Here is a 56408-nt window from a genome sequence, read left to right on the forward strand (position 1 = left end):
AAGGTCGGCGCGATTTTTCACCGCGGTGTCGGTAAAGGCGCCGCCGGTCAGCAAAGTGCCCGCCTCGCGGCCCATCGCGTTGCGCGCGGTCACCAGTTCGTCGGCCGAGATCGGGCGGGACCATTGCGCGACATCCCACAGGCAATCGCCATCGACGCCGCCCGCCACGGCGCCGCGAGTGCCGAGCGAGGGCAGCCGTCCGGCGACCGGCAGATTCTCGCCGAGCCCGAAATATTGGTTGGCCGCCCTCGACGGCGCGGCCTGCCGCGCGTTGCGGAAGCCGAGCGTCGACACCGCGGTGCTCGGCCGCGACGTCCGGCCGAGCCAGGCGATCTGGCGCATGTCGAACGGATCGGCGTCGGGATCGAGCAGGCGCTTCTCATAGGCGGCAAGCCCGGTGTCGGTGGTGACGAGCAGGTTGATCGGCAGCCGCAGCATCGCGCCGTCGGGCTCGAAGATCAGGTGCGCGATGGTGGGAAGGCGCGCCGCTACGGGTGCGAACAACTGGCCATAAAGCTTGTACGAGGTGGCGGCGTCGAAGGGATAGGTGACGCGGCGGCCATTCTCGACGAGCGAAATGGTCGAACGGATCGTGTCGACCGCGGTGTCGAGGTCCGACGCGCTGATGTCCGATTTCCAGAGCTGCGCCCCGCCTTGCTCGATCAGCATCGCATAAACGCCGTCGCCGACGACGAGCATCTTCAGATAGGCTTCGCCCGGACGCAGAACCTGCTGCAACTCGGCAAGGTCGAGCTTGCCCGATGCAACGACGCGATATTGCGGAAAGGCCGACAGCGCGGCGACGGTTTCGGCCTGCTGGACCGACAAATTATCGAGTTGCGCCTTGATGTCGGCGCGCAAGGCGTTGACTTCGGGCGATTCCGGCAGCTGGGCAAGCCGGGCATCCTCGATCCGCGCGCGCTCCAGATCGCGATTTAGCGTCGTCGCCTGGCGGAACAGGCGGGCGCCGTCGCTGCTGCCGCTCGACAGTTCGCGCGCGAGCACCGCTTGCGTATCGGCGACGCCCGGGCGGATCTGGAGCTGGCTGGCGACGAAGAAATCCTCGATCGCCTTGGGTTCGGTCGCCGAACGCGCGGCGAGCAGCCGGTAATAGGGCGCCATCATGTTCGCCATGCCCGCGGTCGATCGCTGCGTGCTGGCGAGCGCGGTGACGACCTCGCGATAAATGCCCATCGCCTTGTCGTCCTGTCCCTCGCGGGTGAGGAAGGCGGCGTAGCGCGCGCGCGCCGAGGCGAGCGCGTTGGTTTCGGGATATTCGACGGCGAGCAGGTTCACCGATTCACGGAATCGTGCGTCGGCGGCCGCCTTGTCGCCGCTCGCCTCTTCGGCCAGCGCGAGCTCGCCGAGCATCTGCGAACGCAGGCGGATGATCGAGGTGACGCGGCCTTCGCGCACCGCGATCGCGTCGGTCAGCCCCTTGAGCTGCGCGGTTTTCGACGCCTGCGCATTGCCGCGCAGCCGCTCGACCGTGCCGAGCAGGTGGGTCGCCTGCGCATCGATGATCTGCGCGCGTTCGAGCGGCGACAGCCGCTCGCGATCGCCGGCCTGGCGGATGACGCGGGCATTGTCGCCGCTGTTGACCCCGGCGACGATCTGCGGCGTCAGCGTCACCGCGGTGCCCGCGACCGTCACGCCGGTCGTGAGCGGCGGGATCGGCGTCTGGAGCCGCGTGGCGGCCCCGTCATAATCGCGCTGGTTGAGCGCGTTGATCGCACGGAAATTGCGGCGGAGGCGCAGCTGGACCGGGTCGCCGGTCGGGATCGCCTCGACCTCGGCGAACAGCCGTTCGGCTTCGGCGAATTCGCCAAGGTTCGAGCGTTGCAGCGCGCGGTTCAGCGTGACTTCGGTCGGGTCGATGTCGGCCGCCGACTGTTCCTCGGCGGCGCGGCGCGACAGCGCTTCGAAAAATTCGGCCGCCTCGGCATAGTCGCCGCTGTGGTTGCGGCGATATCCCTCGGCCAGCGCCTTGTCGACGTCGATCGTCCCGGCGATCGTCCGGGCAAAGCCGTCGTTGCCGCCGACAGAGATGGTCGCGACCTTGATGACGCCGGGCACGACCTTGCGCTGGCGGATCGATTCGAGCGCGATGTCGAGCGCGTCGCCATAGGCCTCGAAGCCCTCGACGGCATAGGTCGTCTCGCCCGCCGCCTCGATCCGCGTCTTCCATGCGATATTGGTGTCGTGCACGGTGCAACCGCCATCCTTGACGCACGTGATCGCGCCCGTCCGTCCAATGGCGTTATTGATGCGCGCGCGCGCATCCTCGGGCGTGGCGCGCAGCATCCGGACATAGCCGACCGGCTGGCTCGCATCGCGGCAGACGATCGTCCAGGCGCGATCGAACATGCCCTTGACGACCTCGTCGCGAACGGTCGCCTGCACCTCGCAGAGCGAGCCGCCCTGATCGCCGATCGAAAAACTGTCGCGCAGCGTCGGGTCCATGCCCTGCGCGAGTGCGGTTCCGGGCGCGGCGAAAGCCAGCAAGCCCAGAATCGACACAAGTTGCGGACGTCGAACGGTCATCACAAATCCCCCAAACACAGACGCAGAGACGCCATGCCGATTCGACGCCGGCAGGGCGGAAACTTTATTGCTGCGGTGCGACCCATTCCCTTGGGACGAAACCCTAAACCCTTCGTAAGCGAAAGGGAAGTGATCTGCCGCACAGGCGGCTTGCGCCGCGGGGACGCGCGACCTATCTGCAAGGGGACTTTCCCTTCGCACGAGGACAAAATGAGCGGATTCGACGATCGTGAACGCGCCTTCGAGGCAGAATTTGCACGCGACCAGGAGGTTCAGTTCCGGATCACCGCGCGCCGCAACCGGCTGGTCGGCGAATGGGCGGCCGAGCGCATGGGGCTGACCCCCGAGGAAACCGACGCCTATGCCAAGGCGGTGGTGCAGGCCGATTTCGAGGAAGCGGGCGACGAGGACGTCATCCGCAAGCTCGCGGGCGACCTCACCGCGGCGCAGGTCGAGATCAGCGATGCCGAGATTCGCGCGGCGCTGAACGACAAGGCGGTCGAGGCGCGGCGCCAGTTCATCGACAGCCAGAACTGAGGCGATAACGATGGGTATGCGCGAAGATGATTTGCGGGCGATGATCGTCGCGGCGTTTCCCGATGCCGAGGTCGCCATCACCGACCTTGCGGGCGACAACGATCATTATGCCGCGCATGTCGTCAGCGAATCCTTTCGCGGCATGACCCGCGTCGCGCAGCACAAGGCGGTGTACGCCGCGCTCGGCGGACGCATGGGCGGCGAACTTCATGCCTTGCAATTGACGACCGCAATCCCCTCATAAGGGGCATGCTTATTTGGGGCGCCAACGCGCCTGCCCGGAGACTGACAATGACCGACCCGACCACCCACGACCGCATCGCCAAGCTGGTCGCCGACAATCCCGTGCTGCTCTTCATGAAGGGCACGCCTTTGTTCCCGCAATGCGGCTTTTCCTCGCGCGCGATCGCGATGCTCGACCGCCTCGGCATCGAATATGAAACGGTCGACGTGCTGCAGGACATGGAAGTCCGCCAGGGCATCAAGGAATTTTCCGACTGGCCGACGATCCCTCAGCTTTATGTGAAGGGCGAATTTGTCGGCGGATCGGACATCATGATGGAAATGTGGGAAGCGGGCGAGCTTCACACGCTGATGACCGGAATCCCGGCGCGCGCCGAGTAAGCTGCGCGGCTTTCGAACGACAAAAACCCGCCGGCGCTCAGGCTCCGGCGGGTTTTTTATTGGCTGAAGGGTTCAGGCCGCCTCGGCATCCTCATACGCCTGCGCTTCGGCGGCGATCAGGATGTCGGCGAGCATCCAATAGGCTTCGCCCCACGCCGCGAGCACTTCGTCGGTCGCGACCTCCGCGCCCAGCACGTCGCGGATTGCGGGCAGCAACGCTTCGGCGACATGGGGATAATGCTCCGGCTTCACCCCGGTTTCGATATGCCGTGCGACCATGCGCGACACCGCGGTCCCGAGGTTCTGGAGCTTGTCGATATTCTTCGCATAGGCGAGGATCGCCGCCGCGAGACGCTTCGGCTGCTCGCCGCTCGTCTGTGCGGCACGGTCGAACATCGCTTCGATATCCTTGTTCTCGAACAGCCGGGCATACATCGCGGTTGTGATCGCAAGGCCGTGCTTTTCGAGGGCCGGGGCCGTGGCCTTGACGATCTCCGTCGCGTGGGCGGAAGCGGTACGCATATGATATCCTTTGGTCAGAGGGGAGAGGGGAGGTTTCAGGCCGCGCGGCGACCGGCGGGGTCGTCCAAGCGGAAGAAAAGGGCGAGCTGGAGGCTTTCGGCGATGCGCGCGGCCTTCGCCTGCAAAGCGGCCGCGGCGGCGGGCGCCAGCAGCTCGTTCGTGGTGTCGGCCCAGATCGCGAGCCAGCGGTCGAACATCGCGGGGGTGATCGCGGCCTTGTGCTTCAGATGCTCGGCAACCGGGCTGCCCTTGTAGCGGCCGCTGGTCAGCATCACCGACGACCAGAAGGCGACGAGCTTTTCGAGATGGTGGGGCCAGTCGTGCACCGCCGCGTTGAACAGCGGCCCGATGTCGGCGTCGGCGCGCACGCGGTCGTAAAAGGCCGGGATCAGGCGCTCAAGCGCGGCTTCGTCGATCTGGTCACCCTGCGTCACGACTCGCTCCAATCATGCATTTGATGCGCATGTATGATCGCAATTTGAAACATGCAACAAAAATGCATATTATGGGATGGCGGACATTCTCGAAGGATCAGGATGCGCCTGACGCGCTACACCGACTATGCGATGCGCGTGCTCCTCTATGTGGGCGCGCAGGATGGCGCGCGGCTGTGCCCGATTTCGGAGATTTCGCGCGCCTACGGCATTTCGCAGAACCATCTGATGAAGGTCGTCAACGACCTGGTGAATGCGGGTTATCTCGAAAGCGTGCGCGGGCGCTTCGGCGGGATCCGGCTGGCGCGGCCGGCGGCCGAAATCAACGTTGGCGCAGTGGTGCGCCACACCGAGGAAGGCTTCGACCTTGTCGATTGCGCCAGCTGCATCATCGCGCCCGCGTGCGGGCTGACCGGCGCGCTCGCCGAGGCGCTGGCGGCGTTTATGAAAGTGCTCGACGGCTACAGTCTCGCCGACCTGCTCGCGAAGCGCGCTAATTTCGCCGCGCTGTTCGGCATCGATCAGCCGGCCGGCACCTGAAAGATCGTCAGCGGCGCGCCCAGCCCTTGTCGCGGGCCTGCCGTTCGGCCGCGGCATCGAGCGGATCGCCCGCCATCATGGACGCCGCGGCGGCCGCGAGTTCTCCCGACGACGCCTGGCGATATTCGGTGCCCGCCTGTCCCTGCATCGTTCGTTCAAGGTGCCAGCCGCCGTCGTCCCGGCAGCCGATGCCGTCCAGCGACCGGCTTTCGAAACTGCGGCAATAGCGGCCAGCCTTGTCTTCGAAGCTGAGACCGATCCGCACCGCCGCATTCGTCGATTGACTGGAGGCAAGCTGCGTGTCGAGCGCCGCCGCAAGCGGACCCGCGGCGATCATCGTGCCATTGGCTTCGGTGACGCTCGCGGGGGGCATCCATGGCTTCAGCCCAAGCGCCAGCCCGAGCGCGAGCGAGGCCGCGATCGCCCCCCAGTGGACCGGCGCGAAGCGTATCCGCTTCGCCTCGCGGCGCCCGGCGAGGCTGGCGTCGACCTTGTCGGACGGCGCAAGCAGCGCACGGAGCCGTTCGGGCACCGCCTCGTCGATCACGGGGGCATAATGCGCCGTCAACTGCGCCTTCAACGTCCGGTGCCGCGCGATTTCGGCGGCAAGCGCGGGGTCGCTTGTCGCTTCGCGTTCGATGCGGCGTGCGGTCAGGTCGTCGAGTTCGCCGTCGACAAAGGCGGCGACGGTGGCGGGATCGAAACTCATGCGGCCTCTCCCAGCAAATGCATCAGTGTTTCGCGACCGCGGGCGAGGCGCGAGGTGACGGTGCCGATCGGCACTTCCAATATTTCGGCGGCCTCGCGGTACGCATAACCTTCGACGAGGACGAGCATCACGACCTCGCGCTGTTCGCCCGGCAGGCGCGCCATCGCGCCGTCGACATCGCCGCGTAGCGCCCCCGCCTCGACTTCGGCCGCGCCGTCGCCGGCGACCTGCGTCGCGGCCTCGTCGATCGGGGTGTGAACGCCGCGACGCCCGGTCGCACGGCGATCGTCGATCCAGAGGTTGCGGGTGATGCGGTACATCCAGCTATCCAGTCTCGTTCCTTGTTGCCACTGTTCCTGCGACTTCAGGGCGCGTTCAATCGCCGCTTGGCACAAATCGTCGGCGTCGCTGGCATCGCGCGCCAGTCCGCGCGCAAAGCGGCGCAGACGGGGCAGCAATTCGACCAGTTCCTCTTCGAAGCGCATTGTCGCCTCAGGGTCCGAACCCATCCATTGCGCATTCGAGGCGTCGAAATGGCGAAAATATCGGTTTCGCGTGGCCGCCGCGGATGGTGGTTCCATCTGCAAGGCCGCGCGGGGCCGAGATTGAAGCCATTTCGGCGTCCCTTCGGGATTTGACCGATTTTGCCCATGGCTGCGTCAGCGAGCCTTGGAATATATTCATATGCCTGCGCCTCACTTCCTTGCCCTGAACAAAATCGCTTCAAACCTCGAATGCGCAATGGATGGGTTCGGACCCTCATTGTTCGAGGAAGAAACGTCAGGCTTCTATCGTTTCTTCCGTACGATGCTAAATTTTTTCGGGAACCGGCCGCCGTACCGGCCCTTGTGAGACTGATGATGCGATTCTGGACGATTTTTCTGGCGATGCTCTGCCTCCTGCTCAGCGGGACCGACGCGCGTGTCGCGGCGCAGATTGCGCTGCCGTCGGTGCAGCTTCCCGATGCCGCGCGCACGCTGCCGTCGCTGTCCGAGGTGGATACGGGGCGGCTGGCCGGGATCGGTGACCGGTTGCTGGATGTCCGGCTCGACCGCATCACAGCACTGGTCCGCCGCAATCGCGACAGCATCGAGCTCGACGAGCGCGGCGAACCCGCGGTGCGCGGCGTCCTTGTCGCGAGCGGGGTCGATAGGGCGATGATTGCGCGGGCGGGCGAGGCGGGGTTCGCGCTGATCGACCGCGAGCGCATCGAGGGGCTCGATCTCGATATCGCCCGCTTTCGCGTACCCGAGGGGCGCAGCCTTGGCCGGGCGCGCAAACAGCTTGCGAAGCTGCTTCCGGGTGCCGAGGTCGATGCCGACAATCTCTATTTTGCGAGCGGGCCGGGCGGCGCGTTGCCCGGGGCGATGCTCGCGGCCGCCCAAGGCAGCGGCAAGGCGAGCCTCGGCCTGATCGACGGCGGCGTCGCGGCGCATCCCTCGGTTGCAGGCCGGGTCGAACAGCGCGGTTTTGCGAAAGGCGCGCCGTCGGCGAGCCGCCATGGCACGGCGGTGGCGTCGCTGCTCGTCGGGAGCGGTTCGGTTCAGGGCGCGGCACCGGGTCAGCGCCTGCTCGCGGCCGATGTCTATGGGACCGACCCGGCCGGCGGCAACGCCAGCGCGATCGCGCGCGCGCTCGGCTGGCTTGCCCAAAACGGTGCCGCAGTGACGACGATCAGCCTCGTCGGACCCGACAACAAACTGCTTTCGACAGCCGTTTCGCGGGCGCAGCAGCGCGGGATGCTGATCGTCGCGGCGGTCGGCAACGACGGGCCCGCCGCGCCGCCCGCCTATCCGGCTTCGTACAAGGGCGTGTTTGCGGTGACCGGGGTCGACGCGAAAGCGCGCGCGTTGCCCGAGGCCGGGCGCGCACTGCATGTCGATTTTGCTGCACCCGGCGACGCGGTGCTGGCGGCGACGGGGGCAGGAAGCAGCGACCGGCTGCGCGGCACGTCTTTTGCCGCACCGCTCGTCGCCGGACGGCTTGCGCTTCGCTATCCCGCCCCCGCGATCGATCGCATCGGGCCCGCCGTCGCGGCGCTCGTCATGGAAGCCCGCGATCTGGGCAAGAAGGGGCGCGACAAAATCTATGGTCACGGCCTGATTTGCGCGACTTGCGCGGGCCGCTGACCCCTCCCTCGAAATTATCCGGAAGAAAATCGAACGCGCCATCGTTCTCTCTCCAGGCCCACCCCCTCCGGGCCGAAAATTCAGGAGAAGACCAATGGCAAATCGCATCCTCATCCCGGCCCTCGCGCTCGCCGCGTCGGCCATGGCGCTTTCGGCGCCGGCCTCGGCGCAGCTACTCGGCGGCAGCGGCGGCGGCGGCTTGGGCGGCACGCTCGGCGGGACGCTCGGCAATCCGACCGGCCCCATCGGCGGTACGCTCGGTTCGGCGGGCGATCTGACCGGATCGGGCCGCGGCGACGCTCAGGTCGACCGCCGTTCGGGCCGCGTCCAGGGCAAGGGCAACGCCGATGCGAACGGCAAGGGCTCGGTTGACGGCAACGGCAATCTGCTCGGCAACACGATCGGCGGCAACGCCAGCGGCTCGGGCAACGCTTCGGGCAGCGGCAGCCTCGACGCGCAGGCGGTGGGGACCGATTTCGTCGGCAGCACCGCGCGCGGCACGGTTGCTACTGCAAGGGGCGTGGCTTCGACCGCAACCGGCACCGCGCGCGGTGCGGTCGGGACTGCCCGTGACCGGACCGGCGCCGCACTGTCGAACGTCTCAGGCAGCGCCAGCGGCGCCGGATCGGTTGCGGGCAGCTTCCAGGGCAGCCTCGGCCAGCTCGCCGCCGCGGGTAGCGGTGCAGCCAATGGCGCCGGGATGTTCGCGGTCGAACCCGGCATGGCGGTGACCGACGCACGCGGCAAGGTCATCGGCCATGTCCAGGAATTGCGCCAGACGGGCGGCGGCGTCGTGCAGGCGGTGACGGTCGAGGTCGGTGACCGCGTCGCGACGCTGCCGGCGACGAGCTTTGCCGGGTCGGGCGACGTCCTCGTCACCGGCATGACCAAGGGCCAGCTCAAGAAAGCGGCCGAGCAGCAGGAAGCCGAATAAGCAAGATGGGGTGGCCGCCGTGCGCGGCGGCCATATTCTGGGCGGGCCGCCTTTGCGGTCCGCCCTTTTTTCGTTCGGGTGAAAAGCGTCCGGGGGGCGGGGCCTTTCGGCCGCTCCGCCCCCCGTCTGCATCAGGGGTAAGTGGGGTTTTCCCGGGTGGGGGCAGGGGACATCAGGGACCAGACTGATGCCCCCCACCGCTCCATTTGAGCGGAACACTCGGGAACATTTGGATACTATACAATTGCCGTGCCAATTTTCGGCATTTGCGGAATCCGGCGCGAGACGCTGGTTAGCGATTCCTTACCGGGATCGCGCACTGTCAAGAATCCCGACACTTCGCCGTGTTTCCTCCCGTCATCCCGCGAAGGCGGATCCGTTCATCTTTGTTCAGGAAGCGTTCAGCCCTTTGACTACATTTGTAGTCGCATCGGTGACGAAGACGCCAATGGGAGGGGTCCGCATGGCAGAACGAGCAAGCGATTCGGAGATGCAGGTGCTGTCGGCGCTGTGGGAAAAAGCCCCCCAGACCGCCGCGGACCTGACCTCGCGCATCGGCAAGATCAACGGCTGGACGCAGGCGACGGTGAAGACCTTGCTCGCGCGGCTTGTCCAGAAGGGCGCGGTGACGGCGGAAGCCGACGGCCGACGCTATCTCTATAGTCCCGCGATCGAACGCGCCGACGCCGTCGGCGAGGAATCGCAGCGCTTCGTCGATCGGCTGTTCGGCGGGCGCGTCAGCCCGCTAATCGCGCATCTCGCCGACCGCGAGGCGCTGACCGACACCGACATCGCCGAAATCGAGGCGCTGCTCAAGAGGCTGAAGTCGTGAGCGCCGCGGTGCTGCTCCAGGCGTGGGCCGATACGCTCGTGACCACGGGCCTTCTCGTCCTCTTGATCCTGATCGTCCGCAAACCCTTTGCGCGCCATTTCGGCCCGCGGCTGACCTATGCTTTGTGGGCGGTGCCCGCGCTGCGGCTGGTGCTACCGCCGCTGCCGTTTGCCGATCCGGTGGTTATCATGCCCGAGCCTGCGGCCGACATGGCGGTGATGGTGCCCGTTGGCCTGCCCGTCGCAGCGCCCGCTGCAGCCGAACCGCTCTGGACGCTCGTCGAGCTGGTGCCACTCTTCTTCGCGCTGTGGGCGGCGGGCATGATCGCCGTTATCGTGACCGCGATGGTGTCGCATCGGCGGTTCCGCCGCGCGGTGCTGGGCGAGGCGGTCGAGCTCGAGCCGATCGGCAATATCCGGCTGGTGATGTCCGATGCGGTCGACGGTCCGGTAGCTTTCGGCCTGTGGCAGCGCTATGTCGCCGTCCCGCACGATTTCTTCGCGCGCTATGTCGCCGAAGAGCGTGCGCTCGCGATCGATCATGAGCTGTCGCACCACCGCCACGGCGATTTGTGGGCGAACAGCGCGGCGCTCGTGTTGCTCGCCGCCCAATGGTTCAACCCCTTCGCCTGGCGCGCGATCCGTGCCTTTCGTTTCGATCAGGAGGCGGCGTGCGATGCGCGCGTGCTGACGATGACCCATTGCGACGAGCGGCGCGAGCGGACCGCGCGTTATGCGACCGCGATCGTCAAGGCGGCGGTCGGGCCGCGCCTGTCGCTCGCCGCGCCGATGGCGGTCCACGATAATCTGCAGGAGAGGCTGACGATGTTGACGCAAGGGGATATTTCAAAGAAGCGCGGTCTTGTCGGCCGGTTGCTGATCGGCAGCGCGACGCTCGCCGTGCTCGGCGCGACCGCGACGCTCGTCCCCGCGGGGATCGTCGTGGCGAAGGCGCAGACCGCCGATCTCGGCGAACCGCCCGCGCCGCCGGCACCCCCCGAACCGCCGCTGCCGCCCGAGGCGCCCGACGCGCCCGGCACGATGGTCTTCACCGAGCATAGCGACGACGCCGCGACCGACGACGGCAAGAAGAAGCGCGAGGTGCACCGCATCGTCATCCGCCGCGACGGCGACAGCGAAGGCAAGGCACTAGCCGACGGCAAGGACAAGATGCGCCGCATCGAAATCCGGTCCCCCGGCGGTCTGTCGCGCGACGATGTCATCGCGACGCTGAAGGAACAGGGCATCACCGGCAAGCGCGCCGAAGCGATCGCCGACAAGCTCGAGGCGAAGCGCAAGGAACGTATCCGCACCGTGATGGCCCCGATGCACCCGATGCCGCCCATGCCCCCAATGCACGGCACCTGGAGCACTCACGGCAAGGCGATGGTCCTGGGCAAATGCGGTGACGGCAAGGCGGCGCCGATCGTCAACCGCGACGAAAATAGCGGCAACAAGCGCAGCCACGTGATGATGTTCGCGTGCAGCGACGGACCCGAAGCCAAAGCGGCGCGGCTCTCGGCGCTGAAGAAGGCACGCGAGGCCTTTGCCGATGGCGAACGCGCGCGCGGCCTGTCCGAAGACATGCGCGCCAAGGTCGCCGCCGACCTCGAAAAGGCGATCGCCGAGATCGAGAAATCGGGCCACTGAGCCCGAGCAGCTTCGACGCCGACCCTTACTCCCCGGTGGGGTCGGCGGCAGGGGCGGGGAAAGGGGGCGGCGCATGCTGCTCCCTTTTTCACGTGCGCTTTTTCGCACCCATCCCTTTTCCTTCGCGGTGCGCGATGCCACATGGGCGGCATGAGCGAAGAAAAGCCCTGGCCCGACAGCATCCGCGCCGGCGAGTGCGAACAGCATGAGCCGCTGGTGCGCCGCGTGCTCGCGCCCAATCCGTCGCCCTATACCTTTACCGGCACGCAGACGTGGATCGTCGGGGCGGGCAGCGACGTTGCGGTGATCGATCCGGGTCCGACGGGCTCGGGGCTCAGCATCGGCGATCCTGCAGACATCAACGGCACCGGTCATGTCGACGCGATCCTGCGCGCGACCGAAGGCCAGCGCGTCGCCGCGATCCTTTGCACGCATACGCACCGCGATCATTCGCCCGCCGCGGCGCCGCTGAAAGAAGCGACGGGCGCGCCGATCATCGGTTGCGCGCCGCTGGCGCTGTCCGACGACGGGCCGCGCGCTGATTCGGCGTTCGACCCCGATTATTCCCCCGACCGCGTGCTCACCGACGGCGAGCGCATTTCGGGCGACGGCTGGACCCTCGAAGCCGTTGCGACCCCCGGCCACACCTCGAACCATCTCTGCTTCGGCCTCGTCGAAAGCGGCGCGCTGTTCACCGGCGATCATGTCATGGCTTGGTCGACGAGCGTCGTCAGCCCGCCCGACGGCGATATGGCCGCCTATATGGCGAGCCTGTCGAAGCTCTATGACCGCGAGGATCGTGTCTATTATCCCGCGCACGGCCCCGCGGTGACCAAGCCGCGGCAGCTGGTGCGCGGCATGCTCGGCCACCGCAAGCAGCGCGAGCGGCAGATTTTGCGCGAACTCGAAAAGGGGACGAGCGTGATCCCCGACATGGTCAAGCATATGTACAAGGGACTCGACCCGCGGCTCAATGGCGCCGCCGGCCGCTCGGTGCTCGCGCACCTGATCGACCTTCGGACGCGCGGGATCGTGCGTGCGCATGACGAAGAATGGGAACTTGCCTGAATGACCTCTGCTTCCCCAGCGCGCCTTGCGCCCCGCCTGATCCTGCTTGCCGCCGCGGCGCTGCTGCTCGTCGCCGTCTGGTGGGCGGTCGCGGCGTGGCAGGACTGGCAAAAGGGCTATGATCCCGAAACCGTCGTCGCCGCGAGCCTGCAGGGCCTGCAGGAACAGAATGTGCTCGTGCCCTTTACCGCGCGTTATGTCGCCGTCGTAACCTCGACGCAGAGCCGGCTGGGGCTGAGCGCCAAGAAGACGCTGATCATGCCGGGCACGGTCCGCTACGAACTCGACCTCGGCAAATTGAAGCAATCCGACCTCGACTGGGATGCAGCGACCAACGCGCTCACCGTCACGCTGCCGCCGTTGCGGCTCGCGGGCCCCGAGATCGATATCGACGCGATCAGCGAATATCGCGACGGCGAGATCTTGCTGACGCTGACCGACGCTGAACGCACGCTCGACGCCGCGAACCGCAAGCGCGCGCAGGAGGAACTGATCGCGCAGGCCAAGGGCGCGACACCGATGCGCCTCGCGCAGGGTGCGGCGCGCACCGCGGTCGAGCAGAGCTTTGCAATGCCGCTGAAAGCCGCGGGGATCGATGCCAAGGTAACCGCGCGCTTCGCCGACGCGCCATCTGGGTAAATCCCCGCTTTCGGTAGTTTCGAGGCTGCGCTATTCTCGCTCCCGGTCGGGCAGGGGGACAGGCATGGCTAGTACCGCGGGGGGCGCCGCGCGCGCCGAACTTTTCTGGCATCGCATGGCGATCGGCCTCGCGATTTTTATCGTCTTCGGTTTTCTGCAATTCGCGCTGAGGGGCTTCGTCGATCCGGTCGCGGCGCCCTTCTGGGTGCATCTGCACGGGGTGGCGATGCTGGCATGGCTGGCGCTGCTGATCGTTCAGCCGACGCTCGTCTCGCGCGATAATCTCGCGCTGCACCGGCGGCTTGGGTGGATCGGCGCGGGGCTCGCGCTGTTCATCACCGGCCTCGGCATCTTCACCGGCCTCGCGTCGCTGGTGCTGAACCGCTTTCCGCCCTTCTTCACGCCGCCTTATTTCTTCGCGCTCACGACTGTGGAATCGCTGGTCTTTGGTCTGATGGTGTGGGCGGCGATCCGGCGGCGCCATACGACCGCGTGGCACCGGCGGCTGATGATCGGGGCGACGATCGTCATTCTCGAACCAGCGCTCGGCCGGATATTGCCGATGCCGCTGATGATCGGCTGGTCGGACATTCCGATCGGGCTAATCCAGCTGGGCGTTGTCGGCATCATCGCGCTGTACGACCGGCGAATGCTGGGCCGCATCCATCCCGCGACAAAAGCGATCGCGGCGATTGTCATCGCGGTGCGCATCACCATCTATCTTTTGGCGATGACGCCCCCTGTCATCGCGCTCGCGGAGCGGCTTGCCGGTTGATAGCCGAATTGCCCTGTCGCGGGCGGCGGTGTAGGGGGTGCGCCAAGGCTAAAGCCATATAAGGAAAAGCGATGACTGCTCCCATTCGCGAGAATCTCTCGGGCCTCGACCTGCGCGCCGAAATCGAGCGCCTGCGCAAGGAGCGCAATGCCGTCATCCTCGCGCATTATTACCAGAAGCCTGAGATTCAGGACCTCGCCGATTTCGTCGGCGATTCGCTTGAGCTGTCGCGCAAGGCCGCCGACACCGACGCCGATGTCATCGCTTTCTGCGGCGTCAAGTTCATGGCCGAGACCGCGAAGATCCTCAGCCCCGAAAAGATCGTGATCCTGCCCGATATGGACGCGGGATGCAGCCTCGAGGACAGCTGTCCGCCCGAACAGTTCAAGCGCTTTCGCGAAAAGCATCCCGACCATATCGCGCTGACCTACATCAACTGCTCGGCGGCGGTGAAAGCGCTCAGCGACATCATCGTCACCTCGTCGAGCGCCGAGACGATCATCAGCCAGATCCCCGAGAGTCAGCCGATCATCTTCGGCCCCGACCGTCACCTTGGCGGCTATCTCAACCGCAAGTTCGGGCGCGAAATGTTGCTGTGGCCGGGCGTGTGCATCGTCCATGAGGCGTTCAGCGAAACCGAGCTGATCAAATTGAAGGCGCAGCATCCGGGTGCCCCGGTCGCGGCGCACCCCGAATGCCCGCCGCATATCGTTGACCATGCCGACTATGTCGGTTCGACGAGCGGCATCCTGCAGTTCGCCAAGAGCTTCCCCGGCGACACGCTGATCGTCGCGACCGAGCCGCACATCATCCACCAGATGGAACTCGCGCTGCCCGAGAAGAAGTTCATCGGTGCGCCGGGGGCCGACGGCAACTGTAACTGCAACATCTGCCCGTACATGGCGCTCAACACGATGGAGAAGCTCTACATCGCGCTGCGCGATTTGAAGCCGCAGATCGAGATGGAAGAGGGCCTCCGCCTCGCTGCGCGCAAGAGCCTCGACCGGATGCTCGAAATGGCGTCGGGCACGATCGGCAAGGGCGATCTCGGCAAGCGATAGCCCCGATTTCCCGCCGCGATGTTTGCTTTCGCGGAAAATGATATAAGTTCCGCCTCCTAAGACGCGAGTCTCGCCCCCCGTGCGAGCGTCTGACGACGAACCCTTGCGTCTAAGCAGGAGGAAATCGCATGGCAGAAGATTGGCTGGCGGATGTCAGGAAATATGTCGCGGACGCCGACGAAAATGTGGTGTCGGCGATCGTCAAATATCTCGGCATCGCTCTCAGAAACCGCGATTCCTCGCTCGTTTCCTTTACCGACACAAAAGAAACCGACCGCGTCCGCGAAAACTTCCTCAAGAAAAAACTGGGGCTGACCGATGACGACGCCACGCTCGATGCGGCGATCGCCGGGGTCGGCGAACGGATGAAGGAAGACCGGACCAAGAACCGCGTCACCGTCTATTATCTCCTCGCGCAGCATTTCGGCCTGCTTACGCTCTTTGGCGGCGCGGCTGGTGCTGCGGGCGCCGCCGCAGGGCTCGCCGCCGTCGGCGGGCTGGACGGCGATTCCGGCAAGGATGATGACACGACCTCGGCCGTCCCGCTGGCTGCGGCGGGTCTCGCCGGCGCGTCGGCCATTCCCGCCGCCGCGGCCCCGCCGCCGGCGGCATCGCCCGCGGCTCCGGCGCCGTCGGCGGCAAGTCCGCAGACCGCCTATTCGGGCGGTGATGGCGAAAGCGAAAAGAGCGGCGGCATGGGCTGGCTGCCCTGGCTTCTGCTGTTGCTCGTTCTGGCGGCGCTGCTGTTCTTCGGCCTGCGCTATTGTTCGAAACAGGATGCGGCGGTTGCCCCGGCCACCGACGAGACGGCGATCAGCGAGACGGTCGCGTCCACCGATACGGGAGCCGCGCCCGTCGCCGCCATCCCCGAGGGTGCCGGCGTCGTCGCGGCCGACCGCGAGGGCAAGCCGATGCTGACGGTTTATTTCGACACCGGCAAATCGGAGGTGTCGAACGACCTGACAACCGCGGCATCGTCGGTGAAAGCCTATCTCGACAGCAACCCCGCCGCGACGCTTGCGGTGTCGGGCTATAACGACCCGACGGGCAATGCCGCGGCCAACGCCGAATTGTCGAAAAACCGCGCGCAGAGCGTCAAGGCGGCGCTCGAGAAGCTCGGCTTCGCGGCCGACAAGGTCGTGCTCGAAAAACCGGCCGAGGCGACGACGACCGGGACCGACAATTCGGCGGCGCGCCGCGTCGAGGTCACCGTCAAAGGCTGATCGTCCACCGAGCATGAAGAGAGCGGGGCCTCCGGGTCCCGCTTTTTTTGCCGAGTCGCGACTCGTGGGCAAGAAAATCGACGTCGATTGGATGGCGGTGCCCGCGAGTCGGTTCGGATTTTGAATCCGAAAATGCTGCAGGGCTGTTACAAAAATGCTGCAGCGAATCCGCTTGTTGCTAATGCCGGACTTATCCACAAGCGCAGGCCGCCCGAGCCGGTTTTTCGCGCATTTTTTGTTGGCGCCCCGAAAGCTTCATGTCAGCTTCAAATCATCGGACGACAGAGACGCAGACCACCGGGACATCAAGGGTAGTTGCAAGACTAGCCAGAAGAGAACGGACGGATTGGCGAGGAAATCGACCGGTAGCCTGATCACGGAACGTAGCGATTCCCACGAGTTGATACGGACCCGATTGGGTACAGGAAACGCAGTCCATCGCTTGGGCAGCGACCGCTTCGGCGGACGCAAGAAGAGATGATGAAGGGCTTTCCAGGTGCGGCCGGCCCCCGAAAGGGGGCCGACCAAACCGTCGCCGGATTGTTCCGGCGTGCGCCGCAACGCATCGTTTTGCGGGCTGCTGATCGCAAGAGAAGCGGACCGGGATGAGGTGGAGCGAGGTACGTGGGGCAAAGCCGGATAGTGGGGGTTGGCAGCGATGTCGGCCCCCATTTCGCATGCGGCGGCCGGAGCGCCCGCATGGTGGCCGCGCATGTGCCGCGGACCCATCCCATTTATTTTCACCCCTGTGACTTTCGTCACATCAGCGTCAAACGCGGCTGCTTAGTGGCGTCTTGCGACCCGGAGACGTTCCCGATCAGGAACCGATCCCACTTTCCCGGCCGAGCCCACGCGGGCCGGCCGGGAACCTTTCGCTCCCGACCCGCATTCTTTCATCATCGTTGAAACGATGTCCGGGCGCGACCGGACGTTCGCATGATCGCCGGGCATCGGCGCTTGCCCGGCCGGTTCAGGAAGGGAAATATCATGGGTCTGATCATTACATTGATCGTCGGCGGCATTATCGGCTGGTTGGCGAGCATCGTCATGCGCACCGACGCGCAGCAGGGCATCATCCTAAATGTCGTCGTCGGCATCGTCGGCGCGTTCCTCGGGAATTTCCTCGGCAGCTTTTTCGGCATGGGCGCGAGCCTCGATGCCTTCAGTCCGATCGGGCTGCTCTGGGCCTTCATCGGCGCGGTGGTGCTGCTGGGCATCGTCAATCTGGTTCGGCGCGGAAGCGTCCGCTGAACGATGTGGCGGCGGGCGTGATCGCGCCGCCGCCATTCTGCTAGGCGATATCAAATATTTGGGTTACCAAGTGATGCCTGCAGGGTCAGGCGCCAACATCGATCGTAGGGGGTCATCTTATGACTTGGATTATCGCTATCATCATGGGCGGCATCATCGGCTGGCTCGCCAGTATCGTGATGCGCACCGACGCGCAGCAAGGCATTTTCCTCAACATCATCGTCGGTTGTGTCGGGTCGATCCTCGGCCGCTTGCTGTTCGGCAGTTTCCTGGGCGGCGGACATCTGCGCGGCAACGCCTTTGATCCGATGACCTTGCTCACCGCCTTCATCGGCGCGGTGATCCTGCTCGGGATCGTCAACCTCGTGCGGCGCGGCCGGGTCCGCTGACCGCCTGCCGATAACGGCTGGCCGTTCGGACCGGCCGGAAGAAAAGGGTGGCCGCCGCAGGGCGCGCCGCCCTTTTTCATGGCGGTAAGCACTGGAAATTGAACGAAGACAAGCCTATGAGCCGCGATCCGGGGCGCAGGGGGGATGGCGAAGTTTCGCCTCTTGCCAGTGGTGATTTAATTAGGTAATACACCTCGCAGTGGATTGATCCTGTCGTGCGGGGTCGAGGGGACAGGCGCGTCTGCGCCTGCCGCAGCATGATGCCGCGCAAGGCAGGGAGGGTTTTCGGCGTGAACTACGAGCGGAAAGTGGATGTGATGGACAGCCTGGCGGGCACGCAAAGCTTTTATGAAGACGCGGGCGACAGCCGCCGCAAGCGCACCTGGCTGATCGTCGCGCTGGTGCTGATCGCACTCGCCCTGGCGGCGACCTATTATGCCTTCACGAGCGGCAAGGCGGCTGCCGATGCCGACGCGGGTACGGCTGCGGCGCCCAACGTCACCGTGATCATTCCAGGCCGCGTTTCGGTCGAGGCGGCGATCTCCGCCAACGGCACGATCGCGGCGCGCCGCGAAATGCCCGTCGGCGTCGCGGGAGAGGGCGGACAGGTCCTTCGCGTCCTTGTCGAACCCGGCCAGTGGGTCGGTGCGGGCCAGACGCTCGCGGTCATCGACCGCTCGGTCCAGGCGCAGCAGGCCGCGAGCCTTGCCGCGTCGATCCGCGTCGCGCAGGCCGATGCCAAACTGGCGCAGGCCGAACTCGAGCGCGCGCAGGCGCTCGTCGGGCGCGGCTTCATTTCAAAGGCCGACATGGATCGCAAGCGCGCGACCCGCGACGCCGCCAACGCACGCGTTCGCGTCGCGCAGGCGCAATATGCCGAAGCGACCGCACGCAACGAGCGCCTCAATATCGTCGCGCCCGCCGCGGGCCTCGTGCTGACGCGTGACGTCGAGCCGGGCCAGATCGTCGGCGCCGGCAGCGGGGTCCTGTTCCGCATGGCGCGCGACGGCGAGATGGAAATGCTGGCCCAGATGGCCGAGGCCGATCTGGCCCGCGTCAATGTCGGCACGCGCGCGACGATCACCCCGGTGGGCAGCAACCTGAATATCGCGGGACAGGTTTGGCAGAAGTCGCCGGTCATCAACATGGAAACGCGGCAGGGCACCGTCCGCATCGCGATTCCGTACAGCGAGGCGCTGCGTCCGGGCGGCTTTGCCGACGCGCGCCTGATTGCCGGCACGGCGGAAGCGCCGCTCCTCCCCGAAAGCGCCGTGCAAAGCGGCGTCGAAGGCAATTTCGTGCTGGTGGTCGATGCCAATAACACGGTCCAGCGCCGTCCGGTGAAGGTCGGGACCGTGACCGACGGCGGCGTGTCGATCGCGTCGGGGCTTACCGGCACCGAAAAGGTCGTCGCGCTCGCGGGCGCTTTCCTCAACCCCGGCGACAAGGTGAAGCCGGTGGTACAGAAATCGTCGCAGTAACCGGCCAGCGGCGCATTAGAGATTCAGTGCACAAGGGCGTTTGATCATGAGCTTTCGCAACATTTCCGCCTGGTGCATTCGCAATCCGGTGCCGCCGATTGTGATGTTCATCCTGCTTCTTCTGGCAGGTGTCGTCAGCTTCAACCGGATGGACGTCAACGACAATCCCGACGTCGAATTTCCGATGGTCCAGGTGGTCGTGGTGCAGCCCGGCGCGGCGCCGTCCGAACTGGAGACGCAGGTCACCCAGCGTGTCGAGGCCGCGGTGCGCGCGGTCAGCGGCGTCGACGAACTGTCGTCCTATGTCGCCGAGGGCAACAGCCGGACGATGGTGCAGTTCGCGATCGGCACCCCGATCGACCGCGCCTATAACGACGTCAACCAGGCGGTACAGCAGATCCGCAGCGACCTGCCCGACGGCATCCTCGAACCGCAGGTCGTCCGCGTCGACGCCGCGGGCGGCCCGATCACCTATTTCGCCGTCGAAACGTCGGACATGACGCTCGAACAATTGAGCTGGTTCGTCGACAATACGATCGCCAAGGAACTGCTTTCGATCCAGGGCATGGCAAAGGTCAGCCGGTCGGGCGGGGTCAATCGCGAAATCCGCGTGATCCTCGACCCCGCGCGCATGCAAAGCTATGGCCTCACCGCGAGCCAGGTGAACCAGGAATTGCGCCAGGTGAACGTCAATGCCGCGGGCGGGCGTACCGAAATCGCCGGATCGGAGCAGGCGGTGCGCGTGCTCGGCAACGCCGAAAACGCCTTCCAGCTTGGCGAAACACGCATATCGATCGGCAGCGGCCGCACGATCCGCCTCGCCGATGTCGCGACCGTGACCGACGGCTACGCCGAACAGCGCAACCTCGCGAAGATCGGCAACCGCCAAGTGTTGAGCTTCTCGATCGAAAAGGCGAAGGGCGCCTCGGACGTCACGATCCACGACGAGGCGATGAAGAAGCTCGCCGAGATCAAGAAGGCGAACCCGCAGGTCGAATTCAAGATCCTCTTCACGCGCACCGAATATACCAAGGAACAATATCGCAGCTCGATGCTCGCGATGATCGAAGGCGCGATCCTCGCCGTGGTCGTCGTGTTCCTCTTCCTGCGCGACTGGCGCGCGACGCTGATCAGTGCGCTCGCGATCCCGCTGTCGGCGATCCCGACCTTCTGGTTCATGGACATGATGGGCTTTTCGTTGAACAGCCTGTCGCTGCTCGCGCTCAGCCTTGTCGCCGGCGTGCTCGTCGACGATGCGATCGTGGAGATCGAGAATATCGTCCGGCATATGCGAATGGGCAAAACCGCCTATCAGGCGTCGATCGATGCCGCCGACGAAATCGGCCTCGCGGTTGTCGCGACGACGATGTCGATCGTCGCGGTCTTCCTGCCCGTCGCGCTGATGCCTGGCATTTCGGGGCAGTTCTTCATCCAGTTCGGCATGACCGTTGTCTTCGCTGTGCTCGTCAGCCTGGCGGTCGCGCGCATGATCACGCCGATGATCGCCGCCTATTTCCTGTCGGCGCAGGGCGAGCAGGATCATGCCTCGGGCCCGTGGGTCGACCGCTATGAGCGCCTTCTCAAATGGACGCTCGACAACAGAAAGCATCATGCGGTGCGCGCGCGGTACGAGGCGCATCGGACGAAGCTCGCCTATCTGGCGGTTCCGCTGGTGCTCGCCGGTCTGTCGGTCCTTTATGCGATCTACGCCTATTTTCAGCCGGTCCCGGTCGGGCAGGACGCGCCCAATACGGCGATGTACTTCCTGCTGAAGACGCCTGTCGATGCGATCCTGACGTATCTCGGCGTCAGCCTGATCGCGATCCTGCTCGGCGCCCTCGCATGGCTCATCGGAATGCGCGAATGGGGCTTCACCAACTGGGCGAAGTTCATGGTCCAGCGTGCCTATGCCCGCCTTTTCGACCATCGCGTCTGGATTGTCGGCATCGGCTTCCTGTCGCTGGGGTTGAGCGTCGCCTTGCTGATGATCCTGCCGCAGCAGTTCCAGCCGACGATCAACAGCGACTACAGCCAGATCCGTTATGAATTGCCGCCGGGCTCGACGCTGGCGCAGAGCGAGCATATCTCGAACCAGATCAACGCGATCCTGTCGAAGGACAAGAATGTCGCAAACGCCTTTTACGAGGTCAACGTCAACGACGGCGGCGTCTATATCACGCTGAAGAAGAAGCGCGAAGTTACCAGCGTCGAATGGGAACGCAGCCTGCAGCCGCAAATGGCGGCGATCCCCGATGCGCGCGTGACCTTCCAGAGCCAGTCGGGCGGCTTTTCCGGCCGCGATATCACGATGGTCATCGGCAGCGACGATCCGGTCGCGCTCGAGAAGCATGCGCGCCTGATCGTGTCGCAGATGGAAAAGCTCAAGGAAGTGCGCTCGCCGCGGATCGAGGGCGATATTCCGCGCCCGGAAATCATCGTCAGCCCGCGGATGGACCTCGCCGCCGAACTGGGCGTGACCACGTCGGCGCTCAGCCAGACGATCCGCATCGCGACGATCGGCGATATCGACCAGAATGCGGCGAAATTCTCGCTGTCCGATCGCCAGATCCCGATCCGCGTGCTCCTGTCCGAAGATTCGCGTCGCGCGCTGGCGACGATCGAGAATCTGCCTGTGCCGACCGCGCGCGGGACGACGGTGCCGCTGAAGTCGGTCGCCTCGATCGGCTTTGGCGCGGGGCCCACCGAACTGCGCCGCTATAACCAGACGCGGCGCATCGTGATCGGTGCCGATCTGGCACCGGGCCTGGTGACCGGCGAAGCGCAGAAAAAGATCGATGCGTTGCCCGCGATCACCACGATGCCGCAGGGCATTCGCAAGGTCGTGCAAGGCGATCAGAAGTGGCAGGCCGAACTGATCATGAACTTCATGATTGCGGTGGTGTCGGGGCTCTTGCTGGTCTTCTCGACCCTGGTGCTGCTCTATCGCCGCTTCCTGTCGCCGCTGGTCAACATGTCGTCGTTGCTGCTCGCGCCGTTGGGCGGCCTGCTCGGCTTGTTGATCACCGGCATGGAAATCTCGATGCCCGTTTATATTGGCCTGCTCATGCTGCTCGGCATCGTCGCGAAGAACTCGATCCTGCTCGTCGATTTCGCGATCGAGGAAATGGACCATGGCGTCGAGAAGAATGCGGCGCTGCTCGACGCGGGGCGCAAGCGCGCGCAGCCGATCGTGATGACCACGGTAGCAATGGTCGCGGGCATGGTGCCGACCGCGCTGTCGCTGTCGGGCGACGGCGCCTGGCGCGCGCCGATGGGCGTCGTCGTGATCGGCGGCCTGATCCTGTCGACGCTGCTGACGCTGCTGATCGTTCCCGCGGGCTTCAGCCTTGCCGACAGCATCGAAAAGCGCCTCGGCCGCTTCTTCTCGAGCAACCTGCTGACCTATCGCAAGGGTGACGATACCAAGCCGCACGGCGCGCCCGCGCCCGAACCGGCGGAATAATGGGAGCGCGCCGGCGCGGTAAGCGACTGCGCCGGTTGCAACCTTTGCGGCATTTCGCCATTTGGTTCATATGACCGACCGCACGCTTTCCCGGCCGATTGGCGTCGCCATCCCGGCAAGAGGATCGAACATTCGCGTCGTCGCGACGGGTCTGCTCATCGTCATGGCGTTCGTTTTCCTCGGCGCGAAATATTTTCAGGACGTCCATCCCGCGATCGGTTTTGTCCGCGCCTTTGCCGAGGCGGCGATGGTTGGCGGGCTTGCCGACTGGTTCGCGGTTACCGCGTTGTTCCGCCACCCGATGGGGCTGCCGATCCCGCACACCGCGATCATCCCGCGTAACAAGAACCGGATCGGCGACACGCTCGCGCGCTTCCTGCTCAACAATTTCCTGCTGCCGCGCCTGATCGCGCGCAAGATGCAGACGGTCGATGTCGCGGGCGCGGTCGGAAAATTCCTGTCCGAACCGGGCGAGGGCGGCGGGCGCCTCCGGCTCGGCGCGTCGCGGATCATCGCCGACGGCTTGGGCGCGCTCGACCAGCAGCGCCTCGGCGGCATTGTCAAATCGGCGATCGCCGATCGCCTCCGCGAACTCGACGTCGCGCCTTTGCTCGGCCAGGCATTGCAGGCCGCGCTCGCCGAGGGACGGCACCAGCCGCTGCTCGACGCGATGGTCAAATGGGGGTCGAAGACGCTCGAACTCAACGAGCATCTGATCCACCAGATGGTGCACGACAATTCGAACGCGATCGTGCGCTTCACCGGGCTCGACGAAAGCATCTCGAACCGCATCGTCGCCGGGCTGTCGAAGCTGCTCAGCGAAATGGCGGTCGACGAGACGCACCCGCTGCGCATCCGCGTCGAGGAAGGACTCGCCAAAATGGCGCTCGACCTGCAGCATGATCCTGAAGTGAAGGCGAAGGTCGCCAAGGTTCGCGACGAGCTGCTCGAAAACAAGGCGGTCAAGCGCTGGCTCGACGGTTTGTGGGAGCAGGGGCGCACCGCGCTGCTCAAGGCCGCGCGCAACCCCGACACGATGCTCGCGGGCCGCATCGGCGAACTCGTCACCCAGTTCGGCGCGATGCTCGGCGAGGATGCGGGGATCAAGCGCACGCTCAACCGCTATGCGCGCCGCGCGGTGGTCGGCGTCGTCGACAGCTATGGTGAGACCGCGCTCAGGCTGGTGTCGGACACGATCCGTGGCTGGGACGCCAAGACGATCACCGACCGGCTGGAAAATGCCGTCGGCGACGACCTGCAATATATCCGCATCAACGGCACGCTGGTGGGCGGGCTTGTCGGCGTGCTGATCCATACGGTGGACGTGTTGATCTAGCTGCTTTCCCCGTCATTCCCGCGAAGGCGGGAATCCCGCTTTCAACCGCGCAGAAGCGGGACCCCCGCCTTCGCGGGGGTGACGGATTAGACCAGGCAGGCGGCCAGCCCATCGCGAAAACTTGGATAGCGTGGCGTCCAACCAAGCAACCGTTTCGCCTTGTCATTCGCAACGCGGCGGTTCTCGGCATAGAAGGCGCGCGCGGCGGGAGAAAGGCCCGCGTCATCGAGCGATTGCAACGGCGGCAACGGCGCGCCGAGCATCGCACAGCCCCATTCGACCAACTCATTCTGATGGCACGGCTCGTCATCGGCCAGATTATAGACGCCCGCCGATCCCCTGAACGATGCCATGACCCCGCCCGCGATGTCATCGACATGGACGCGGCTGAAAACCTGTTCGGGCAAGTCTATCCGATGTGCCCGGCCCTCGGCGATGCGATCGAGGATCGAGCGGCCGGGGCCATAGATGCCGGGGAGACGAAAGGTGCGGACATCGCCGCGCAGCATGCCCCAAGCCGCGTCGGCCGCGTTGCGGTCGGGACGACGGCCCTTGATGGCGGCACTTTCATCGACCCACGCGCCACCCGTATCGCCATAGACGCCGGTCGACGACAGATAGCCGACCCAGCCCGCCGGGGCGAGAGCAACAGCCTCGCCATAGCGCGCGAGCACCGGGTCGGCGCCCTCGGCGGGCGGCACTGATGACAATATGTGCGTCGCGCTGCGCAGCGCGCCGAGCACCGCGGCCTCGTCGGCAAAGGCAATACTGCCCTCGCGCCCGTCCTGCGTCGTCCCGGTCACCTCCCAGCCGCGCGCGCGGAGGCGGCCCCCGAGGTGGCTCGCCGCATAACCCATCCCGAAAATCAGCATCTGTCCCATCGCGCGCCTTATTGCGCGTCGGCGGCGCTGTGCCTAGATCGATCACATGACCGACGCCTCCTCAACCCCCGCCATCCCCGTCACCATTCACCGCAGCGACTATCGCGCGCCCGATTGGTCCATCCCCGACATCGCGCTCGATTTCGCGCTCGGGGTCGATGCGACGAAGGTCGGCGCGGCGCTGTCGGTGGTGCGCGATGCCGACGCTCCCGTGCCGCTCACGCTGCGCGGCGACGGGCTGACCCCGGCGGCGGTGCGCGTCGATGGCGAAGTGTGGAACGACTGGCGGATGGAGGGCAGCGACCTGATCGTCGACCTTGGCGAACGCACCGCGGCGGCGGTCGAGGTCGACACGGTGATCGACCCCGCATCGAACACCCAGCTGTCGGGGCTTTATGCCTCGGGCGGCCTGCTCTGCACCCAGTGCGAGGCCGAAGGCTTTCGCCGCATCACCTTCCACCCCGACCGCCCCGACGTGCTCAGCCGCTACAAGGTGCGGATGCAAGGCGACAAGGCCGCGTTCCCGATCCTGCTGTCGAACGGCAATTGCGTCGATCAGGGCGAAGATGGAAGCGATCATTGGGCGCTGTGGGAAGACCCATGGCCGAAGCCTTCCTATCTCTTCGCGCTCGTCGCCGGCGACCTCGTCGTCAACAAGGATAGCTTCACGACGATGTCGGGGCGCGAGGTCGAACTCGGCATCTGGGTGCGGGGCGGCGATGAGGATCGCACCGGCCATGCGATGCAGGCGCTGAAGGACAGCATGGCGTGGGACGAGCGCGTCTACGGCCGCGAATATGATCTCAACCTATTCAACATTGTCGCGGTCAGCGATTTCAACATGGGCGCGATGGAGAACAAGGGTCTCAACATCTTCAACACCCGCTATATCCTCGCCGATCCCGACACCGCGACCGACGTCGATTATGACGGGGTCGAGGGTGTCGTCGCGCATGAATATTTCCACAATTGGTCGGGCAACCGCGTCACCTGCCGCGACTGGTTCCAGCTCAGCCTGAAAGAGGGCTTCACCGTCTTTCGCGACCAGAGCTTTTCGGCCGACATGGGATCGCCCCCGGTCAAACGGATCGAGGATGTCCGCTTGCTTCGCGCCGCGCAATTCCCCGAGGATGCGGGGCCGCTCGCGCACCCGATCCGCCCCGACAGCTTTCAGGAAATCTCGAACTTCTACACCGCGACCATCTATAACAAGGGCGCCGAGATTATCCGCATGATGGCGACGATGGTCGGCCCCGACCGCTTTCGGAAGGGTACCGACCTCTATTTCGACCGCCACGACGGCGAAGCCGCGACGTGCGAGGATTTCGTACGCGCGATCGAGGAAGGCGCGGGGCTAGACCTCGCGCAATTCCGCCGCTGGTACGAGCAGGCGGGCACGCCGCGGCTCAAGCTGTCGCTGGCCGAAGAAGCCGGCCACTGGTCGCTCGATATTGTGCAGACGGTGCCGCCAACGCCCGGGCAGCCCGAAAAGCAGCCGATGATGATGCCGCTCCGCCTCGCCGCCTTTGCGATGGACGGCAGCGGCGACGCGCTCGCCGATACGCTCGTCACCGTGACCGGCGCAACGCAGCGCATCGCGCTCGGCAAATTTGCGGCGCGTCCGGCACTGTCGGTCAATCGCGGCTTTTCGGCGCCCATCATCGTCGATTTCGAGCGCGGCCCCGGCGAACTGGCGTGGCTCGCCGCGCACGACGACGACCCGTTCGCGCGCTACGAGGCGTTGCAGCAGCTGATGCTCGACACGCTCGTTGCTGCGGTATCGGGAAAGACGGGCGATCATCGGGCGGTGATCGACGCGGTCGGCCAGACGCTCGCCGGGGCGGCAAGCGACCCCGCTTTCGTCGCCGAGGCGGTGCTGCTGCCGAGCGAAGCCTTTATCGGCGACCAGATGGTCACCGTCGACCCCGACGCGATCCGCCGCGAGCGGCTCGCCTTGCAGGCCGCGATCGGCACCGCGCTCGAAACGAAATGGCGCGCGATCCTTGCGGGCAGCGCGCCGCCCGCGACCGACCTGTCGAGCAAGGCCAAGGGCGGCCGCCGCCTGCGCGGCGTCGCGCTCGCCTATCTCGCCGCAACGGGGGCCGACGATGCCCCGGCGCTGGCATTCCGCATCTTCTCCGACGCCGACGGCATGACCGAACGGCAGGCCGCGCTCGCGACGCTCGCGCATGGCGACAGCGACGAGCGCGTGGCAGCACTCGACATCTTCTATCAGCGCTATCGCGACAATCCGCTCGTGCTCGACAAATGGTTCCAGGTGCAGGCGTGGTCACTGCGCGCCGACACCGTCGATGCGGTGAAGGCGCTGGCACAGCACCCCGACTTCACGCTCGCGAACCCGAACCGTGTACGCTCGCTCTATGGCGCGCTGACGGGCAATCAGGCGGCGTTCCATCAGGCCGATGGTGCGGGCTACAAGCTGATTGCCGACCTCGTCATAGCGCTCGACCCGAAGAACCCGCAGACGTCGGCGAAGATGATCCCGCCGCTCGGCCGCTGGAAACGGTTCGACGAGGGGCGGCAGGCGCTGATGAAGGCCGAACTCGAGCGCATCCTCGCGCAGCCCGGCCTGTCGCGCGATGTAACCGAACAGGCGTCGAAGAGCTTGTTGGGGTGAGGGCGGCTTAGGGGTGGGGAGCCGTCGATGCTTCCTTACCCTTCGTCATCCCGGACTTGATCCGGGATCCCGCTTTTTGAGGCATCGGCAGGCTTTGATCTCAAGCGGGACCCCGGATCAAGTCCGGGTGACGAGAGTGTTGGAGGCGGCACCCGGTGGAAAACCGCCCCACGGTCTCGATCAGGCCGTCGAAAACAGCTTGGTCCCGGCGACGCCGATGACGATCAGCGCCATGAATCCGATCTGGACCGCGTTCACCTTCTCGCCGAACCAGAATATGCCGCCGATGATGACGCCGACCGCGCCGAGTCCGGTCCAGATCGCATAGGCGGTCCCGGCCGAAATCCCGCGCATCGCGAACGCGAGCAGCGCCATGTTCAAAAAACTGAGCGAGACGGGAACGACCGATGCCTGCCAGGTCCCGAGCGTCGCAGCCCATTTCAGGCTGAGCGCCCAGATGATTTCGGTAACGACGGCGATCGCGAGGATGACCCACGCCATGGCATAGTCCTTTCAAGTCAGCGGGCTCGAAAGGAAAGGGCACAGCCGGAAACCCGGAAGAGGCTGCGCGGATACAGGCGATATGATGCGGCGCCCTCTAGGCGCAGCGGCACGAAATGGCAATGGGCAGGCCGGTCTAGGTTCTGACCCTAGCCGCCCAGCCAGCCCGTAACCTCGACCGCGACCTTGTTCGCGGCGCGGGTCAGCGCCTCGCCGACGGGCTTCGCCTCGACCTTGCCGCCGATCGCCTCGCGCGCTTCGAAGCGGCGCTGCGTCACGGTCTTGCCGCCCGCCGACACCAGCATCGCCTGATAGACGACGACGACCTCGTTCGTCGCGGCGTCGACGCCGAACTCCATCAACTGCCCCGCTAGCTGTTCGCCCGGCGCGGTCAAATATTGCCCCTCGTCGAGTACGACGCGCGACGTGCGCGCCGACACGGTTTCGGACACCAGCCGCTGGAACAGGCGCGAGGGCGCCTCGACCCATTGCGCGTCCTTCACATAGGCGACACTCGATCCGTCCTGCTGCACCGGGATGCGCGTCGTGCGCAGCTTTTGCGGTGCGGTCGGGATCAGGATCGTCAGTGTCGCCGCTTCGGCCGCGGTGCGCGCACCGCCCGCGCTCGGCGCCGCGTCGGCGTCGAGCGTCAGCAGGAAGGGCGGTGTCTTGCCGCCGAGTCCGATGCAGCCCGAGAGCGTCACAGCCGCGATGACGGCAACCAGCGGGGCGCGGAATGTTCGCATCATGGGCATCCTCATTTCTTGTAGTCGGGCAGCTGGCTGCCGCCGAGAACCGCGCCCGCGCCCTGCTGGTCGAGCTTGTCGGTCAGGCTGGACAGCGAGGCAGAGGTGCGGCGCAGGTCGCGGATCAGCGCATTGGCTTCGGGGATCGTCGTTTCGCTGAACGTTTTGAGCCCCGGCCGCGCGTCGCTGATCGCGGCCTCGAGCGTCGCCATCGAGGCATTCGCCGATTTCAGCGTATCGCGCAGGTTCGCCATCGCGGGGTCGACGTTGCGGTCGATCGTGCCCTGCGCCGACGCCGCGAGGTTGCCGACCTGTTCGGCGGCGTTGCCCGCTTGCTGGATGGCGATGCGGGTATCGGCGAGCGCGCGTTCGAGCGCCGGCCCGTTGCGCGCGAGCGTCGCGGTGGTCGCTTCGACATTGGCCAGAATCTTGGCAAAGCTTTCCTGATTCTTGTCGTCGGCAAGTTCGGCGAGGCGTTCGCTCAGCGTCGACAGGCGTTGGAGCAATTGCGGCGCGGTGTTGAGCAGTTCGCCGAGGCCGCCGACGCGCGTCGGGATGACGGGCTTGCCCGCGGGCCCTTTGTCGGCGATCGGCGGCGCGCCCTTGACCGCGCCATCGAGCGAGATTTGCGACACGCCGGTGAAGCCGACGCCTTCGAGCGCGGCGGTCGTTCCCTGCAGCACCGGGACGCCCTCGTTCACCTCGATCCGGACGCGGACGAATTGCGGATCTTCGGGCCACAGCGCGATTTCGCGCACCTGGCCCGCGGGAACGCCGGAGAATTGCACCTGCGCGCCCTTGTTCAGCCCGTCGACCGATTGCTTGAAGAAAATGTCATATTCGCGCTTGTCGCCGCCGCTGTCGTTCGCCAGCCAGACGACGAAAAAGGCGAGCGCCGCGGTGAAGAGGAGGACAAAAGCGCCGACGAGGACGTTGTTTGAGCGTGTTTCCATCAGCTGTTCCTATCGCGGCTTCGCGGTTTGGTTCCCGCTTGCCGCAGCACGGCCGCGTGGCCCGTTGAAATAATCCTGTATCCACGGATGCTCGGTGGCAAGCAGTTCCGGGATTGTGCCGACCGCGATCACCTTCTTTTCGGCCAGCACCGCGACCCGGTCGCAGGTGGCATAAAGCGAGTCGAGGTCGTGGGTAATGAGGAAGACGGTAAGGCCCATCGTGTCGGCCAGTTCGCGGATAAGCTCGTCGAACTTCGCCGCCCCGATCGGGTCGAGCCCCGCGGTCGGCTCGTCGAGAAAGAGCAGCGCGGGGTCGAGTGCCAGCGCGCGCGCGAGGCCGGCGCGCTTGACCATCCCGCCCGACAGCTCGGCGGGATATTTCGGGCCGGCATCGGGGGGCAGGCCGACCATCGCGACCTTGTATGCCGCGATCTCGTCGAGCAGCCGCTGGTCGAGGCGCGGATAATATTCGCGCAGCGGGACCTGGATATTCTCGGCCACGCTCAGCGTCGAAAAGAGCGCGCCGCCCTGAAACATCACGCCCCAGCGCCGGCGCAGATCGCGCGATTCCTCTTCGTTGGCGATCGTGTCGAGCGTCTTGCCATACACTTCGATCTCGCCCGCGGTCGGCGTTTGGAGTCCGATGATCGAGCGCATCAGCACCGACTTGCCGGTGCCCGATCCGCCGACGACGCCCAGAATCTCGCCCGAACGGACGTCGAGGTTCAGATCCTCGTGAACCACGGCATCGCCGAACTGGTTCTTGAGCCCGCGGATGCAAATGGCGGTTTCGAACTTTTCGGGCCGCACCGCGTCGGCGGCGGCAAGCTCTTCCTTGATCTCCTGCTCGATCTCTTCGCTCATCAATTCCATCCCAGCGAAGAGAAGAAGACGGCGAACATCGCGTCGAGGACGATAACGAGGAAGATCGCGGCGACCACCGCCGATGTCGTGCGCTGGCCGACCTCCTCGGCATTCTGGCGCACCTGCATGCCTTCGTAACAGCCGGTGACGCCGATCAATATGCCGAACACGGGCGCCTTGATCAGCATGATGTAAAAATCGGTCATCGGAATGATTTCGCGCAGCCGCTGGATATAGGTGAGCGGCGGGATGTCGAGCCCGATCCAGACAAAGGCGCCGCCGCCAGCGATCGCGCACAGGCTGGCGTAGAAACCGAGCAGCGGCATGGTGATCGTCGACGCGGCGACGCGCGGCAGCACAATCGCTTCCATCGGCGAGACGCCGATCGTGCGCATCGCATCGATCTCTTCGGTCAGTTTCATCGTGCCAATCTGGGCGGCAAAGGCCGATCCCGAGCGGCCCGCGACCATGATCGCGGTCATCAGCAGGCCAAGTTCGCGGATCGAGGCGCGGCCGACGAGGTTGATCGTGAACACCTCCAGCCCGAATTGTTCGAGCTGCACCGCGCCCTGCTGCGCGATGACGATCCCGATCAGGAAGCTCATCAGGCCGATGATCGGCAGGGCGTCGACGCCGACGGTCTGGAAACGGGTGACAACGGCATTCCAGCGGAGGCGGCGGCGCGCGCGGATCTGGATGCCCAGCGCGACGATCATCGCGCCGAAAAAACCAACGATACCCAGCAGTTCGTGCCAGATCGCGACGCTGGCATGGCCGACCTGTTCGAGCATCCGCGCCCAGCCCGGGCGGCGATCGCGGTGGACGCGATATTCGCTCTTGTCGCTGGCGAGCGCCTCGAGCAGGCGCTGCGCTTCTTCGCTCGCGCCGACGACCTTCGAACCATGTTCCTTGGCGGTGCGTGTCACGATCCAGGCGCCGACGGTGTCGATGCGCTCGAGCGCCGACAGGTCGAGCGTCGCGATCGGACCCAGCGCATCGAGACGCGCGGGAACGTCACCCAGACGCGCGAGCGTCAGACGGCCAGTGAAGCGAACTTCGGCACCATCGGCACCGTCGCTATGTTCGAAATCCGCCCTGGCAACCATCGTGCGGGAACATTGTCTTATTTGCCCCATGACGGCAAGTGAATCCATGGTTTAGTTTGCCGGGCCTTGGCCGCCATGCCGGGCCACACTATGGGTGGGGGATGGAAGACCCGCTCGCCACGCCGATCCCCGACTATGCGCACCGCGTCGCGATGTACGACATGGACCGGACGATAACGCGTTCAGGGACTTACAGCGGCTTCCTGATGCATGTCGCGCGGCGGCGCCAGCAATGGCGGCTCTTGTTGCTGCCGCTCGTCGGGCTTGCGGGGGCGGCCTATTCGCTGCGCCTGATTGACCGCTCGCGGCTGAAGGCAATCAACCTCCGGCTGCTTGTGGGCAAGCGCTTTCGCCGCACCGAAATCGCGCCGCTCGCCGAAAGCTATGCCGACAAGGTCGTAGCGCGCGGGCTGCACTCCGCAGCGCTCGAGCAGATCGCCGCCGACCGCGAGGCGGGGTATCGGCTGCTGCTCGCGACCGCGTCGTTCCACCTCTACGTCGATGCGATCGCGCGGCGGCTCGGGATCGACGATGTGCTCGCGACACAGCTCGACGAGCCCGACGGCGCCGACCATATCCACGCGCGGCTCGCGGGCGACAATTGCTATGGCGAGGCGAAGTTCGCGCGGATCGACGACTGGATGGCGGCCAACGACATCACCCGCGATCGTGCGCATATCCGCGCCTATTCGGACCATGTGTCCGACCACCCGATGCTGCGTTTTGCCGACGAGGCGGTCGCGGCGACGCCATCGCGCAGGCTGAAATTGCTCGCCCCGCAAATGGGCTGGCAGGTCGTCGACTGGCGCGCGCGGCGCTGATTCTCCCCTCCCGTTTACGGGAGGGGTCGGGGGAGGGCCTGTTTTTCAGAGAGCGCCGTTTCCGACATGCCCTCCCCTAACCCCTCCCACAAGTGGGAGGGGGATTTTTAAACCGCGTCCAATGCCTGCGCGAAGTCGGCGATCAGATCATCGGGGTCTTCGATGCCGATCGACACGCGCACCAGATTGTCGGTGATGCCGAGCGCCTTCTTGCGCTCGATGGGAACCGACAAATGCGTCATCGCGGCGGGATGGCTCGCGAGCGTCTCAGTGCCGCCAAGGCTGACCGCGAGCTTTGCGATCTTGAGCGCGTCGAGGAAGCGGAAGCTTTCTTCCTCGCCGCCCTTGATGAACAGCGAGAAGGTTGATCCGGCGCCGGTGCAATGGCGATCGAAGATGTCCTTCTGGCGCGCGTCCTGAATGAAGCCGAGATAGCCGAGCCCGTCGACCTTGGGATGATCGCGGAGGAAGGTGCAGACCTTCAGCGCATTTTCGCCCGCGCGGTTCATGCGCAGTTCGAGCGTTTCGAGGCTGCGCAGCAGCATCCACGCGGTATTGGGGTCGCAGATGGTGCCGATCGTGTTGCGCATCGGTCGGATGATGTTGAGCAGCCGCTGGTCGCCCGACACGCCGCCCGCGACGAGGTCCGAATGGCCGCCGGCATATTTGGTGAGGCTGTAGACGACGAGTTCGGCGCCCTGGCGGATCGGCTTTTGCCACAGCGGGCCGAGAAAGGTGTTGTCGATCGCGATCGGCGGCTGCTGCTCGCCGGGGAAGGCGGCATCGCGCGCGCCGCGCACCGCTTCGACGTCGACGAGCGCGTTGGTCGGGTTCGCCGGGCTTTCGAGATAGACGAGCGCGACCTTGCCGCCCTTCTCGTCGGCGAGCGATTTCGCACGCGCCAGAATGTCGTCGATTTCCTCGCGCGTCGCGCCGGCGGGGAAGTCGAGGAAGCTGACCCCGAAGCGCGACAGGATGCGCGCGATCAGCGTTTCGGTCGCGGCATAGAGCGGACCCGAATGGACGATTACGTCATTCTGGCCGACGAGCGCGAGGAGCAGGGTCGCGATCGCCGACATGCCGCTCGAAAAGACGAGGCTGTCGTCGGCGCCGTCCCACACAGCGAGGCGGTCCTCGAGGATTTCCTGGTTCGGGCCGTTGAAGCGCGAATAGACGAGGCCGTCGGCCGGGCCTTCGCGCTTGCCGGTGATATGTTCGAAGAAGCGCTTGCCCGCCGCTGCGCTTTCGAACGCGAAGGTCGAGGTCAGGAAGATCGGCGGCTTCAGCGATCCTTCGGAGAGCACGGGGTCATAGCCGAGTCCCATCATCAGCGTGGCGGGACTGAGGTCGCGATCGCCGATTTTCTTGGTGTTGTTCTTGGGTTTGCCGCGCATGGCCATGGGAATGCTCCTTGAGGTGTTGGGGCCCTGTATAGCACGCAGGTTTCGTTTGAAACTATATTGCGCGGTTCATCCGACCATCGCGATGGTCCAGATCACCCCGATCAACAGCGGGACGCCGATAATGTCGAGCGCGAACCCCGCCTTCAATATGCGCGGCAGCGCGATATGGCCCGTCGCCCAGGCGAGCGCGTTCGGACCGGTCCCCGACGGCAGCATGAAGCCCCAGCTCGCCGCCATCGCAACGGGAAGCGCCAGCAGAATCGGGTCGACGCCGGTCGCCGCGATCAGCGCCGCGAGGACGGGCATGATCCCGCTCGCGGTCGCGACGTTGCTCGCGAATTCGGTGATCAGGATGGTGAGCGCCACGATAGTCGCGGCGAGGACGATCGTCGGCACGCTGCCGAGCGGTGCGAGCACCGCGCCGAGCCAGGCGGCGAGCCCGCTCGCGGTGATCGCGGCGGCGAGCGCGAGGCCGCCGCCGAACATCATGATGACGCCCCATGGCGCGCGGTCGGCTTCCTTCCAGAGCAGCAGCGGCCGGCCGGTGCCATCGGGCAGGATGAAGAGCAACAGGCTGCCCGCAACGGCGATCGTGCCGTCGGTCAGCGCGCCCTTGGGCAGCATCGGTTCGAGCCAGGGCTGCGCGATCCACGCGATGAGGACGATCAGGAAGATCGGGACGACGCGGCGCTCGGCGGTCGACCATGTTGCCTGCTTGCCGAGCGCCGCTGCCGCCGCACTGCCATCGAACGGATGGTCGGCAAGCCGCTGGACGCGCGCGAGAATCCACATGGCGATCGGGACCGACAGCAGCACGATCGGCACGCCATAGATCGCCCAGTCGAGGAACGAGATGCGCAGCCCGAGCGCCTTTTCGATAAGGCCCGCGGCGATCGCGTTGGTCGGGCTGCCGACGAGCGTGCCAAGCCCGCCGAGCGAGGCGGCGAAGGCGATGCCCATCATCACCGCGCCCGCGAAACCGCCGGTCTCACCCTCTTGCACGCCGCCCGCGCGCACGACCGCGAGGGCGATCGGGATCATGATCAGCGCGGTCGAGGTGTTCGAAATGAACATGCTGAGCAGCGCGGTCGCCGTCATGAAGGCAAAGAGTAGGCCGCTCGCGGTCGGCGAGGCGCGTTTCAGAAGCGCCAGTGCGAGCCGCCGGTGCAGCCCGACGCGCTCGATCGCGAGCGCCAGAAAGGCGCCGCCGAGGATCAGGAACAGGATCGGCGAATAATATTCCTTCGCGATCGCATTCGCATCCATCACGCCGAAGGCTGGCACGGTGAGGAAGGGCATGAGTGCGGTAACGGTGAGCGGCAGCGCCTCGGTCATCCACCAGATCGCCATCAACACGGTCAGCGCGGCGACGCGCCATGCGGTGGCTTCCATCCCGGCGGGTGCCGGGAGCAGAAGCATGATGCAAAAGACGACGAGCCCGCCGATCAACCCCAACCAGCGCGTGCGCGTCATCGGCCCCTTATCCTCCCGCCAGTCCGATCACCGACAATTGGCGGCCATAGGAGTTCTCTCCCTTATGGCACGCGCGGCGATAGCTGAAATAATCTTGCCCTTCGGCATAGGTGTCCTGTCCGCCGATGGCAATTCGCGTCACGCCCGCCGCGGCGAGCCGCGCCGCAACATAGGCGGCGATGTCGAACATCGCATGGCCGGGCTTACCTGCGGCGAAGAAACGTTCGTTCGCCGGATCGTCGGCGACGAAGCGCTGCACGAAATTCTCGTCGACCTCATAGGAGGCGCGCGCGATGCAGGGGCCGATCGCGACCGCGATATTGGCGCGGCTGGCGCCGAGGCTCTCCATTGCGCCCAGCGTCGCGTCGGTGACCCCTGCGATCGCGCCCTTCCAGCCCGCATGTGCCGCGCCGACAACCCCGGCCTCGCGGTCGGCGAACAGCACCGGAACGCAGTCGGCGGTCAATATGCCGAGCAATATGCCGGGTGCGCGCGTCGCGAGCGCGTCGGCCTCGGGCCGCGCGGCGAGGTCAGTGTCGCCATCGACGATAACGCAGCGATTGCCGTGAACCTGGTACAGCCCGGTCAACGCCGCGCCCGGAAGCACCGCGTCGGCCACGCGCCGCCGGTTCTCGGCGATCAACGCCGGATCGTCACCCGAACCGAGGCCGCAGTTGAGCGAGGCGAGTTCGCCCGTCGAGACGCCGCCACGGCGGCCGAAAAAGCCGTGAGCGACGCCCGCCAGCGTTGCCGCGCTCGCAAAGGGCGCGCTCACAGGTCGAGCCGGAAGATGCGGTCCTCGTCGATATGGTTGCCGACGCGAAAGGCGTTGCGGCCGACATCGACAAAACCATAGCGGCGGTAAAAGGCCTGCGCGCGGGGATTCTCGGTGAAGACCGAAAGATAGAGGATCGACGCGCGTTCGCGCGCCCATGCGATGCCCCAGTCGGTCAGCGCCACCGCGATACCTTTGCCCTTCGCGGCCTCCCCGACATAAAGCTGGTGGAGCTCGGTCGCGTCTTCGAGCGGCTGGCCTTCGGGCAGATCGAAATCGATCGGGCCCATCTTGATGAAGCCGGTGATCGCACCGGCGTCGTCGTGGGCGAGGGCGATCGCCCAGGCGGGGTCGGCGATTTGTGCGCGGAGGCGCTCGGGCGGATTCCAGCTGGCGAGGAAGGCCGCGAGGTCGGCCGGGTCATAGATATGCCCGAAAGTGTGGGTGAAGGATGTGCTCGCGAACAGGGTCAGTTCGCCGACATCTTCGTCGCGCGCGAGGGTGATGGTCGTCATGCTGCTGCCTTTGCCCCGAAACCTTCGGGTCGCGGCCAGCCGGGGGCGGAGGCAGCCATGACCTTGAACAATTCGCCCATCGCTTGCGGCTCGACAAGCCGGTCGCGTTGGCCCGCGAGTTCGCCGGCGCGGTCGGGCGCCGCGTTCGTCAACGCCTTCAGCCGCGCGTCGATGCCGAGCGCCTGAAGCCATGCGCCCTGGCCGACCGGGCCGGCGATGGCGACGCCGGCGCGCCTGGCTGCATCGGAAAGCGCGGTGAAGTCGACATGCGTCGTAAGGTCGACCTCGCCCGGATCGGCGAAAGGATCGGTGAATTGATGCGCCTTGACCGCCTGCAGCGTGTCGCCCGCGGCGGGCCCCTGGTAGCCATAGTCGATCACCAGCATCGCGCCGCCCTGCCGCGCGAGGCGGAAAGCGCAACGCTGCATGATCGCGGCCGACACGGGCGCGGTCTCGACGATGCTTCCCACGCGGCCGGTGCGCAGCATCGCGGGAACGCTGTCGTCGGCAGGAACATTGCCCGGCACCGCGGCCAGCTTTCCGTCGGTGCGTTCGACCATCCGCTCGCGCCAGCCGTCGATGGTGCGGATATATTGATGCACCGGCAGGGCGTCGAAAAATTCATTGGCGACGATGATCGCGGCGCCGTCGTCCGGCAGGTCGTCGATATCGTCGTGATGGATCGCGGCCGGCAGGCGTGCCGATTGCGCCGCGCGGAGCATCGGGCTTGTCTCGACCAGATGCACGCCCTGCGGTGTGCAACCGAAGCGCGCCATCGCGCGCAGCGCATCGGCGGCGAGCGTGCCGCGGCCCGGGCCGAGCTCGATATAACGAAACGCCGGGCTGCCCGCGCGCGACCAGAGGTCGGCGATCCAGACGCCGATCATCTCGCCGAACATCTGGCTGATTTCGGGCGCCGTCGTAAAATCGCCCGCGGCGCCGAGTGGATCGCGCGTCGCGTAATAATGGCCGTTCGCTGCCGCCATATAGTCGGCGATCGTCGTCGGCCGCGCCGCCGCGATTTCGCCGATCAGCTGCTCGGGGTTCGGCGGTCTGTCACGCAACGCTGTCGAGTCCGGCGACCGGTTCGATCCGCTGGCGGCGGCCCTTCGCGGTGGCGACGAGCCACACACCGATCAGCAGCATCGGCACGGTCAGCGTCTGCCCCATCGTCAGCCCCCACGACAGCGTGCCGAGCTGGACGTCGGGCTCGCGCACGAACTCGACCGCAAAACGGCTGAGGCCATAGATGATCGCCGCCATGCCGAACAGAAATCCGGGCTTGTAGCGTGCATCGGTGCGCCAGAAGAAGAAGGCGAGGACTGCCATCATCAGCAGGCCTTCGAGCCCGGCCTCGTAAAGCTGGCTCGGGTGGCGCGGGTCCATCGTGCCGCTGTCAGGGAAGATGATCGCCCAGGGGACGGTGGTCGCGCGGCCCCACAGCTCGCCATTCACGAAATTGGCGAGGCGGCCGAAGAAGAGCCCGAAGGGAACGACGCACGCGACATAGTCGCAGAAGCGCAGAAAGCTGAGCTTTTCCTTGCCCGTCACATACCAGATCGCGATCAGCACGCCGATCACGCCGCCATGGAGCGACATGCCGCCATCCCAGAGCTTGAAGATTTCGAGAGGCTTCTCGAGATAATTGCCGAGGTTGTAGAAGAGCACATAGCCGAGCCGGCCGCCGAGGATGATCCCGAGCATCGCATAGAAGATCATGTCGTCGGCGTGGCGCCGCGCCATCGGGGCGCCGGGCTGCGCGATCAGCCTGAGCAGATACCAGTAACCGACGAAAATCCCGGCGAGATAGGCGAGCGCGTACCAGCGGATCGGCAGGCCGAAGACGCTGAACGCGATCTCGGAGTTCTCACCCATGAGATCGTGAAAGTTCACATATTGCGTTGCTTCGGCTAAGGTTGCAAAAAGAAACATATCGTCGCGCTGTCCTTCCCCAGGAGAGGCCTCCCCATAAGGGGTTAGGCGAGCGAGACCAAGAGGAGAGATAGAAGATGCCATCTGCGCTCGATTTGCGCCTGGAAGCCGCCTATAATCTGATCACCGGTCCGGGCGGACCGATCCAGCTCGGGTCCGTCGAACGTTTCGGCCACCAGCTTCCCTTCATCTCCAACGCGCCGACCAACCTTGCCGATTATGTGGCGTTTTTTGCCGCGCAGCATGGCGATGCGACCTTCCTCGTCGAAGGCGATGAGCGGCTGTCGTTCAAGCAGGTCTATATGGCGGCGCGCCAGGTCGCGGCGGGGCTGGTCGAAGGTCATGGCGTCCAGCGCGGCGACCGCGTCGGGCTTGCGATGCGTAACGCTAATGCGTGGTGCGTCGCCTATATCGGCATTTTGATGGCGGGCGGCTGCGCTACCTTGCTCAACGGCTGGTGGCAGGGCGGCGAACTCGCGGCGGGCATTCTCGACAGCGAGGCGAAGTTGGTCATCGCCGACGTCCAGCGCGCGGCGCGGCTCGAGGGTGTCGAGCATGGCGCGAAGATCGTCACGCTCGACCTGACCCAGCCGATCGATCTCGCGGTCGCGCCGATCACCGGCGCGGGCGGCAGCGCCGCCACCGTGCTGCCGACGCTGACCGGGCAGGATCTCGCGACCATCCTCTTCACCTCGGGCTCGACCGGCCAGTCGAAGGGCGCCTATTCGCGCCACGAGGCGGTGTGCCAGGCGATCTTCAACTATGTCACGCAGACCGCGAGCATCGTTCACCTCTTGACCGAAGACGGCCAGATGTCGGACATCCAGCCCGCGACGCTGATTTGCACGCCGTTGTTCCACGTCACCGCCGAAATCCCCGTCTTCCTGCAAAGCTTCGCTCTCGGCCGCAAACTGGTGCTGATGCCCAAGTGGAACGCCGACGAGGCGATGCGGCTGATCCAGGACGAGCAATGCAATTATTTCGTCGGCGTCCCGCTGATGAGCTATGAAATTCTCGTCAGCCCGAACCGCAAGAATTACGACCTCTCGACGTGCAAAAGCTACGCCGGCGGCGGCGCGCCGCGCCCGCCCGAACATGTGCGGCGCCTTGCGTCGGAGATGGGCGAGGCGAAGCCTTTGCTCGGTTACGGTCTCACCGAAACCAACGCGGTCGGCTGCGGCATCATCAACGAAAATTATGTTGCGAAACCGATGTCGACCGGCCCGGCGTCGAAGCCGCTCGTCGACCTTGCGATCCTCGACGACAATGGCGAGCCGGTTGCCCAAGGCGGCGTCGGCGAAGTCTGCATCCGCTCTGTGTGCAATTTCGAGGGCTATTGGAACAATGAAGCCGCAACGAAGGCGGCCTTCTTCGACAATGGCTATTTCCGCTCGGGCGACCTCGGTTATCTCGACGAGGACGGCTATCTGTTCATCGTCGATCGCAAGAAGGACATCATCATCCGCGGCGGCGAGAATATCAGCTGTCAGGAAGTCGAGGCGGCGATCTACGAGCATGCCGAGGTCAACGAATGCGCCGTCTTCGGCCTGCCCGACGAGCGATTGGGCGAGTGCGTCGGCGCGGTCGTGTGGACGAAGCCGGGCAGCAGCGTGACCGCCGACGATCTGGTTTCCTTCCTCACCGCGCGGCTCGCGCCGTACAAGGTGCCGTGCCAGATCTGGATGTCGAACGATGCGCTGCCCAAGCTTGGCAGCGAAAAGATCGACAAGGTCAGCTTGCGGAGCCAGTATCGCGAGGAATATGCCGCGAAGGCCGTCGCGTAACCGGAAGCAGAAAAGGAGCGAACCGGGATCATGGCCGAGGCTGAAACTCCCGTCGCTCGCACCCAGCCGGCGCCGCTGCGCGTCTATCGCCACCGGTTGCCCGCGCGTATCTGGCATTGGGTGAATGCCGTCACCTTGCTCATCCTCCTGATGAGCGGGCTGATGATCTTCAATGCGCATCCGCGGCTCTATTGGGGCGAATATGGTGCGAATTTCGACCGCGCCTGGCTGGTGATCGGTTCGACACCCGACAGCGGCTATTTGCGCATCGGCGATTATCGGGTCGAGACAACGGGCGTGCTTGGCCGCTGGACCGATGCGGAAGGCGTCCAAAAGACATGGGCTTTTCCGGGCTGGGCGACGATTCCGACCAGCTACAGCCTGGCCGACGGGCGGCGTTGGCATCTGCTGTTCGCGTGGGTGCTGTCAATCGGGCTGACGCTCTACATGGTCTGGACGCTGCTGGGCGGGCATTTGCGCAAGGATCTGCACATACGCCGCGCCGAATGGTCGCCTCGCCATATCTGGCACGATGTGAAAGAGCATGCGCGGCTGCGCTTTCCACGCGGCGAGGCGGCGGCGCGCTACGGCATCCTTCAGAAGTTCAGTTACATCGGGGTGATCTTTGTCCTGCTGCCGCTGATGATCGCGACCGGCCTCACCATGTCGCCGGGGATGAACGCCGCGTGGCCGTGGCTCCTCGATGTTTTCGGCGGGCGGCAGTCGGCGCGCTCGATCCACTTCATCGCCGCCTGGGCGCTCGTCGCCTTCTTCCTCGTCCATATCGCGATGGTGCTGCTGGCGGGACCGATCAACGAGGTCCGCTCGATGGTCATCGGCTGGTTCCGCCTGCCGCCCGAGAGGGGGGAGCGCGCATGAGCGAGATCGTCCTGCCGCGGCGTCAACTCATTGCGCGCGCCGGCGGACTGGTTGCCGCAGCGGGTGCGTTGCCGTTGCTATCGGGATGCGACGCGATCAACGACGCCCCCGCGGTACGCAAGATCCTGTCGATGGGCGAGGAGATGAACCGTGCGAGCCAGCGCGCGCTGATCGATCGCAATGCGCTCGCGCGCGAGTTCGGCAAAAGCGACCTGTCGCCCTATTTCCGCCCCAACGGTACGCGCCTGCCCGCGGGCGCTGCCTATGCCGCGCACGCGTCGAGCGGCTTTGCCGATTGGCGCGTCAAGGTGACGGGGCTCGTTGCGCGACCGCTGTCGCTGTCGATGGTCGACATCCGCACGATGCCGCAGCGTACGCAGATCACGCGCCATGACTGCGTCGAGGGGTGGAGCGCGATCGGGCAATGGACCGGCCCGCAGCTGAGCGATATCCTCGCCGCGGCGGGGGTGCGCGACAGCGCGCGCTATATCGTCTTCCGCTGCGCCGATCGGCTCGGCGATGCGCTCTATTATGAAAGCTGCGACATGGTCGACGCGCTGCATCCGCAGACGATCATGGCGTGGGCGCTTAACGATAAACTGCTCCCAATCGCCAATGGCGCGCCGCTGCGCCTGCGGATCGAGCGCCAGCTCGGCTACAAGCACGCCAAATATGTGAACGCGATCGAGGCGGTCGCCAGCCTCGATCAGATCGGCGCGGGCAAGGGCGGCTATTGGGAAGACCGGATCGATTATGAATGGTATGCCGGGATCTGACGGCAACCATTTGACGCGATGGAGGTTTTTGGCGTTGCAGACATGTCGATCCTAGCTCCGTTTCTTTCCCGCGTGGTGCGTCAGGGGCGGCTGACCGTCATTGCACCCGATGGCGCCGAGGAGCGTTTCGGCACGCCGACACCGGGATTTCCCGAGCTCGTCCTTCGCTTCAAGACCCGCGCCGGGATGCGCCGGATCATCCTCGATCCCCGGCTTGGCGCCGCCGAATCCTTCATGGACGGCGACATGCAGATCGAGGGCGGCGACATCATGGACCTGATCGGCCTGATCCGCATGAACACGCCATGGGATCGCGGCGCCGCGCTCAAGGACAAGACCTGGCTGGGCCAGCGCGCCGACTGGGTGAAAACGCGGATCGGGTCGATCAACCGCCAGCGCCGGTCGCGCGCCAACGTCAGGCATCACTATGACATCGGCAACGACCTCTATCGCCTCTTCCTCGACGACGACATGCAATATAGCTGCGCCTACTGGCCGCGCCCGGACATGACGCTGGAGGAAGCGCAGGTCGCAAAGAAGACGCATATCGCCGCCAAGCTCGCGCTCAAACCGGGGCAACGCGTGCTCGACATCGGTTGCGGCTGGGGCGGGATGGCGATTACGCTGGCGAAGCTCGAGCAGGTCGAAGTGCTCGGGATCACGCTATCGGAGGAGCAGTTCGCTCTCGCGCGCCAGCGCGCCGAAGCGGCGGGGGTCGCCGACCGCGTCAAATTCGAACTGGTTGACTATCGCGACCTCGCCGCGCGCGAGCCGGGCCGTTTCGACCGCATCGTCTCGGTCGGCATGTTCGAGCATGTCGGCGCGCCCAATTTCGAAACCTTCTTTCGCGCCGCTGCCAACCTCATGACCGCCGACGGGGTGATGCTGCTCCACACGATCGGCCGCTTCGGCAGACCGGGGGCGACCGACGCCTTCACGCGCAAATATATCTTCCCCGGCGGCTATATCCCCGCGCTGAGCGAGACGCTCGCGGCGAGCGAGAAGAGCCGGCTGATCGCCACCGATATCGAGACGCTGCGGCTGCATTACGCGCTGACCTTGCGCCAATGGTATGCGCGAACGCTCGCACACGAGGCCGAGATCGTCGCCATGATGGGCGAGCGTTTCTTTCGTATGTGGACCTTCTATCTCGCGGGCGCGACGTCGGCTTTCGAAAGCGGCGGGATGGGGAATTATCAGATCCAGTTCGCGCGCAGCCGCCACGCGCTGCCGCTGACGCGCGATTATATCGCGGCGACCGAGGAGGATTTTGGCGCACGCCGGGTGTGACATCAAACACAGTCGCCGCCGTCATAATTCCCCATGGGACCGGCCCGAAGGAGGGCGGAATGGCTGACAAAGACATGGGCGCCGGGCGTGACCGGATTGGGGTTCACCGGATCGGGAATTGCTGGGCGCTGCGCCGCGAAGGTCTGAAAGGCTTGTGGGTCGACGCGGAAGTCGCAGCGGGCGACTCGCCGGTGCTGGTCCTGACCGGTTCGCGGCGCGGGCGCGCCGAAATTCCGCTCACCGATATTCGTCGAATCCGCGCGAGTCTCGACGAAGGCAAATTCCGCTGGCTCGATTCCTTTCGCTGCCTGATCTGGTGCGACGACGGGCGAAAGTTCGTGCTGGTCCCGAAATCCCTCGGGAACGTCAGCTATCGCGATCTCATCCTCGAAATCGCGCGAGGGATGAAGCGCGTCGGGCGGTTCGACCGGGTCGAGCGCGGGCAGCAAGTTTGGGAAGCCGCCTTATATTCGGTGTTCATGGTCGCGATGGCCCTGCTGATCGCCTACGCCGGCTACGACTCGCTGAAGATTTACGGCTCGACGAGGACGAGCGATATCGTCTTTGCCTGCATCACCGGGGGCTTTAGCCTATTGCTGCTTGTCGGCAGCGTCGCGATATGGGGAGACAAGAAGCGGCCTCGCCCAGTTCGCAGCTTCAAGGATTTGCGGGGCGTGCTGCCCTGATCGCCGTCAATCCGGATATCTTTCGTTCATCACGTCCCAGCTCAGCACGACGAGCTTTTCGAGAACCGCCAGGTCCACGTCGGCGAGCTTGTTGATGTAGAGGCACGATTTGCCGTTCTTATATTTGCCCAGCTTGGCGAGCAGCGCGTCGGCTTCGGGCTGGCGGTCGCCGTAATGGCCCATCAGATAGAGCGTCATCGCGGCCTTGCGCGGGCTGAACCCGGCACGGCACATCGTCCCCGAACGGCCGCTGTCGTATAGATAGTCGTAGCTGCCATAGCCGATGATCGACGGCCCCCACATTTTCGGATCGAGCCCGGTGACGCGGCGGTGCATCGCGTCGATCGCCTCGGCTTCCTCGCGGCGGCGCGCGTCGGGGACGTCGGCGATGAAATCGGCGACGGCAACCTCGGTGGCTTTGGTCTTGATCTCGGTTTTTCCCATGGCCTGTCTCCCTGCCGCGAGGATAGCGTTTCGGGAGGGCGAAGCCAATCAGCCGTGCCTTGCGGCGATCGCGCAGGCGAGCGCAGCGATACGGCGGCGGAAGCTGAAGGGCGAGATCACTTCGACCTCGGCGCCGAGTGCGAGCATGTCGCGTGCGCCATGGTCGCTGTCCTCGACCCGCATCGTCATTTCGCGCCAGCCATCGATGGCGGGTACGCCTGCCCGCGCGACCGCTTCGGCGCCGCGCGGCGACTGCGCGGCGAGCCGTTTGCAGCCATCGGGCGAGGCACGGACGGTCGCGGTCGCCCCGAACAGTTCGGCCTCGAACCGCACCTGTTCGGCCTGCCACCAGCTTGCGAGATGGAAATCGGCAGGGCGCTCGAAGGACGTATCGCCGACTGTTAGCTCGTCGATATTCGCGATCCGGAAGATGCGGATCTTTCCGCCCCCGCGCGCTGCGAGATACCAGATGCCGGCTTTCAGCACGAGGCCGAGCGGCTCGACCGTCCAGTCGCGCACGTCCTGCCAGCTTTCGTAGCGCATCGTCAGCGCCTGCTGATCGAGTACCGCGCGCGCGATCGCGGGAAGGTGCGGCAAGGCTTCGCCGCTGCGATACCAGTCGACCGCGTCGAGGTGGAAGCGCGCCGCCATCCGGTCGGCGAGCGCGCCGCCGCCGCCGGGGAGCGCGACGAGCAATTTGTTGCGCGCGGCGTTTGCTGCGGCACCGATCCCCAGCTCCGCCGCCGGGCCGGGAAGGCCGATCATCGCCATCGCCTCGGCCTCACCGGCCGATAGCCCGGTGAGGCGCGTGCGATAGCCGCCCAGCAGTTCGAAGCCGCCGCCGGGTCCGCGGTCGCCATAGACGGGCACCCCCGCCGCGGAGAGCGCGTCGATATCGCGGTAGATCGTGCGTTCGGACACTTCGAACTCGGCCGCGAGATCGGCCGCGGTCAGCCGTCCGCGCAATTGCAGCAGCATCAGGATCGAGAGGAGGCGGCTCGCGCGCATTTTTTCGCTGTAGCAGAAAATAGCTGACAGAAAATGTCAGGATGGAGCGCGTAGGGCAAATGCGTCACGAAGGGAGCAAGTCATGACCCACATCGAACGACGCACCATCATCGCCCTTTCCGCAGGAGCCCTTATGTCCAGTCTCACCCCCATTGCCGTCGCCGCCGCGATCAATCCCGCCCCCGTCGGCAAGCCCGGCGATTTCGATTTTCTCACCGGCGAATGGCGTATCCACAACAAATTCCGCGAAGGCGAAAAGTGGATCGAATTCCCCGCCGAAGCCACCGTCGTCGGCATCCTCGGCGGGATCGCCAGCGTCGAGGAACTGCGCATCCCGGCGCGCGGTTTTTCAGGCATGGGCCTCCGCCTGCTCGACGTCGAAAAGAAAATCTGGTCCGACCATTTCGTCAACGCCAAGTCGGGCGTCGTCGCGGTGCCGGGCGAGCTCGGCGTATTCGAGGACGGCGTCGGAACCTTCCTGTCCGAAAGCGAGGGCGAAAAGGGGGCCGAACTTTATCGCGGCGTGTGGGACCGGATCACGGCGAAAAGCTGCCGCTGGTTCCAGGGCACCTCGCGCGACGGCGGCAAGACGTGGGACGACAACTGGTTCATGGACTGGACGCGCGTCGCCTGAGGAGGGCCAAGCCGGTTGCACCTTTGGCGGCGGACTGCTAGCCGCGCCCGCGTCTTTCCCTCGCCAAAGGTGCCATCATGTCCGAGTCCTTCAAGCGCGTCGTCCTCGCCTATTCGGGCGGCCTCGATACCAGCGTCATCCTGAAGTGGCTGCAGGTCACCTATGGCTGCGAGGTCGTGACCTTCACCGCCGACCTCGGGCAAGGCGAAGAGATCGAGCCCGCGCGCGCCAAGGCCGAACTGATGGGTGTGAAGCCCGAACATATCTATATCGACGATGTGCGCGAAGAATTCGTCCGCGATTTCGTCTTCCCGATGATGCGCGCCAATGCCCGCTACGAAGGCGACTATCTGCTCGGCACCTCGATCGCACGCCCGTTGATTTCAAAGCGTCTCATCGAGATCGCCAAGGAAACCGGCGCCGACGCGGTCGCGCACGGCGCGACGGGCAAGGGCAATGATCAGGTCCGCTTCGAGCTCAGCGCCTATGCGCTCAACCCCGACATCAAGGTGATCGCGCCGTGGCGCGAATGGGACCTGACCAGCCGCACCGCGCTGATCGACTTTGCCGAAAAGAACCAGATCCCCGTGCCGAAGGACAAGCGCGGCGAAAGCCCGTTCAGCACCGACGCGAACCTCCTCCACACCTCGTCGGAGGGCAAGGTGCTCGAGGATCCGTGGGAAGAGACCCCCGACTATGTCTATTCGCGCACGGTGAATCCCGAGGATGCACCCGACACGCCCGAATATATCACTATCGATTTCGAGCGCGGCGACGGCGTCGCGCTGAATGGGCAGGCGATGTCGCCCGCCACTTTGTTGGCGGCATTGAACGACCTCGGCCGCAAACATGGCATTGGCCGCCTCGACCTCGTCGAAAACCGCTTCGTCGGCATGAAATCGCGCGGCATGTACGAGACGCCGGGCGGTGAAATCTATGCTCGTGCCCATCGTGGCATCGAAAGCATCACCCTCGATCGCGGCGCGGCGCACCTCAAGGACGAGCTGATGCCGAAATATGCCGAGCTCATCTACAACGGCTTCTGGTTCGCGCCCGAGCGCGAGATGCTGCAGGCGGCGATCGACCACAGCCAGGCGAATGTCACCGGCACCGTCCGCCTCAAGCTCTACAAGGGCAACGCCAGCGTCGTCGGCCGCAAGTCGCCGCTCAGCCTGTACAGCGAACGCCATGTGACGTTCGAGGACGATGCCGGCGCCTATGATCAGAAGGATGCGGCGGGCTTCATCAAATTGAACGCCTTGCGCTTGAAATTGCTCGCGAAACAGGGTCAATAAGACGGCCGGGCACGGACCCGGCTGCGACAGGAGCCTTGGTCCATGTTCTCGCTTTTGCTGGCCGCCGCCGGCTTGACGCCCGCGTTCAACGACGCCTCTTATGTTGATCTCGGCTATGTGAACCGAACCGCGGGCGAATGTATCGCGCGCTTCGGCACCGGTTCGATCGAGATTCGCCAAGCGTTCAACGAGGCCGATCGCACGATGATCAATGTCGCGGTCGTCACCGGCAAGCCGACGCGCGCGCTGCCTTTGGGCGCGAAGCTGTGGGCGAAGTCGAGCTATGGCCCCGCGTGGCGCGCGGTCGTGATCGAATCCTCGCCGCAGCGGCTTCGTTTCGTGGCGCACAATCGTTTCGTCGGCGATCTGTTCAGCGAAGACTCGCTGACGATCGCACTTCACGAGCGGCTCGATGCGGGCGATGCGGTGCTCGTCGACGCGGGATCGGACACCACCGGTTTCCGCGAAAAGCTCGCCTCGGCATTCGACTGCTCGGACGGCCTCGGCATCTGATTTTGACGCCGATGAACGGCGACGCGGCGCCGGGCAGAAAATCGGTGGCGCCCGCGGGTGATCGTCGGCACATTCGGTAGCATGCGCTTCTTCGACTTCTCATCGTGGCAAAGCATCGGAACGACGCTGCTCGGCCTCGCGCTCGTCACGCTGATCGGCGTCGGCATCCGGCTGATGGTGATGATGACGATCCAGCAGCGCCGCGAACGGATGAACCGCCAGATCAACGAGCGGCTGCGCACGCTGATGGCGGCGTACAAGACGCTCGGCGGGTCGTTTACCGGCGATCTGATGGTCGATCCGCGCCATCTTCGCGATATCAGGCGTCAGGCGGGCGAGACGAAAGTGGAGCCCGCGATCGACCTGTCCGACGAGGCGGCGCCGGAGGATGACGAACCCGGCGAATCGGATCGCCCGCGCCGCATTCGCGACGCCGTCGAGGCCGCGCTCTCCGACATCATTCTGCTCGGCACCGAAGCGCAGGTGCGGCTCGCCAGCCGCGCGGCGCAGGAGCTTGCCGAGGGGCGGCCGGTGCATGTCCACGAACTCGTCGTCGAACTGCGCGATTTCATCCGCAAGGCGCTCGACCTCGATCCGGTTCCGGCTGACGTAATCATCCCTGCGCAGGGCCCGACGCGTCCGTCGGGCAGCGGCGGCAAGAGCGGCGGCCGCGGCAGCGAAGCGCGCGGCGGCGCTGGCGGCGGGCGCGGCGGCGGAGGAGGCGGCGGAATGGGCATGGCGGGCGGCCTCGGTGTCGCCGGCGGCGCGAGCCTCGCGCGCGGATCGACGCCGGGCGAGGCCGCAGACGTATCCGGTGAAGCGCAACAGAAATGAGGGGTTAGCAAGCGGCCCGCACCTGCGCTAAGGGGCGGTCCATGACTGCGACCCGCTTTTTCTCCGACAATGCCGCGACCGTCCATCCCGTGGTGATGGAGGCGATGGCCGCCGCGAACCAGGTCGACACCGCCTATGACGGCGATGCGCTCAGCCAGTCGCTCGACGCGACATTCTCGGAGCTTTTCGAGACGACATGCGAAGTCGTCTGGATCCCGACCGGGACCGCGGCGAACAGCATCATCCTCGCGCATTTCGTGCGGCCTTGGCAGGGCATCCTCTGTTACGAGGAAGCGCATATCGAAGTCGACGAATGCGGCGCGCCGACCTTCTATTCGGGCGGCGCCAAGCTGATGCCGCTCCCCGGACGCGGCGCAAAGATCGATACCGAAGCCCTGAAAACCCGCATCGCCGGCATTCGGCAGGATGTGCATCAGGTACAGCCCGCGGCGGTCAGCATCACCAACGCGACCGAATATGGCCTTGCCTGGCGCGCCGAAGAAATCGGCGCGATCAGTGAGATCGCCAAGGGCGCGGGCATGAAACTCCACATGGACGGCGCACGCTTCGCCAATGCCGTCGCTTTCCTCGGCTGCGCGCCCGCCGATGTGACGTGGCGGGCGGGGGTCGATGCGCTGTCGTTCGGTTTCACCAAGAACGGCGCGATGATGGCCGAGGCGATCGTCTTTTTCGGCGGCAGCGGCGGGGCCGGGGTGCGCGAACTCAAGAAGCGCGGCGGCCATTTGCTCAGCAAGGGGCGGTTCGTCGCGGCACAGATCCGCGCGATGCTCGCGAACGACCTGTGGCTCGCCAACGCGCGCGCCGCCAACGCCGGCGCCGCCAAGCTCGCGGCCGCGTGCGGCGGCCGGCTGATGCATCCGGTCGAGGCGAACGAGCTGTTCGTGCGCCTGACCGCCGAGGAAGCGGCGAAGCTGCGCGGCGCCGGGTTCGATTTCTACGACTGGGGCGAAGGCGCGGCGCGCCTCGTCGTCAGCTGGGATCAGGACGCCGAGGCGGTCGCACCGCTGGCGGCCGCGATCGGCGCATTGTGAGTAGCGAGCAGCCACCCACGCTGCTCAGCCCGCGCGTTTTGTTGCCCTTCATGCTGGTGACGCTGATCTGGGGCTCGACCTGGATTGTCATCACCGGGCAGCTCGGCGTGGTCCCCCCCAGCTGGTCGGTGACCTATCGTTTCGCGGTCGCGGCGATCGCGATGTTCGCCTTTGCCGCGATCCGCCGCGAACCGCTTCTGCTCGCGCCGCGCGCAATGCTCTTTGCGGTTGCGCTCGGCATCGCGCAGTTCGCCTTCAACTTCAACTTCGTCTACCGCGCCGAGCAGCACATTACTTCGGGCCTTGTCGCGGTGCTGTTCGCGCTGCTGATCGTACCCAACACGCTGCTCGGCCGTGCCTTCCTCAAGACCCCGCTCGAAGGGCGCTTCCTTGCGGGAGCGGGGATTGCGATTGTCGGCGTCGGGCTGATGATCCTTCACGAGTATCGCGCCGCCGCGGTCGGCGCGGGCGAGGTGCTGCTCGGCACGATACTGACCCTCGCCGGCGTGATGAGCGCATCGACCGCCAACGTCATGCAGGGAACGCGTATCGCGCGCGCGCAGTCGATGGTGGTGATGATCGCGTGGGCGATGCTCTTCGGCGCACTCGCCGATGGCAGCTATGCATGGATTACCACCGGGCCGCCGGTGATCGAGCCGACCGCGACCTACATCGGCGGCGTCCTCTATCTTGGCGTGATCGCCAGCGCGGTGACTTTCCCGCTCTATTTCAACATCATCCGCGCGGTCGGGCCGGGGCAGGCGGCGTGGTCGAGCGTGCTGATTCCGATCATCGCGATGGGCTTTTCGACCGCGTTCGAGGGCTATCGCTGGGCGACGCTGTCGATCACGGGCGGTGTCGTCGCGCTCATCGGGCTGGTGATTGCCGTCGCGAAGCGGCCCGATCGGCCGTCGGTCAGCGGCAATATGGTTTCGGTCCCGGTCGAGCCCGAGAGCTAGTTGCCATTGGTGTGTTGTTTCAGTAGGACGCTCCCATGAAACATCTCCTCGGCACCCTTTTCCTTCTCGCTACGCTTCCGGCAGCACCCGCCTTTGCGCAGACCGCCTGCACACCCGGCACCTATGCCGCCCCCGACGGCGATTTCGTCGTGCTGGTGAAGTCGCCCGCGGTCGCGGCGCCGGGGCTGCGCTATATGTTCCGCGACGGCCGCCGCGGCGCGACCACCGATGCCGACGTGCCGCTGACATGCGGAACGGGCGAGGTGGCCGTCGGCGACAAGCGCTGGGCACCGATCGCCTTTCGCGAAACCCCCGCGACCTTCGACAGTGTCGGCACGAAGATGACCGGTGTGCTGATTGAACCACCGGGCAACGACGCCAAGCGGCCGCTCGTCGTGATGGTGCACGGATCCGAACGCACCTCGCCGATCGGCGGCGTCTATGGCTATGCGATGGCAGCGCAGGGGATTTCGGTCTTCGTCTACGACAAGCGCGGCACCGGCGGCTCCGAAGGCGAATATACGCAGAATTTCGAACTGCTTGCCGAGGATGCGGCGCACGCGCTGGGGCGGGCGCGCAGCATGACGGCGGGCCGTCACGGTCGCGCGGGCTTCTTTGGCGGCAGCCAGGGCGGCTGGGTCGCGCCGCTCGCCGCGACGCGGACGAAGGCCGATTTCGTCGCGATCGGTTTCGGCCTCGTCGCCTCGCCGATCGAGGAAGACCGCGAGCAGATGGTGTCGGAGGTCCGCGCGGCGGGGCTTGGCCGCGACGCCGAGGCGCTCGTCGGGCGATTGTCGGACGCGACCGGCAAGCTGCTGCTGTCCGGTTTCGCCGAAGGCTACACCGAACTCGACGCGGTGCGCGCCGAGATGGCGGGCCAGCCGTGGGCGGCGAAGATCGCGGGCGAACATAGCGGCGCGATCGCGCGGATGTCCAACGGCGAGCTGCGCCGGGTCGGGCGCGCGCGTTTCGACAATCTCGAACTCATCTGGAATTATGACGCGCTTGCGGTGCTGAAGAAAATCGACGCGCCGCTGCTCTGGGTGCTCGCGGGCGAAGATCGCGAGGCGCCGATCGAAACGACGCGCGGCGCGCTGCTCGGGCTCGCCAAAGCGGGCAAGCCGGTCGACGTCTATCTCTTTCCGCAGACCGACCACGGCATGTGGGAATTCACCACCGAAGCCAGCGGCGAACGCCAGATCACGCGCATCACCGACGGCTATCTGAAACTGCTCGCCGACTGGATCAAACGCGACGTGCGCGGCACCTACGGCCGCGCGGAGCGGCTTACCCCGCGCTGATGCGTTCGATATCGGCGCCGACGGCCTGGAGCTTCTCTTCGAGCCGCTCATAACCCCGGTCGAGGTGATAGACGCGGTTGACCTCGGTCGTGCCCTGCGCGGCGAGGCCGGCGATGATCAGGCTCATCGAGGCGCGCAAGTCGGTCGCCATCACGGGCGCTCCGACCAGCTGATCGACCCCGCGCACCACCGCGCTGCGGCCGCGCACGTCGATGTCGCAGCCCATGCGCGCCAGTTCGGGGACGTGCATGTAGCGGTTCTCGAAGATGGTTTCGGTGAACAGCGAGGCGCCCTTGCCGAGCGTCGCCATCGCCATGAACTGCGCCTGCATGTCGGTCGCGAAACCCGGGTAGGGCGCGGTCGACAGCGTGACGGGTTCGGCGCGGCCCGACATGGCGACGCGGATGCCGCCCTTGGTTTCCTCGACCGTCGCGCCGGCCTGGCGCAGCGCGGCGAGCGTCGCTTCCATCTCGTCGGCCTTCGCGCCGACCAGTTCGACATCTCCCTCGGTGATGACGGCTGCGCAGGCATAGCTGCCCGCCTCGATCCGGTCGGCCATCACGCGATAGGTCGCGCCGTGCAGCCGGTCGACGCCCTCGATCACCAGCGTTTCGGTGCCGATGCCGTCGATATGCGCGCCCATTGCGACGAGGCAGTTGCAGAGGTCGACGATCTCGGGCTCGCGCGCCGCATTTTCGAGGACGCAAGTGCCCTTCGCGAGCACCGCGGCCATCAGCGCATTTTCGGTCGCGCCGACCGAGACGACGGGGAAGGTGAATTTGCCGCCGTGCAGGCGTCCGCGGCCCGGCGCGCTCGCCTTCACATAGCCCGAGGCGAGCTCGATCTCGGCGCCAAAGGCTTCCAATGCTTTCAGGTGGAGGTCGATCGGGCGATTGCCGATCGCGCAGCCGCCGGGCAGCGACACCGTCGCCTCGCCCGCGCGCGCTAGCAGCGGGCCGAGTACGAGGATCGACGCGCGCATCTTGCGCACGATGTCATAGGGCGCGACGGTCGAGGTCAGCGTCGTCGTGCGCGCGGTCATCACGCGGCCGAAATCCTCGGGGCGCGATCCCTCGATCGTCGTCGAGCAGCCGAGCTGGTTGAGCAGGTGCCCGAACCCGTCGACATCGGCGAGCCGCGGCAGGTTGCGCAGCGTCAGCGGCTCGTCGGTGAGCAGCGCGCAAGGCAGCAAAGTGAGCGCCGCATTCTTCGCGCCGGAGATGGGGATTCGGCCCTTGAGTCGCTGGCCGCCGCGAATGACGATTTGATCCATCGGCTGTCTTTAGCGCATGCGCATGCGTGCGCAAGCGGGCTGGGCAGGTGACTGTGGAAGATAACCCCGCCGCCCTTGGCTCCCCAGTTGCGGCGGCGCGATCCGGGGCGAAAGCCAATAGATCCGGCGGAACAAGCGAAGTCGTTACCATGGTTAAGTCGTCCCCGATGACAACGGGCTTTCGCCGTGGCTTTCCGGTCCGAAATATGAAACTATTCAGGTCAATATTTCGTCGAACCAGGGCAAGCGTAAGCGGAAACGACTTTTCACAGGGGAGTAAGGTCATGCGGAATAATGTCGTCACGATCATCACTACGGCCACGTTGATCGCCAGCCAGCTTGCCGTGCCGGCGATGCCGCAAGCGACGACGCTGCCCTATCCGCCGCCGGGCGGCCCCCAGATCCAGCCACCGCGTCCGGTGCCGCCTTATCCGGGCGGGCCGCAAATCCAGCCGCCGCGTCCCGGAAATGGCTATGGGTATCAGGGAACGATCCGCTGCGAGTCGCGAAACAACAACATGCAGCGCTGCAATGTGCGCACCGGCAATCGCGTCGACCTGCAACGGGTACTTGGCGGACGCTGCTCGAAGGGGCGCGATTGGGGCTTCACCGCCAACCAGATCTGGGTGTCGGGCGGCTGCCGCGCCGAATTCGCTTATGGTTATGCCAATGATGGCGGCTATCCGACTCCGCTGCCGCAGCCGGTCGACGATTATGCGGGGACGCTGCGCTGCGAGTCGCGTAGCAATCGCTACGAACAGTGCAACGTTCGGACCAACGACCGGGTCGAGTTGCTGAACAGGTTCGGCGGCAAGTGCAACGCCGGGCGCCAATGGGGTTACACCAGCGATTATATCTGGGTGGACAAGGGCTGCCGCGCCGAGTTCGGCTATGGCTACCGGAACGTCCGTCCGCCCGAAAAGGACAAGGACAAGGGGCCGAGCACCGGACTCATCATCGGCGGCATCGTCGTCGCGGGCGGCCTGATCGCCTTGCTGGCGAGCCAGAAGAAAAAGAAGGCGGCGACCGAGCAGACGACGACGCCCGTGGATACGGCAACTCCGACCTATCCGGCCGGTCCGCCGGCAACGCTGAGCGCCAACCTCTCCGCGCTGCCGAGCGCTTCGCGGCCGTCGGTGCAGAATTGCATGACCGATGCGGCGCGGCAGATCGGCGTCACGGGCGGCACCCGGCTGTCCTACGACAAGCTGATCTCGCTCGAACAGGGCAATGGCGGCTGGCGCATCCGCGCGACGATGACCGCGACCTATCCCGACGGCGCCAAGCAGATCGAAATGTATTGCCGCGCGACGCCGAGCGACATCATCCAGCTCGACTTCACCTAGACAGGAGGCGCGCGTCCGATATCTTCTGCCGCCCGGGTGAAAGCCGGGGCGGCTAATTTTGGACGAAGACAGGGTCGGAAACGCGATGCGAAGGGATGGTGGGCCGGCTGCGGCGCTTTGGTCGCGGGCCTATCCGCTGCTGACCGTAACCGCTCTGTTCTGGGCGGGGAATTCGATCGTCGGGCGCGCGGCGCGCGACCTGGTGCCGCCCGCCGCCTTGTCTTTCTGGCGCTGGACTTTTGCGCTTTTACTGTTGTTGCCGCTCGCCTGGCCGCATCTGAAACGCGACTGGCCGGTGCTGCGCGCGAACTGGCCGATCGTCGCGCTGCTCGGCGCATTGGCGATCGGGTCGTTCAACATCCTGCTCTACACCGGCCTGCAAAGCACCACCGCGCTCAATTCGATGCTGATCCAGTCGGCGCTGCCGGCGCTGGTTCTCGTCGTTGGTGCGTTGGTGATGGGCGACCGCACCAGCCTGCGCCAGATCGCGGGTGTGCTGATCTCGCTCACCGGCGTGCTGGCGATCATCGCGCGCGGCGACCCGGCAATGCTGTGGGGATTGCAGCTCAACATCGGCGACGCGATCATCGGCGGCGCGGTGCTGCTTTGGGCGCTTTACTCGGTGCTGCTCCGCCGCCGGCCTGCGGTGCATCCGCTGAGCTTCCTCGCGGCGTCGATGGTGGTCGGCATCGCGGTCATTGTGCCCTTTTACGCGCACGAGCTGTGGTCGGGGCGGCTGATCGTTCCTGCGACGGGTAGCGCGCTCGCCATCGCCTATGTATCGATCTTTCCGTCGTTCCTCGCCTATCTCTTCTTCAACCGCGGGGTCGAACTGATCGGCTCGGCGGCGACGGGGCAATATATGAATGTGATGCCGCTGATGGGGGCGGGCCTCGCGATGCTGTTCCTCGGCGAAGTGCTGCACCTGTTCCACATCATCGGGCTGGCGCTGATCGTCGCCGGCATATTGGTCGCCGGGCGACCGTCGCAGCCCGCAGCGCAGGCCTAAGCGAGCGCTTCCTCGACCTGTGCGAGGCGGTCCTTGCCGAAGAACATCTCGTCGCGCACGAAGAAAGTCGGAATGCCAAACACGCCGCGTGCGACCGCGGCCTCGGTGTTCTGGGCCAGCTTCGCCTTGATCTCGGGTTCCTGCGTGCGCGCGAGCAGCGCGGGGGCGTCGAAGCCGTTCGCCGACAGGAAGGTCGCGATGACCTCGGGATCGTCCATCTTCAGGCCATCCTCCCACATCGCGCGGTTCACCGCGTCGACATAATCGTCGAGCACGCCTTCGTCCTCGGCGACAACCGCGCCGCGCATGATCGTGAGTGTATTGACCGGGAAGTGCGGGTTGATGCGAAATTTCGTGAGGCCGTGCCTTTCGATGAAGCGCCGCATTTCGAGGTTCTCGTAGGCGAGCTTTGCGGGGGCGTCGGCATATTGCACCATCGGCGCCTTGTTGCCCGTCGCCTTGAAGATGCCGCCCAAAAGACAGGGGGTTATGATCAGGTCGGCGCCGGTGCGGTCGAGCAGTTCGGGGAGCGCCTTCATGCACAGATAGGCGTTGGGGCTACCGAAATCGAAGATGA

General features: G+C 65.7%; 55 protein-coding genes (2 of these 55 cut by a window edge). 34 read left to right on the forward strand and 21 right to left on the reverse strand.

Going from position 1 to position 56408, the window contains the following annotated elements; genetic code table 11:
- Positions 1–2544 carry the 5' portion of a CHAT domain-containing protein gene (locus J2X38_RS04865; protein WP_310251841.1) on the reverse strand. It extends 552 nt beyond the left edge of the window, so only the first 2544 of its 3096 coding nucleotides appear in the window; the start codon lies at positions 2542–2544; the stop codon falls past the left edge of the window.
- A gap of 210 nt (positions 2545–2754) precedes the next feature.
- Between J2X38_RS04865 and J2X38_RS04870 the strand changes: the two genes are divergently transcribed.
- Genes J2X38_RS04870 through grxD form a run of 3 tightly spaced genes read left to right on the forward strand, consistent with a single transcriptional unit; the run spans position 2755 to position 3705 of the window.
- Positions 2755–3081 carry a DUF1476 domain-containing protein gene (locus J2X38_RS04870; protein WP_058536745.1) on the forward strand — a complete coding sequence of 109 codons (327 nt, stop codon included), beginning with the start codon at positions 2755–2757 and terminating at the stop codon, positions 3079–3081.
- Between the two features lie 10 nt (positions 3082–3091).
- Positions 3092–3325 carry a BolA/IbaG family iron-sulfur metabolism protein gene (locus J2X38_RS04875; RefSeq protein ID WP_037514674.1) on the forward strand — a complete coding sequence of 78 codons (234 nt, stop codon included), beginning with the start codon at positions 3092–3094 and terminating at the stop codon, positions 3323–3325.
- A 47-nt stretch (positions 3326–3372) separates the two neighbouring features.
- Entirely contained in the window at positions 3373–3705 is a 333-nt protein-coding gene (grxD, locus tag J2X38_RS04880; protein WP_037514675.1) for a Grx4 family monothiol glutaredoxin, read from the forward strand.
- 72 nt (positions 3706–3777) lie between these two features.
- On the opposite strand, the gene J2X38_RS04885 is transcribed toward grxD, so the two are convergent.
- Both J2X38_RS04885 and J2X38_RS04890 read right to left on the reverse strand, forming a co-directional pair.
- The gene (locus tag J2X38_RS04885; protein ID WP_310251844.1) at positions 3778–4227 is read right to left on the reverse strand and encodes a globin domain-containing protein; all 450 of its coding nucleotides are present in this window, start codon (positions 4225–4227) and stop codon (positions 3778–3780) included.
- A 35-nt stretch (positions 4228–4262) separates the two neighbouring features.
- Positions 4263–4661, reverse strand: a complete 399-nt coding sequence (locus J2X38_RS04890) for a group III truncated hemoglobin (protein ID WP_310251846.1) — start codon at positions 4659–4661, stop codon at positions 4263–4265.
- A 102-nt stretch (positions 4662–4763) separates the two neighbouring features.
- On the opposite strand from J2X38_RS04890, the gene J2X38_RS04895 reads away from it, so the two are divergent.
- Positions 4764–5201: an Rrf2 family transcriptional regulator gene (locus J2X38_RS04895; RefSeq protein ID WP_310251848.1), complete on the forward strand. Its 438-nt coding sequence runs from the start codon at positions 4764–4766 to the stop codon at positions 5199–5201.
- Positions 5202–5208: 7 nt separating this feature from the next.
- Here the strand turns inward: J2X38_RS04895 and J2X38_RS04900 are convergent, their stop codons facing one another.
- Complete coding sequence (locus J2X38_RS04900) at positions 5209–5910, reverse strand: anti-sigma factor (protein WP_310251850.1); 702 nt, start codon at positions 5908–5910, stop codon at positions 5209–5211.
- A complete protein-coding gene (locus tag J2X38_RS04905; RefSeq protein WP_058536994.1) occupies positions 5907–6395 on the reverse strand; it encodes an RNA polymerase sigma factor in 489 nt (162 codons plus the stop codon). The genes J2X38_RS04900 and J2X38_RS04905 overlap by 4 nt, the downstream gene beginning before the upstream one ends.
- 372 nt (positions 6396–6767) lie before the next feature.
- Between J2X38_RS04905 and J2X38_RS04910 the strand changes: the two genes are divergently transcribed.
- The 14 genes from J2X38_RS04910 (at position 6768) to J2X38_RS04975 (ending at position 24140) form a co-directional block, all read left to right on the forward strand.
- The gene (locus J2X38_RS04910; protein ID WP_310251852.1) at positions 6768–8039 is read left to right on the forward strand and encodes a S8 family serine peptidase; all 1272 of its coding nucleotides are present in this window, start codon (positions 6768–6770) and stop codon (positions 8037–8039) included.
- Positions 8040–8133: 94 nt separating this feature from the next.
- Positions 8134–8973: a hypothetical protein gene (locus J2X38_RS04915; RefSeq protein WP_310251854.1), complete on the forward strand. Its 840-nt coding sequence runs from the start codon at positions 8134–8136 to the stop codon at positions 8971–8973.
- Between the two features lie 463 nt (positions 8974–9436).
- Entirely contained in the window at positions 9437–9805 is a 369-nt protein-coding gene (locus J2X38_RS04920) for a BlaI/MecI/CopY family transcriptional regulator (RefSeq protein ID WP_058536738.1), read from the forward strand.
- Complete coding sequence (locus J2X38_RS04925; RefSeq protein WP_310251857.1) at positions 9802–11454, forward strand: M56 family metallopeptidase; 1653 nt, start codon at positions 9802–9804, stop codon at positions 11452–11454. Before J2X38_RS04920 ends, J2X38_RS04925 begins: the two co-directional genes overlap by 4 nt.
- Positions 11455–11604: 150 nt before the next feature.
- Positions 11605–12522, forward strand: coding sequence for an MBL fold metallo-hydrolase (locus J2X38_RS04930; protein ID WP_310251858.1), 918 nt, complete (start codon positions 11605–11607; stop codon positions 12520–12522).
- Positions 12523–13161 (forward strand): DUF4230 domain-containing protein, encoded by a 639-nt coding sequence (locus tag J2X38_RS04935; RefSeq protein ID WP_058536736.1) that lies wholly within the window; start codon positions 12523–12525, stop codon positions 13159–13161.
- A gap of 64 nt (positions 13162–13225) precedes the next feature.
- Positions 13226–13936, forward strand: a complete 711-nt coding sequence (locus J2X38_RS04940) for an adenylate cyclase (protein WP_310251860.1) — start codon at positions 13226–13228, stop codon at positions 13934–13936.
- A gap of 71 nt (positions 13937–14007) precedes the next feature.
- Positions 14008–14997, forward strand: a complete 990-nt coding sequence (gene nadA / locus J2X38_RS04945) for a quinolinate synthase NadA (protein ID WP_310251862.1) — start codon at positions 14008–14010, stop codon at positions 14995–14997.
- 128 nt (positions 14998–15125) lie between these two features.
- Positions 15126–16220, forward strand: coding sequence for a DUF2853 family protein (locus J2X38_RS04950; RefSeq protein ID WP_310251864.1), 1095 nt, complete (start codon positions 15126–15128; stop codon positions 16218–16220).
- 987 nt (positions 16221–17207) lie between these two features.
- On the forward strand, positions 17208–17471 hold the full coding sequence (locus J2X38_RS04955) for a GlsB/YeaQ/YmgE family stress response membrane protein (protein ID WP_058536733.1): 264 nt from the start codon (positions 17208–17210) through the stop codon (positions 17469–17471).
- A gap of 119 nt (positions 17472–17590) precedes the next feature.
- Complete coding sequence (locus J2X38_RS04960) at positions 17591–17860, forward strand: GlsB/YeaQ/YmgE family stress response membrane protein (RefSeq protein WP_058536732.1); 270 nt, start codon at positions 17591–17593, stop codon at positions 17858–17860.
- 290 nt (positions 17861–18150) lie between these two features.
- The gene (locus tag J2X38_RS04965) at positions 18151–19341 is read left to right on the forward strand and encodes an efflux RND transporter periplasmic adaptor subunit (protein WP_082639653.1); all 1191 of its coding nucleotides are present in this window, start codon (positions 18151–18153) and stop codon (positions 19339–19341) included.
- Between the two features lie 46 nt (positions 19342–19387).
- Positions 19388–22804 (forward strand): efflux RND transporter permease subunit, encoded by a 3417-nt coding sequence (locus tag J2X38_RS04970; protein ID WP_310251868.1) that lies wholly within the window; start codon positions 19388–19390, stop codon positions 22802–22804.
- Between the two features lie 70 nt (positions 22805–22874).
- Entirely contained in the window at positions 22875–24140 is a 1266-nt protein-coding gene (locus J2X38_RS04975; protein ID WP_310251870.1) for a DUF445 domain-containing protein, read from the forward strand.
- Between the two features lie 86 nt (positions 24141–24226).
- Here the strand turns inward: J2X38_RS04975 and J2X38_RS04980 are convergent, their stop codons facing one another.
- A complete protein-coding gene (locus tag J2X38_RS04980) occupies positions 24227–25021 on the reverse strand; it encodes an SDR family NAD(P)-dependent oxidoreductase (protein WP_310251872.1) in 795 nt (264 codons plus the stop codon).
- Between the two features lie 46 nt (positions 25022–25067).
- Here J2X38_RS04980 and pepN point away from each other — a divergent pair, with 46 nt between their 5' ends.
- Positions 25068–27659 (forward strand): aminopeptidase N, encoded by a 2592-nt coding sequence (pepN, locus tag J2X38_RS04985; RefSeq protein ID WP_310251874.1) that lies wholly within the window; start codon positions 25068–25070, stop codon positions 27657–27659.
- Positions 27660–27839: 180 nt separating this feature from the next.
- Here pepN and J2X38_RS04990 read toward each other — a convergent pair whose 3' ends face one another.
- The 5 genes from J2X38_RS04990 to J2X38_RS05010 form a co-directional block, all read right to left on the reverse strand.
- A complete protein-coding gene (locus J2X38_RS04990; protein WP_058536726.1) occupies positions 27840–28160 on the reverse strand; it encodes a multidrug efflux SMR transporter in 321 nt (106 codons plus the stop codon).
- Between the two features lie 149 nt (positions 28161–28309).
- The gene (locus tag J2X38_RS04995) at positions 28310–28909 is read right to left on the reverse strand and encodes an ABC-type transport auxiliary lipoprotein family protein (protein ID WP_082639652.1); all 600 of its coding nucleotides are present in this window, start codon (positions 28907–28909) and stop codon (positions 28310–28312) included.
- 8 nt (positions 28910–28917) lie between these two features.
- Positions 28918–29859 carry an MlaD family protein gene (locus tag J2X38_RS05000; RefSeq protein WP_058536725.1) on the reverse strand — a complete coding sequence of 314 codons (942 nt, stop codon included), beginning with the start codon at positions 29857–29859 and terminating at the stop codon, positions 28918–28920.
- 9 nt (positions 29860–29868) lie between these two features.
- Positions 29869–30723 carry an ABC transporter ATP-binding protein gene (locus J2X38_RS05005; RefSeq protein WP_231732738.1) on the reverse strand — a complete coding sequence of 285 codons (855 nt, stop codon included), beginning with the start codon at positions 30721–30723 and terminating at the stop codon, positions 29869–29871.
- Complete coding sequence (locus J2X38_RS05010) at positions 30723–31829, reverse strand: ABC transporter permease (RefSeq protein WP_058536724.1); 1107 nt, start codon at positions 31827–31829, stop codon at positions 30723–30725. Before J2X38_RS05010 ends, J2X38_RS05005 begins: the two co-directional genes overlap by 1 nt.
- 101 nt (positions 31830–31930) lie before the next feature.
- Between J2X38_RS05010 and J2X38_RS05015 the strand changes: the two genes are divergently transcribed.
- The gene (locus tag J2X38_RS05015; protein ID WP_310251879.1) at positions 31931–32650 is read left to right on the forward strand and encodes an HAD-IB family hydrolase; all 720 of its coding nucleotides are present in this window, start codon (positions 31931–31933) and stop codon (positions 32648–32650) included.
- 107 nt (positions 32651–32757) lie between these two features.
- Here J2X38_RS05015 and J2X38_RS05020 read toward each other — a convergent pair whose 3' ends face one another.
- The 6 genes from J2X38_RS05020 to lgt all read right to left on the reverse strand — a co-directional run bounded on the left by J2X38_RS05020 (position 32758) and on the right by lgt (position 38748).
- The gene (locus J2X38_RS05020; RefSeq protein ID WP_310251881.1) at positions 32758–34050 is read right to left on the reverse strand and encodes a cystathionine gamma-synthase family protein; all 1293 of its coding nucleotides are present in this window, start codon (positions 34048–34050) and stop codon (positions 32758–32760) included.
- Positions 34051–34119: 69 nt separating this feature from the next.
- Entirely contained in the window at positions 34120–35526 is a 1407-nt protein-coding gene (locus J2X38_RS05025; protein ID WP_310251883.1) for a DASS family sodium-coupled anion symporter, read from the reverse strand.
- A 7-nt stretch (positions 35527–35533) separates the two neighbouring features.
- Positions 35534–36301 (reverse strand): peptidoglycan editing factor PgeF, encoded by a 768-nt coding sequence (gene pgeF / locus J2X38_RS05030; RefSeq protein WP_310251885.1) that lies wholly within the window; start codon positions 36299–36301, stop codon positions 35534–35536.
- A complete protein-coding gene (locus J2X38_RS05035) occupies positions 36298–36816 on the reverse strand; it encodes a GNAT family N-acetyltransferase (RefSeq protein WP_310251887.1) in 519 nt (172 codons plus the stop codon). The genes pgeF and J2X38_RS05035 overlap by 4 nt, the downstream gene beginning before the upstream one ends.
- Positions 36813–37880: a class I SAM-dependent methyltransferase gene (locus J2X38_RS05040; RefSeq protein WP_405053430.1), complete on the reverse strand. Its 1068-nt coding sequence runs from the start codon at positions 37878–37880 to the stop codon at positions 36813–36815. Before J2X38_RS05040 ends, J2X38_RS05035 begins: the two co-directional genes overlap by 4 nt.
- Complete coding sequence (gene lgt, locus J2X38_RS05045; protein WP_310251890.1) at positions 37873–38748, reverse strand: prolipoprotein diacylglyceryl transferase; 876 nt, start codon at positions 38746–38748, stop codon at positions 37873–37875. The genes J2X38_RS05040 and lgt overlap by 8 nt, the downstream gene beginning before the upstream one ends.
- 77 nt (positions 38749–38825) lie before the next feature.
- Here lgt and J2X38_RS05050 point away from each other — a divergent pair, with 77 nt between their 5' ends.
- From J2X38_RS05050 to J2X38_RS05070, 5 genes are read left to right on the forward strand one after another with little or no spacing between them, the layout of a single operon-like run.
- Positions 38826–40532, forward strand: a complete 1707-nt coding sequence (locus J2X38_RS05050) for a class I adenylate-forming enzyme family protein (RefSeq protein ID WP_310251892.1) — start codon at positions 38826–38828, stop codon at positions 40530–40532.
- Positions 40533–40562: 30 nt separating this feature from the next.
- Positions 40563–41411: a cytochrome b/b6 domain-containing protein gene (locus tag J2X38_RS05055; protein WP_310251894.1), complete on the forward strand. Its 849-nt coding sequence runs from the start codon at positions 40563–40565 to the stop codon at positions 41409–41411.
- Positions 41408–42187: a molybdopterin-dependent oxidoreductase gene (locus tag J2X38_RS05060; protein WP_310251896.1), complete on the forward strand. Its 780-nt coding sequence runs from the start codon at positions 41408–41410 to the stop codon at positions 42185–42187. The genes J2X38_RS05055 and J2X38_RS05060 overlap by 4 nt, the downstream gene beginning before the upstream one ends.
- Positions 42188–42229: 42 nt before the next feature.
- Positions 42230–43477, forward strand: a complete 1248-nt coding sequence (locus J2X38_RS05065) for a cyclopropane-fatty-acyl-phospholipid synthase family protein (protein ID WP_310251898.1) — start codon at positions 42230–42232, stop codon at positions 43475–43477.
- A gap of 59 nt (positions 43478–43536) precedes the next feature.
- A complete protein-coding gene (locus J2X38_RS05070) occupies positions 43537–44163 on the forward strand; it encodes a hypothetical protein (RefSeq protein ID WP_310251900.1) in 627 nt (208 codons plus the stop codon).
- A gap of 6 nt (positions 44164–44169) precedes the next feature.
- Here J2X38_RS05070 and J2X38_RS05075 read toward each other — a convergent pair whose 3' ends face one another.
- Positions 44170–44607, reverse strand: coding sequence for a DUF1801 domain-containing protein (locus J2X38_RS05075; protein WP_310251902.1), 438 nt, complete (start codon positions 44605–44607; stop codon positions 44170–44172).
- A 48-nt stretch (positions 44608–44655) separates the two neighbouring features.
- Positions 44656–45615, reverse strand: a complete 960-nt coding sequence (locus J2X38_RS05080) for a WYL domain-containing protein (RefSeq protein WP_310251904.1) — start codon at positions 45613–45615, stop codon at positions 44656–44658.
- 133 nt (positions 45616–45748) lie between these two features.
- Between J2X38_RS05080 and J2X38_RS05085 the strand changes: the two genes are divergently transcribed.
- The 7 genes from J2X38_RS05085 (at position 45749) to J2X38_RS05115 (ending at position 52203) form a co-directional block, all read left to right on the forward strand.
- Positions 45749–46249 carry a hypothetical protein gene (locus J2X38_RS05085; protein ID WP_310251906.1) on the forward strand — a complete coding sequence of 167 codons (501 nt, stop codon included), beginning with the start codon at positions 45749–45751 and terminating at the stop codon, positions 46247–46249.
- 77 nt (positions 46250–46326) lie between these two features.
- Entirely contained in the window at positions 46327–47544 is a 1218-nt protein-coding gene (locus J2X38_RS05090) for an argininosuccinate synthase (protein WP_058536710.1), read from the forward strand.
- 42 nt (positions 47545–47586) lie between these two features.
- Entirely contained in the window at positions 47587–48057 is a 471-nt protein-coding gene (locus tag J2X38_RS05095; protein WP_310251908.1) for a hypothetical protein, read from the forward strand.
- 57 nt (positions 48058–48114) lie between these two features.
- Positions 48115–48891: a hypothetical protein gene (locus J2X38_RS05100; RefSeq protein WP_310251910.1), complete on the forward strand. Its 777-nt coding sequence runs from the start codon at positions 48115–48117 to the stop codon at positions 48889–48891.
- 41 nt (positions 48892–48932) lie between these two features.
- Positions 48933–49943, forward strand: a complete 1011-nt coding sequence (locus tag J2X38_RS05105) for a low specificity L-threonine aldolase (protein ID WP_058536707.1) — start codon at positions 48933–48935, stop codon at positions 49941–49943.
- A 50-nt stretch (positions 49944–49993) separates the two neighbouring features.
- On the forward strand, positions 49994–50902 hold the full coding sequence (locus tag J2X38_RS05110) for a DMT family transporter (protein WP_310252705.1): 909 nt from the start codon (positions 49994–49996) through the stop codon (positions 50900–50902).
- Between the two features lie 35 nt (positions 50903–50937).
- Positions 50938–52203 (forward strand): serine aminopeptidase domain-containing protein, encoded by a 1266-nt coding sequence (locus tag J2X38_RS05115; RefSeq protein ID WP_310251912.1) that lies wholly within the window; start codon positions 50938–50940, stop codon positions 52201–52203.
- Here J2X38_RS05115 and murA read toward each other — a convergent pair.
- Complete coding sequence (gene murA / locus J2X38_RS05120) at positions 52190–53476, reverse strand: UDP-N-acetylglucosamine 1-carboxyvinyltransferase (RefSeq protein ID WP_310251914.1); 1287 nt, start codon at positions 53474–53476, stop codon at positions 52190–52192. The two genes, J2X38_RS05115 and murA, sit on opposite strands and share 14 nt — an antisense overlap.
- 284 nt (positions 53477–53760) lie before the next feature.
- Between murA and J2X38_RS05125 the strand changes: the two genes are divergently transcribed.
- Together J2X38_RS05125 and J2X38_RS05130 are read left to right on the forward strand one after the other, a co-directional pair.
- Complete coding sequence (locus J2X38_RS05125) at positions 53761–54822, forward strand: DUF3011 domain-containing protein (protein ID WP_310251916.1); 1062 nt, start codon at positions 53761–53763, stop codon at positions 54820–54822.
- Positions 54823–54907: 85 nt separating this feature from the next.
- Complete coding sequence (locus J2X38_RS05130) at positions 54908–55831, forward strand: DMT family transporter (RefSeq protein ID WP_310251918.1); 924 nt, start codon at positions 54908–54910, stop codon at positions 55829–55831.
- Here the strand turns inward: J2X38_RS05130 and J2X38_RS05135 are convergent.
- On the reverse strand, positions 55828–56408 hold the 3' portion of the coding sequence (locus tag J2X38_RS05135; RefSeq protein WP_310251920.1) for a 2-hydroxychromene-2-carboxylate isomerase. Its footprint extends 22 nt past the window's final position; only the last 581 of its 603 coding nucleotides appear in the window; its start codon lies beyond the right edge, outside the window; its stop codon occupies positions 55828–55830. The genes J2X38_RS05130 and J2X38_RS05135 overlap by 4 nt on opposite strands.

The organism is Sphingopyxis sp. BE235, assembly GCF_031457175.1.
GTDB lineage: Bacteria > Pseudomonadota > Alphaproteobacteria > Sphingomonadales > Sphingomonadaceae > Sphingopyxis.

Coding starts and splice junctions, on each gene's coding strand:
- J2X38_RS04870 (WP_058536745.1), top strand. CDS start 2,755: ATGAGCGGATTCGACGATCGTGAACGCGCCTTCGAGGCAGAATTTGCA.
- J2X38_RS04875 (WP_037514674.1), top strand. CDS start 3,092: ATGGGTATGCGCGAAGATGATTTGCGGGCGATGATCGTCGCGGCGTTT.
- grxD (WP_037514675.1), top strand. CDS start 3,373: ATGACCGACCCGACCACCCACGACCGCATCGCCAAGCTGGTCGCCGAC.
- J2X38_RS04885 (WP_310251844.1), bottom strand. CDS start 4,227: ATGCGTACCGCTTCCGCCCACGCGACGGAGATCGTCAAGGCCACGGCC.
- J2X38_RS04895 (WP_310251848.1), top strand. CDS start 4,764: ATGCGCCTGACGCGCTACACCGACTATGCGATGCGCGTGCTCCTCTAT.
- J2X38_RS04900 (WP_310251850.1), bottom strand. CDS start 5,910: ATGAGTTTCGATCCCGCCACCGTCGCCGCCTTTGTCGACGGCGAACTC.
- J2X38_RS04905 (WP_058536994.1), bottom strand. CDS start 6,395: ATGCGCTTCGAAGAGGAACTGGTCGAATTGCTGCCCCGTCTGCGCCGC.
- J2X38_RS04910 (WP_310251852.1), top strand. CDS start 6,768: ATGATGCGATTCTGGACGATTTTTCTGGCGATGCTCTGCCTCCTGCTC.
- J2X38_RS04915 (WP_310251854.1), top strand. CDS start 8,134: ATGGCAAATCGCATCCTCATCCCGGCCCTCGCGCTCGCCGCGTCGGCC.
- J2X38_RS04920 (WP_058536738.1), top strand. CDS start 9,437: ATGGCAGAACGAGCAAGCGATTCGGAGATGCAGGTGCTGTCGGCGCTG.
- J2X38_RS04930 (WP_310251858.1), top strand. CDS start 11,605: ATGAGCGAAGAAAAGCCCTGGCCCGACAGCATCCGCGCCGGCGAGTGC.
- J2X38_RS04935 (WP_058536736.1), top strand. CDS start 12,523: ATGACCTCTGCTTCCCCAGCGCGCCTTGCGCCCCGCCTGATCCTGCTT.
- J2X38_RS04940 (WP_310251860.1), top strand. CDS start 13,226: ATGGCTAGTACCGCGGGGGGCGCCGCGCGCGCCGAACTTTTCTGGCAT.
- nadA (WP_310251862.1), top strand. CDS start 14,008: ATGACTGCTCCCATTCGCGAGAATCTCTCGGGCCTCGACCTGCGCGCC.
- J2X38_RS04950 (WP_310251864.1), top strand. CDS start 15,126: ATGGCAGAAGATTGGCTGGCGGATGTCAGGAAATATGTCGCGGACGCC.
- J2X38_RS04955 (WP_058536733.1), top strand. CDS start 17,208: ATGGGTCTGATCATTACATTGATCGTCGGCGGCATTATCGGCTGGTTG.
- J2X38_RS04960 (WP_058536732.1), top strand. CDS start 17,591: ATGACTTGGATTATCGCTATCATCATGGGCGGCATCATCGGCTGGCTC.
- J2X38_RS04970 (WP_310251868.1), top strand. CDS start 19,388: ATGAGCTTTCGCAACATTTCCGCCTGGTGCATTCGCAATCCGGTGCCG.
- J2X38_RS04975 (WP_310251870.1), top strand. CDS start 22,875: ATGACCGACCGCACGCTTTCCCGGCCGATTGGCGTCGCCATCCCGGCA.
- J2X38_RS04980 (WP_310251872.1), bottom strand. CDS start 25,021: ATGGGACAGATGCTGATTTTCGGGATGGGTTATGCGGCGAGCCACCTC.
- pepN (WP_310251874.1), top strand. CDS start 25,068: ATGACCGACGCCTCCTCAACCCCCGCCATCCCCGTCACCATTCACCGC.
- J2X38_RS04990 (WP_058536726.1), bottom strand. CDS start 28,160: ATGGCGTGGGTCATCCTCGCGATCGCCGTCGTTACCGAAATCATCTGG.
- J2X38_RS04995 (WP_082639652.1), bottom strand. CDS start 28,909: ATGATGCGAACATTCCGCGCCCCGCTGGTTGCCGTCATCGCGGCTGTG.
- J2X38_RS05000 (WP_058536725.1), bottom strand. CDS start 29,859: ATGGAAACACGCTCAAACAACGTCCTCGTCGGCGCTTTTGTCCTCCTC.
- J2X38_RS05005 (WP_231732738.1), bottom strand. CDS start 30,723: ATGAGCGAAGAGATCGAGCAGGAGATCAAGGAAGAGCTTGCCGCCGCC.
- J2X38_RS05010 (WP_058536724.1), bottom strand. CDS start 31,829: ATGGTTGCCAGGGCGGATTTCGAACATAGCGACGGTGCCGATGGTGCC.
- J2X38_RS05015 (WP_310251879.1), top strand. CDS start 31,931: ATGGAAGACCCGCTCGCCACGCCGATCCCCGACTATGCGCACCGCGTC.
- J2X38_RS05020 (WP_310251881.1), bottom strand. CDS start 34,050: ATGGCCATGCGCGGCAAACCCAAGAACAACACCAAGAAAATCGGCGAT.
- J2X38_RS05025 (WP_310251883.1), bottom strand. CDS start 35,526: ATGACGCGCACGCGCTGGTTGGGGTTGATCGGCGGGCTCGTCGTCTTT.
- J2X38_RS05035 (WP_310251887.1), bottom strand. CDS start 36,816: ATGACGACCATCACCCTCGCGCGCGACGAAGATGTCGGCGAACTGACC.
- lgt (WP_310251890.1), bottom strand. CDS start 38,748: ATGTTTCTTTTTGCAACCTTAGCCGAAGCAACGCAATATGTGAACTTT.
- J2X38_RS05050 (WP_310251892.1), top strand. CDS start 38,826: ATGCCATCTGCGCTCGATTTGCGCCTGGAAGCCGCCTATAATCTGATC.
- J2X38_RS05055 (WP_310251894.1), top strand. CDS start 40,563: ATGGCCGAGGCTGAAACTCCCGTCGCTCGCACCCAGCCGGCGCCGCTG.
- J2X38_RS05060 (WP_310251896.1), top strand. CDS start 41,408: ATGAGCGAGATCGTCCTGCCGCGGCGTCAACTCATTGCGCGCGCCGGC.
- J2X38_RS05065 (WP_310251898.1), top strand. CDS start 42,230: ATGTCGATCCTAGCTCCGTTTCTTTCCCGCGTGGTGCGTCAGGGGCGG.
- J2X38_RS05070 (WP_310251900.1), top strand. CDS start 43,537: ATGGCTGACAAAGACATGGGCGCCGGGCGTGACCGGATTGGGGTTCAC.
- J2X38_RS05075 (WP_310251902.1), bottom strand. CDS start 44,607: ATGGGAAAAACCGAGATCAAGACCAAAGCCACCGAGGTTGCCGTCGCC.
- J2X38_RS05080 (WP_310251904.1), bottom strand. CDS start 45,615: ATGCGCGCGAGCCGCCTCCTCTCGATCCTGATGCTGCTGCAATTGCGC.
- J2X38_RS05085 (WP_310251906.1), top strand. CDS start 45,749: ATGTCCAGTCTCACCCCCATTGCCGTCGCCGCCGCGATCAATCCCGCC.
- J2X38_RS05090 (WP_058536710.1), top strand. CDS start 46,327: ATGTCCGAGTCCTTCAAGCGCGTCGTCCTCGCCTATTCGGGCGGCCTC.
- J2X38_RS05095 (WP_310251908.1), top strand. CDS start 47,587: ATGTTCTCGCTTTTGCTGGCCGCCGCCGGCTTGACGCCCGCGTTCAAC.
- J2X38_RS05105 (WP_058536707.1), top strand. CDS start 48,933: ATGACTGCGACCCGCTTTTTCTCCGACAATGCCGCGACCGTCCATCCC.
- J2X38_RS05110 (WP_310252705.1), top strand. CDS start 49,994: ATGCTGGTGACGCTGATCTGGGGCTCGACCTGGATTGTCATCACCGGG.
- J2X38_RS05115 (WP_310251912.1), top strand. CDS start 50,938: ATGAAACATCTCCTCGGCACCCTTTTCCTTCTCGCTACGCTTCCGGCA.
- murA (WP_310251914.1), bottom strand. CDS start 53,476: ATGGATCAAATCGTCATTCGCGGCGGCCAGCGACTCAAGGGCCGAATC.
- J2X38_RS05125 (WP_310251916.1), top strand. CDS start 53,761: ATGCGGAATAATGTCGTCACGATCATCACTACGGCCACGTTGATCGCC.
- J2X38_RS05130 (WP_310251918.1), top strand. CDS start 54,908: ATGCGAAGGGATGGTGGGCCGGCTGCGGCGCTTTGGTCGCGGGCCTAT.